At 51.2% G+C, this 57,671-nt stretch carries 52 protein-coding genes, 1 pseudogene and 1 riboswitch (2 of these 54 only partly in view); of the genes and pseudogenes, 36 read left to right on the top strand and 17 right to left on the bottom strand.

What is annotated here, in order from left to right:
• The 5 genes from HUF18_RS06895 to alaC all read right to left on the bottom strand — a co-directional run.
• A protein-coding gene (locus HUF18_RS06895; RefSeq protein ID WP_225691629.1) for a substrate-binding periplasmic protein crosses the window boundary here: on the bottom strand, window positions 1-182 show its 5' portion. Its footprint begins 565 nt before the window's first position; only the first 182 of its 747 coding nucleotides appear in the window; the start codon lies at window positions 180-182; the stop codon falls past the left edge of the window.
• A gap of 10 nt (window positions 183-192) precedes the next feature.
• On the bottom strand, window positions 193-888 hold the full coding sequence (locus HUF18_RS06890; protein ID WP_186435930.1) for a TorF family putative porin: 696 nt from the start codon (window positions 886-888) through the stop codon (window positions 193-195).
• A gap of 54 nt (window positions 889-942) precedes the next feature.
• On the bottom strand, window positions 943-2,442 hold the full coding sequence (locus HUF18_RS06885; protein WP_145469307.1) for a methyl-accepting chemotaxis protein: 1,500 nt from the start codon (window positions 2,440-2,442) through the stop codon (window positions 943-945).
• 266 nt (window positions 2,443-2,708) lie between these two features.
• Window positions 2,709-4,007, bottom strand: a complete 1,299-nt coding sequence (locus HUF18_RS06880; protein ID WP_225691628.1) for a homoserine dehydrogenase — start codon at window positions 4,005-4,007, stop codon at window positions 2,709-2,711.
• A gap of 37 nt (window positions 4,008-4,044) precedes the next feature.
• Window positions 4,045-5,235: an alanine transaminase gene (alaC, locus tag HUF18_RS06875; RefSeq protein WP_145469305.1), complete on the bottom strand. Its 1,191-nt coding sequence runs from the start codon at window positions 5,233-5,235 to the stop codon at window positions 4,045-4,047.
• Window positions 5,236-5,410: 175 nt separating this feature from the next.
• Between alaC and HUF18_RS06870 the strand changes: the two genes are divergently transcribed.
• The gene (locus HUF18_RS06870; protein WP_145469304.1) at window positions 5,411-5,923 is read left to right on the top strand and encodes a glycine cleavage system protein R; all 513 of its coding nucleotides are present in this window, start codon (window positions 5,411-5,413) and stop codon (window positions 5,921-5,923) included.
• Between the two features lie 54 nt (window positions 5,924-5,977).
• Here the strand turns inward: HUF18_RS06870 and HUF18_RS06865 are convergent, their stop codons facing one another.
• Together HUF18_RS06865 and HUF18_RS06860 are read right to left on the bottom strand one after the other, a co-directional pair.
• Complete coding sequence (locus HUF18_RS06865) at window positions 5,978-6,745, bottom strand: sulfite exporter TauE/SafE family protein (protein WP_145469303.1); 768 nt, start codon at window positions 6,743-6,745, stop codon at window positions 5,978-5,980.
• A gap of 69 nt (window positions 6,746-6,814) precedes the next feature.
• On the bottom strand, window positions 6,815-7,513 hold the full coding sequence (locus HUF18_RS06860; protein WP_225691627.1) for a pirin family protein: 699 nt from the start codon (window positions 7,511-7,513) through the stop codon (window positions 6,815-6,817).
• A gap of 122 nt (window positions 7,514-7,635) precedes the next feature.
• On the opposite strand from HUF18_RS06860, the gene HUF18_RS06855 reads away from it, so the two are divergent.
• The gene (locus HUF18_RS06855) at window positions 7,636-8,643 is read left to right on the top strand and encodes a DMT family transporter (RefSeq protein ID WP_225691626.1); all 1,008 of its coding nucleotides are present in this window, start codon (window positions 7,636-7,638) and stop codon (window positions 8,641-8,643) included.
• A gap of 55 nt (window positions 8,644-8,698) precedes the next feature.
• Here the strand turns inward: HUF18_RS06855 and HUF18_RS06850 are convergent, their stop codons facing one another.
• Window positions 8,699-9,343 carry a nitroreductase family protein gene (locus HUF18_RS06850; protein ID WP_225691625.1) on the bottom strand — a complete coding sequence of 215 codons (645 nt, stop codon included), beginning with the start codon at window positions 9,341-9,343 and terminating at the stop codon, window positions 8,699-8,701.
• A gap of 147 nt (window positions 9,344-9,490) precedes the next feature.
• On the opposite strand from HUF18_RS06850, the gene HUF18_RS06845 reads away from it, so the two are divergent.
• The 3 genes from HUF18_RS06845 (at window position 9,491) to metG (ending at window position 14,278) form a co-directional block, all read left to right on the top strand.
• Window positions 9,491-10,399, top strand: a complete 909-nt coding sequence (locus HUF18_RS06845; RefSeq protein WP_225691624.1) for a LysR family transcriptional regulator — start codon at window positions 9,491-9,493, stop codon at window positions 10,397-10,399.
• Between the two features lie 358 nt (window positions 10,400-10,757).
• A riboswitch (guanidine-I (ykkC/yxkD leader) is annotated at window positions 10,758-10,872 on the top strand.
• Between the two features lie 83 nt (window positions 10,873-10,955).
• Window positions 10,956-12,017, top strand: a complete 1,062-nt coding sequence (locus HUF18_RS06840; protein ID WP_225691623.1) for a putative urea ABC transporter substrate-binding protein — start codon at window positions 10,956-10,958, stop codon at window positions 12,015-12,017.
• Window positions 12,018-12,157: 140 nt separating this feature from the next.
• Entirely contained in the window at window positions 12,158-14,278 is a 2,121-nt protein-coding gene (gene metG, locus HUF18_RS06835) for a methionine--tRNA ligase (protein WP_225691622.1), read from the top strand.
• Window positions 14,279-14,367: 89 nt separating this feature from the next.
• On the opposite strand, the gene HUF18_RS06830 is transcribed toward metG, so the two are convergent.
• Window positions 14,368-14,790 carry a hypothetical protein gene (locus tag HUF18_RS06830; RefSeq protein ID WP_225691621.1) on the bottom strand — a complete coding sequence of 141 codons (423 nt, stop codon included), beginning with the start codon at window positions 14,788-14,790 and terminating at the stop codon, window positions 14,368-14,370.
• A 321-nt stretch (window positions 14,791-15,111) separates the two neighbouring features.
• Between HUF18_RS06830 and HUF18_RS06825 the strand changes: the two genes are divergently transcribed.
• Window positions 15,112-15,795, top strand: a complete 684-nt coding sequence (locus HUF18_RS06825) for an RluA family pseudouridine synthase (protein WP_225691620.1) — start codon at window positions 15,112-15,114, stop codon at window positions 15,793-15,795.
• 10 nt (window positions 15,796-15,805) lie between these two features.
• Here the strand turns inward: HUF18_RS06825 and HUF18_RS19840 are convergent.
• A pseudogene (locus HUF18_RS19840) lies at window positions 15,806-15,955 on the bottom strand (Imm32 family immunity protein); the annotation flags it as partial.
• A gap of 171 nt (window positions 15,956-16,126) precedes the next feature.
• Complete coding sequence (locus HUF18_RS06820) at window positions 16,127-16,753, bottom strand: FMN-binding negative transcriptional regulator (RefSeq protein ID WP_225691619.1); 627 nt, start codon at window positions 16,751-16,753, stop codon at window positions 16,127-16,129.
• 1,009 nt (window positions 16,754-17,762) lie between these two features.
• On the opposite strand from HUF18_RS06820, the gene HUF18_RS06815 reads away from it, so the two are divergent.
• The 3 genes from HUF18_RS06815 to HUF18_RS06805 are packed head-to-tail and all read left to right on the top strand — an operon-like array spanning window position 17,763 to window position 22,570.
• Window positions 17,763-18,590, top strand: a complete 828-nt coding sequence (locus HUF18_RS06815; RefSeq protein ID WP_225691618.1) for an RNA polymerase sigma factor — start codon at window positions 17,763-17,765, stop codon at window positions 18,588-18,590.
• Window positions 18,581-19,564 (top strand): FecR family protein, encoded by a 984-nt coding sequence (locus HUF18_RS19770; RefSeq protein ID WP_225691617.1) that lies wholly within the window; start codon window positions 18,581-18,583, stop codon window positions 19,562-19,564. Before HUF18_RS06815 ends, HUF18_RS19770 begins: the two co-directional genes overlap by 10 nt.
• 24 nt (window positions 19,565-19,588) lie before the next feature.
• The gene (locus tag HUF18_RS06805; RefSeq protein ID WP_225691616.1) at window positions 19,589-22,570 is read left to right on the top strand and encodes a TonB-dependent receptor; all 2,982 of its coding nucleotides are present in this window, start codon (window positions 19,589-19,591) and stop codon (window positions 22,568-22,570) included.
• 112 nt (window positions 22,571-22,682) lie between these two features.
• Here HUF18_RS06805 and HUF18_RS06800 read toward each other — a convergent pair whose 3' ends face one another.
• The 3 genes from HUF18_RS06800 to HUF18_RS06790 all read right to left on the bottom strand — a co-directional run bounded on the left by HUF18_RS06800 (window position 22,683) and on the right by HUF18_RS06790 (window position 31,894).
• Entirely contained in the window at window positions 22,683-23,927 is a 1,245-nt protein-coding gene (locus HUF18_RS06800) for a hypothetical protein (RefSeq protein WP_225691615.1), read from the bottom strand.
• 325 nt (window positions 23,928-24,252) lie between these two features.
• Entirely contained in the window at window positions 24,253-28,449 is a 4,197-nt protein-coding gene (locus HUF18_RS06795) for a hypothetical protein (RefSeq protein WP_225691614.1), read from the bottom strand.
• Between the two features lie 160 nt (window positions 28,450-28,609).
• Window positions 28,610-31,894 carry a TonB-dependent receptor domain-containing protein gene (locus HUF18_RS06790; RefSeq protein WP_225691613.1) on the bottom strand — a complete coding sequence of 1,095 codons (3,285 nt, stop codon included), beginning with the start codon at window positions 31,892-31,894 and terminating at the stop codon, window positions 28,610-28,612.
• 487 nt (window positions 31,895-32,381) lie between these two features.
• Here HUF18_RS06790 and HUF18_RS06785 point away from each other — a divergent pair, with 487 nt between their 5' ends.
• The 11 genes from HUF18_RS06785 (at window position 32,382) to HUF18_RS06735 (ending at window position 41,780) form a co-directional block, all read left to right on the top strand.
• A complete protein-coding gene (locus tag HUF18_RS06785; RefSeq protein WP_225691612.1) occupies window positions 32,382-33,266 on the top strand; it encodes an urease accessory protein UreD in 885 nt (294 codons plus the stop codon).
• Between the two features lie 46 nt (window positions 33,267-33,312).
• The gene (ureA, locus tag HUF18_RS06780) at window positions 33,313-33,615 is read left to right on the top strand and encodes an urease subunit gamma (protein WP_145469284.1); all 303 of its coding nucleotides are present in this window, start codon (window positions 33,313-33,315) and stop codon (window positions 33,613-33,615) included.
• Window positions 33,616-33,674: 59 nt separating this feature from the next.
• Window positions 33,675-33,998, top strand: a complete 324-nt coding sequence (locus HUF18_RS06775) for an urease subunit beta (RefSeq protein WP_225691611.1) — start codon at window positions 33,675-33,677, stop codon at window positions 33,996-33,998.
• A 264-nt stretch (window positions 33,999-34,262) separates the two neighbouring features.
• Window positions 34,263-35,975, top strand: a complete 1,713-nt coding sequence (ureC, locus tag HUF18_RS06770) for an urease subunit alpha (RefSeq protein ID WP_225691610.1) — start codon at window positions 34,263-34,265, stop codon at window positions 35,973-35,975.
• Between the two features lie 36 nt (window positions 35,976-36,011).
• Complete coding sequence (gene ureE / locus HUF18_RS06765) at window positions 36,012-36,554, top strand: urease accessory protein UreE (RefSeq protein WP_225691609.1); 543 nt, start codon at window positions 36,012-36,014, stop codon at window positions 36,552-36,554.
• The gene (locus HUF18_RS06760) at window positions 36,544-37,242 is read left to right on the top strand and encodes an urease accessory protein UreF (RefSeq protein ID WP_225691608.1); all 699 of its coding nucleotides are present in this window, start codon (window positions 36,544-36,546) and stop codon (window positions 37,240-37,242) included. Before ureE ends, HUF18_RS06760 begins: the two co-directional genes overlap by 11 nt.
• Before the next feature lie 179 nt (window positions 37,243-37,421).
• Window positions 37,422-38,063, top strand: coding sequence for an urease accessory protein UreG (gene ureG, locus HUF18_RS06755; RefSeq protein ID WP_145469279.1), 642 nt, complete (start codon window positions 37,422-37,424; stop codon window positions 38,061-38,063).
• A 175-nt stretch (window positions 38,064-38,238) separates the two neighbouring features.
• Window positions 38,239-38,808: a HupE/UreJ family protein gene (locus HUF18_RS06750; protein ID WP_225691607.1), complete on the top strand. Its 570-nt coding sequence runs from the start codon at window positions 38,239-38,241 to the stop codon at window positions 38,806-38,808.
• Window positions 38,809-39,034: 226 nt separating this feature from the next.
• Window positions 39,035-39,424: an EF-hand domain-containing protein gene (locus HUF18_RS06745; protein ID WP_225691606.1), complete on the top strand. Its 390-nt coding sequence runs from the start codon at window positions 39,035-39,037 to the stop codon at window positions 39,422-39,424.
• A 149-nt stretch (window positions 39,425-39,573) separates the two neighbouring features.
• On the top strand, window positions 39,574-40,260 hold the full coding sequence (locus tag HUF18_RS06740) for a M15 family metallopeptidase (protein ID WP_225691605.1): 687 nt from the start codon (window positions 39,574-39,576) through the stop codon (window positions 40,258-40,260).
• A gap of 161 nt (window positions 40,261-40,421) precedes the next feature.
• The gene (locus tag HUF18_RS06735) at window positions 40,422-41,780 is read left to right on the top strand and encodes an SLC13 family permease (protein WP_145469275.1); all 1,359 of its coding nucleotides are present in this window, start codon (window positions 40,422-40,424) and stop codon (window positions 41,778-41,780) included.
• Window positions 41,781-41,857: 77 nt separating this feature from the next.
• Here HUF18_RS06735 and HUF18_RS06730 read toward each other — a convergent pair whose 3' ends face one another.
• Window positions 41,858-42,328 carry a bacteriohemerythrin gene (locus HUF18_RS06730; protein WP_145469274.1) on the bottom strand — a complete coding sequence of 157 codons (471 nt, stop codon included), beginning with the start codon at window positions 42,326-42,328 and terminating at the stop codon, window positions 41,858-41,860.
• 265 nt (window positions 42,329-42,593) lie between these two features.
• On the opposite strand from HUF18_RS06730, the gene HUF18_RS06725 reads away from it, so the two are divergent.
• From HUF18_RS06725 to HUF18_RS06680, 10 genes are all read left to right on the top strand, one after another.
• Complete coding sequence (locus HUF18_RS06725) at window positions 42,594-43,454, top strand: Tim44 domain-containing protein (protein WP_225691604.1); 861 nt, start codon at window positions 42,594-42,596, stop codon at window positions 43,452-43,454.
• Between the two features lie 759 nt (window positions 43,455-44,213).
• Window positions 44,214-44,639: a hypothetical protein gene (locus HUF18_RS06720; RefSeq protein ID WP_225691603.1), complete on the top strand. Its 426-nt coding sequence runs from the start codon at window positions 44,214-44,216 to the stop codon at window positions 44,637-44,639.
• Window positions 44,640-44,764: 125 nt separating this feature from the next.
• Window positions 44,765-45,178 (top strand): hypothetical protein, encoded by a 414-nt coding sequence (locus HUF18_RS06715; protein ID WP_225691602.1) that lies wholly within the window; start codon window positions 44,765-44,767, stop codon window positions 45,176-45,178.
• A 106-nt stretch (window positions 45,179-45,284) separates the two neighbouring features.
• A complete protein-coding gene (locus tag HUF18_RS06710) occupies window positions 45,285-45,548 on the top strand; it encodes a DUF7683 domain-containing protein (protein ID WP_225691601.1) in 264 nt (87 codons plus the stop codon).
• 121 nt (window positions 45,549-45,669) lie between these two features.
• On the top strand, window positions 45,670-46,146 hold the full coding sequence (locus HUF18_RS06705) for a hypothetical protein (RefSeq protein WP_225691600.1): 477 nt from the start codon (window positions 45,670-45,672) through the stop codon (window positions 46,144-46,146).
• 509 nt (window positions 46,147-46,655) lie between these two features.
• Complete coding sequence (locus HUF18_RS06700) at window positions 46,656-46,901, top strand: hypothetical protein (RefSeq protein WP_225691599.1); 246 nt, start codon at window positions 46,656-46,658, stop codon at window positions 46,899-46,901.
• A 117-nt stretch (window positions 46,902-47,018) separates the two neighbouring features.
• Window positions 47,019-47,255 carry a helix-hairpin-helix domain-containing protein gene (locus HUF18_RS06695; RefSeq protein ID WP_225691598.1) on the top strand — a complete coding sequence of 79 codons (237 nt, stop codon included), beginning with the start codon at window positions 47,019-47,021 and terminating at the stop codon, window positions 47,253-47,255.
• 15 nt (window positions 47,256-47,270) lie between these two features.
• Window positions 47,271-47,678 (top strand): hypothetical protein, encoded by a 408-nt coding sequence (locus HUF18_RS06690; protein ID WP_225691597.1) that lies wholly within the window; start codon window positions 47,271-47,273, stop codon window positions 47,676-47,678.
• A 53-nt stretch (window positions 47,679-47,731) separates the two neighbouring features.
• On the top strand, window positions 47,732-48,229 hold the full coding sequence (locus tag HUF18_RS06685; RefSeq protein WP_225691596.1) for an N-acetyltransferase: 498 nt from the start codon (window positions 47,732-47,734) through the stop codon (window positions 48,227-48,229).
• A 29-nt stretch (window positions 48,230-48,258) separates the two neighbouring features.
• Window positions 48,259-48,873, top strand: a complete 615-nt coding sequence (locus HUF18_RS06680) for a class I SAM-dependent methyltransferase (protein ID WP_225691595.1) — start codon at window positions 48,259-48,261, stop codon at window positions 48,871-48,873.
• A gap of 12 nt (window positions 48,874-48,885) precedes the next feature.
• Here HUF18_RS06680 and HUF18_RS06675 read toward each other — a convergent pair whose 3' ends face one another.
• Window positions 48,886-49,563 carry a phosphatase PAP2 family protein gene (locus HUF18_RS06675; RefSeq protein WP_186435928.1) on the bottom strand — a complete coding sequence of 226 codons (678 nt, stop codon included), beginning with the start codon at window positions 49,561-49,563 and terminating at the stop codon, window positions 48,886-48,888.
• 222 nt (window positions 49,564-49,785) lie between these two features.
• Here HUF18_RS06675 and zigA point away from each other — a divergent pair, with 222 nt between their 5' ends.
• Window positions 49,786-51,024 (top strand): zinc metallochaperone GTPase ZigA, encoded by a 1,239-nt coding sequence (zigA, locus tag HUF18_RS06670; RefSeq protein WP_274704260.1) that lies wholly within the window; start codon window positions 49,786-49,788, stop codon window positions 51,022-51,024.
• A gap of 22 nt (window positions 51,025-51,046) precedes the next feature.
• Here the strand turns inward: zigA and HUF18_RS06665 are convergent, their stop codons facing one another.
• A complete protein-coding gene (locus HUF18_RS06665; protein ID WP_145469262.1) occupies window positions 51,047-51,658 on the bottom strand; it encodes a DUF3299 domain-containing protein in 612 nt (203 codons plus the stop codon).
• Between the two features lie 121 nt (window positions 51,659-51,779).
• On the opposite strand from HUF18_RS06665, the gene HUF18_RS06660 reads away from it, so the two are divergent.
• The 5 genes from HUF18_RS06660 to HUF18_RS06640 all read left to right on the top strand — a co-directional run.
• Complete coding sequence (locus tag HUF18_RS06660) at window positions 51,780-53,234, top strand: hypothetical protein (RefSeq protein WP_225691594.1); 1,455 nt, start codon at window positions 51,780-51,782, stop codon at window positions 53,232-53,234.
• A 71-nt stretch (window positions 53,235-53,305) separates the two neighbouring features.
• Window positions 53,306-55,432, top strand: coding sequence for a TonB-dependent receptor (locus HUF18_RS06655; protein WP_225691593.1), 2,127 nt, complete (start codon window positions 53,306-53,308; stop codon window positions 55,430-55,432).
• 5 nt (window positions 55,433-55,437) lie between these two features.
• A complete protein-coding gene (locus tag HUF18_RS06650) occupies window positions 55,438-56,202 on the top strand; it encodes an ABC transporter ATP-binding protein (RefSeq protein WP_225691592.1) in 765 nt (254 codons plus the stop codon).
• Window positions 56,196-57,443 (top strand): FtsX-like permease family protein, encoded by a 1,248-nt coding sequence (locus HUF18_RS06645; protein WP_225691591.1) that lies wholly within the window; start codon window positions 56,196-56,198, stop codon window positions 57,441-57,443. Before HUF18_RS06650 ends, HUF18_RS06645 begins: the two co-directional genes overlap by 7 nt.
• A gap of 150 nt (window positions 57,444-57,593) precedes the next feature.
• Window positions 57,594-57,671: the 5' end (the start) of an alkyl/aryl-sulfatase gene (locus HUF18_RS06640; RefSeq protein WP_225691590.1), read on the top strand. It continues 1,986 nt past the right edge of the window; the window shows 78 of its 2,064 coding nt (coding positions 1-78); it begins with the start codon at window positions 57,594-57,596; the stop codon falls past the right edge of the window.

The raw sequence follows: 57,671 nt of genomic DNA, 5'->3' as shown, positions 1-57,671 counted from the left end.
AATGTGTAGCCCATGGCAGAGAAAGCAGCTTTGGCCACCGCCACACTGGCCCCCTGCTCTGCCATTTGTGGGTCAGAATACGGCGGCCAACTGAGCGAGGTCAGATAAACAAACTTATTTTCAGCCTGTGCCGGAAAAATCCCGCCAACCAGCAATAAAACAGCGCATAAAATATGACGCATAATATTTCCCTCACATCAGTTTAAAGCTTCGTTTAACCGACAGCACAACAGTACTGTTACCATTATCGTTAAAGTCATCGTCAATCGTGGTGGTCATTACAGTCGCTTTGATATCAAAGCCGTGGAACATACGGCTGATAGCCGCCTCAGCATATTGGTAGGATGCTTCGTTTTTATCCCAGGCCAAAATATCTTTATCACCGGATACACTGTGCGCGGCAGCAAATGCCAGCGTGTAATCGCCAAGCGGCATACTGTGTGTCAGTTTAAAAATATTATGGTCGGTATCCAGGCCAAAATATTCCGGAGCGTGATACCAGTAGAGCGTGGTGTTGGCATTAAAGTAGAGTCCAAGATAATACTCGCCATAATCATGATCGTCCGAATCACTGGCACCGTGATAAGTGTACTGCGCATAACCAATATCAAAACCAAAAGCCGGGTTAATATCGCGGTAATAGCCCAGATAATAATCCCACTCCAGATTGGTATCATCTTTACCACCGAAATCGACATTACTGGCCCAGGTACCAGCGTATATGCCGCTGTCGTGGCTGTAATCTAATGCTCCCTGCAGTGCGGGGCCTTTATCCGTTTGTGATACACCGTTAAAACGGTAATCGGAAACCACTTCCAGATCAGCCGTAACTCCGGCAAAAGCAGTCATAGGAGCTACAGCAAAGACTAACAACATATGCTTTTTCATAGTCTTTCTCCACCAGTAGTCAGAGTCATACATTACCGCTGTCTGCGGCAATTTCTAAAAACGGAATTTGTGCATAAGGAACGTCAGCGCTTCCGCCTGTTTCTGTGCTTCAACACTTGAGCGCGCGGTATTGCCGATCATTTCGTTGGCGGCATCAACGCTTTCTTTAATATGTACCAGATTTTTGTTCAGCTCTTCAATCACATGACTTTGTTCACCCGATGCCTGAGCAATTTCGGCATTCATATGGCTGATCTGCATCATCATACTGACAACGCCAGCAATCGATTCCCCGACTTTTTCAATCTGCTCCACGCTGTTGGCCGTATATTCCGTACTCTTGTGCATCACTTCAACAGCCTGACTTGTCGAAGACTGCAGACGCCCGATCATTTGGTTAATTTCATTGGTTGAATCACGGGTGCGCTGAGCCAGCGTGCGTACTTCATCGGCAACCACAGCAAAACCACGCCCCTGTTCGCCGGCACGTGCCGCTTCAATAGCCGCGTTCAGCGCCAGTAAATTGGTTTGTTCGGCAATCCCCTGAATCACATCCGACACCGCACCAATATTAACACCTTCACTTTCCAGATTGCGGATCACCTCGCCTACATGCTGAATTTCACCAGATAAATTACGGATAACATCGGCTGCTGTTTTTACGGTATCCTGGCCATGGCTGGCTTCCACATTTGCTTTAGCGGCATATTCCGAGGCTTTTCTGGCGTTATCAGCAACATTTTGTGTGGTCGATGCCAACTCGGTGCTGGCGGTAGCGACCATATCCACTTCATGCTTCTGCACATCAAAGCCCTGACGGATATTGCTGATATCCTGCTGACTGGAATTGGCCAGTAATTTCAGTTCTTCTGACGAATGATTAACCTGACCAATCATATTCGCCAGTCCGGCCAGAAGCTGATTAACCTGTTCTGCCAGTGCTGCAATCTCATCACCACGACTGGTATCAAGACGCTTGCTTAAATCACCACCACCAGCTGCAAGTTCTGCCACTGCCGCAGTAATTGCAGAAATTTTATTAACCACAGAGTGCGATACCAGAAAGGTAATGAGACTGACCAGAATAATATCCAGCAGAATCATTTCGATAATCACCGAGTGTATTGCCTGATTCAGTTCCTTGCGCATCACCGAATCGTTCATCCGCAGAACAAGGTGGCCAACACTTTTTTGATTGTCGTTATCGTTGAAGAATAATTCAGTCCGGGTTTCCAGAGCATCATTGCCGCTATCGGTCTTGTCTTTTGCCCGCATGACCGGATCACCTTCCGGCAGCTCTACTGTCAGGCTATTGATACTCTCTGCTTCCAGTTCTGCTTCGAGGGTTTTTTCTATACTGGCGGTATCAAAATTCCAGATAAAATTCGGCAGGCTCAGACTTAGGCGAGTGGTAACCAGGTGCGCCTGTGCCTGCAGCTGTTGTTTAAGTGCCAGAGCTTTACTTTCGTAATTGTAAAAACCCATCATCAGCAGCAAAGCTGTGACAGTAACAACCACATAGACCGCCATCCGGGATTTGATACTGGTAAGCATAATTTCCTCCTGATATCAGTAAACGATAGTACAGAGAAAAATCATGACCAGAGCATTGAATAAAAAAGCTCAGAATGTCCTGAAATTCAGTTTCACAGTGCAAGGTTATCCGCTGTGCAAGGCATAACACTGCGATTTATTACACAAACACCCATCATCCGGTTAAATGTTTGTTACATAAAACCTGGCACCCGGACAGGAGCATCCGTCAGGCATAAAAAAACGGAGCCGAAGCTCCGTTTTTTATTTCAGCCGTCAGGCAAACCTCAGTTGAGGTGCTCCACACGAATGCGGGTCACATGACCCACCGTGCTGGACAGGGCTTCGATAGCAGCAATGGCTTCGTTCATCTGTTTTTCCACCACAACGTGGGTCAGCAGGATGATCTGCGCCAGCGCTTCGCCGTCTTTTGGCTCTTTTTGGATGATGGCTTCGATATTAATGCCACGCTCACTCAGAATGCTGGCAACAGCGGCCAGTACACCGGTTTTGTCTTCCGCCTGAATACGCAGGTAGTAAGCGGTTTCCACTTCTTCCATCGGCAGTACCGCCACGTCTTCAATATCGTTGAAGGCGAGGTGATTGACGCTGGCTTCCGCCGGCGCGTCAAAGGTACGGGCGAGGTCGATAATGTCGGCCACTACCGCAGAAGCGGTCGGACCAGCACCGGCACCGGCACCAACATACAGCGTGTTACCAACGGCATCACCGTTGACCATCACGGCATTCAGCACGCCATCAACGGTCGCAATCGGACGCGCAACCGGAATCATGGTCGGGTGTACGCGCAGGTCGATGCCTTTGTCGGTACGGCGGCTGACACCCAGGTGCTTGATGCGGTAACCCAGCTCTTCGGCGTACTCAACGTCATCCGGAGTCACCTTGCTGATACCTTCGGTATAGCAACGGGCAAACTGCAGCGGAATACCGTAAGCAATCGACGACAGAATGGTCAGCTTGTGTGCCGCGTCGATACCTTCAACGTCGAAGGTCGGGTCGGCTTCGGCATAACCCAGCGCCTGAGCTTCAGCCAGTACATCGGCGAAGTCACGGCCTTTGTCGCGCATTTCGGTCAGGATAAAGTTACCGGTACCGTTAATGATGCCCGCCAGCCAGTTGATACGGTTGGCCGCCAGACCTTCACGGATCGCTTTAATGATCGGGATGCCGCCGGCAACCGCCGCTTCGTACATCACGCTCACGCCTTTGGCTTCCGCCGCGGCGAAGATTTCGTCACCGTGTACCGCAATCAGTGCTTTGTTGGCGGTAACCACGTGTTTGCCGTTGGCAATCGCGCCCAGCACCACCTCTTTGGCGATGGTGTAACCACCGATCAGTTCAACAACAACATCAATCTCCGGGTTGTTGATAACGTCGTTCACGTCGGCGGTAACCGCCACAGCGCCGGTGTCCACATCCGGGTTCGGATGACGGGTAGCCACCTGCGCGATAATAATTTCACGACCCGCCCGGCGCGCGATGTCTTGTGCATTACGGGTCAGCACATTAAAAGTGCCGCCGCCAACTGTACCTAAACCACAGATACCTACTTTTACCGGTTTCAAGGTCGTTTCTCCTTAAGATATAGAGAGTATTAAGTTGTTAACCGCCAAAGCCATCGTTACGCAGCATCTGTTTAATGCCGCGCAGCGCCTGGCGGGTGCGCTGGTCATTCTCAATCAGGGCGAAGCGTACATGGTCATCGCCGTATTCGCCAAAGCCAATTCCCGGTGACACGGCCACCTTGGCCTCGGTCAGCAGCTTCTTGCTGAACTCGAGGGAGCCCATTTTACGATAAGCTTCGGGAATTTGCGCCCAGACAAACATGGTGGCTTTCGGCCATTTTACCGGCCAGCCCAGATCATTCAGCCCCTTGCAGAGTACATCCCGGCGGCTGCGGTACATCTCGCAGATATCGCTCACCACCGTCTGATCACCTTCCAGTGCCGCAATCGCTGCCACCTGAATAGGCGTGAATGTACCATAATCGAGGTAGGACTTAATCCTTGCCAGGGCATAAATCAGATCTTTATTGCCACAGCAGAAGCCAACCCGCCAGCCCGGCATGTTGTAGCTCTTCGACAGCGAGTAAAACTCCACCGCAATGTCTTTCGCACCTTCCACCTGCAGAATGGACGGCGGCTGATAACCGTCGAACACGATATCGGCATAGGCCAGATCCTGCACCACCCAGATTTCATGCTCTTTACACATCGCCACCACCTTCTCGAAGAAGGCTAAATCGACACACTCGGCGGTCGGGTTGCCGGGAAAATTCAGCACCAACATCTTCGGCCGTGGCCAGGTCGTTTTGATGGCTTTTTCCAGCTCCTCAAAGAAATTCACATCCGGTGTCATCGGCACATGGCGGATATCGGCGCCGGCAATGACAAAACCATAAGGGTGAATCGGATAAGACGGATTCGGCACCAGCACGTTGTCGCCCGGACCCAGAGTGGCCAGCGCCAGATGCGCCAGACCTTCCTTCGAGCCGATGGTGGTGATCACCTCGGTTTCCGGATCGAGATCAACATTGAATTTGCGCTTGTACCAGCTGGCCATGGCGCGGCGCAGACGCGGAATACCCTTCGACTGGCTGTAACGATGCGTACCACCACGACTGGCGGTTTCCACCAGCTTATCAACAATGTGTTTTGGCGTGTCCTGATCCGGGTTACCCATCGACATATCGACGATGTCCTCCCCCGCCGCTCGTGCCGCCATCTTCATTTCGCCGATCACATTGAAGACATAAGGAGGCAGGCGCTTAATGCGCGGGAAGTTAGTATCCATAACGGTGTCCTGATTCTCAGGTAATTAAAGGGGCTTCAAGGCTACTGTATCAACCGCTGGGGAACAACGATCAGTCGGCAGGAATTTGACCAGCACAGTACGTGCGGTAAATCGCATAAAGCTGTGTTAGTGTCAGAACGACAATCTGATTGCAGAAAAAACATAAGGAAAAGCAATGGCAAACTTTCTTGTATTAACCGTTATTGCCGACGACAAACCCGGAATTGTTGAACAACTGTCAGCCACCATCGCCCGCAATGGCGGTAACTGGCTGGAAAGCCGTATGGCGCATATGGCAGGAAAATTTGCCGGGATTTTGCGGGTATCTATTCCGGCCGAACAAAGCAACAGCCTGATTGCCGAATTAAGCTCGCTCAGCTCACGCGGTATTCTGGTAAACGCCGAAACCGGCAGCGACAGCGAAGAAAACGACAGCCTCGACCTGACCCTGAATCTGGTCGGCAATGACCGTCCGGGTATTGTTAAAGAAGTATCTCAGGCGCTGGCAAAAATGGGCGTGAACGTACTGGAATTAACCACCGACTGCGGCACCGCCGAAATGTCTGCGGTGCCACTGTTCCGCGCCGAAGCCCTGCTACGTGTACCACACAGTTTTGATACCGATATTCTGGCCAGTGCACTGGAAGCTATTTCCAATGACCTGATGGTAGAAATCCGTCTGGATTAATTCCTGCCGCGAGCCGTGCTGCACAGCGCTGCAGCACGGCCGGTATAAAAAGCATCAGCCAATAACGGCCTGTCCCAGCAGCCAGGCTGAGTTACCCGCCAGCAGCCACATCATCACTTTAAAAAACACATCGCCGTCCATGCGTTTGCTTAACCAACGACCAAGATAAACACCGGCAAAGGCCACCGGCACCAGAATCACGGTTAACCAGCCGATATCAAAATTCAGCAGCCCCAGCATGCCGTATGGCAATAATTTGATCGCGTTCATCAGACCGATCGCGAGGGTAATCTGCGCCAGGAAAGATTCTTTATTGAGCTTGCCCAGTAAAAAATAAGCCTGCAGCGGTGCCGCACCGGCGTGGGCCAGGGTACTGCCCAGACCGGCAATACTGCCCAATAAACCACCCTGCAACGCCGATGCCTGCGCCGGTTGTTCTTCACTGGCTGCCGCCATGCGCCGGCCAGCCAGCCAGGGCCAGCGCTTCTGCGCCAGTACCCAGAAACCGATCAGACCAATCAGCGCCTGTACGCCACGTTCGCTGACAACGCCTAATAATAAGGTGCCCGCCGTGATGCCCAGCAGAATACCGGGCAGCAGGGGCTTCACCAGTGCAAACGACAGGTAACGGCGATATACGCGCAGGGTCATGATGTCCATCAGCAGCAGAATCGGCAGCAGAATACCGATGGCCTGCTCACCGCCGATAAAAGGCGCCATCATCGGCACCGCCACCACACCGATACCACCACCAAAACCGGATTTGGCAATGCCGGTTAACAACACGCCGAGTACGGCAATCGCAACAAAGGTCAGATCCACAAAACTATTCCGTCAGACGGAGCCGTCTCTGTACCCTCATATCCGGCTCCGGCAGCAGGCGTTGCCTGCTTAAGGTAAATCAAACAACAGGGCCTCCGCCTTGCTGTCGGCGCTGAAGGTCAGCGCCTGTTCATTGCTGATACTCACGCCGTCACCGGCATTTAATATCAGCATGTTATCGCCGGCCTGCAGTTGCAGCGGGCCGTTAATGGCATGCACATAATAGCGGCGCGCCGGGTTCAGTAACTGCTCTGCGCTTTCTGCGGTCAGGCGTACGTGCAGCAACTGTGCATCCTGGCGAATACTGAGTGTGCCGTCGCGTCCGTCCGGCGTAATCACCGGCTGAATGGCCCGCTGGCGGGGAAAGCGCTTCTGCTGATAGCCCGGTTCGGTATTCTGCTCATTGGGCTGAATCCAGATCTGCAGAAAATACAGCGGCTGGTCTGTCGCCGGATTAAATTCGCTGTGCATCACGCCGCTGCCCGCCGACATCAGCTGAAACTCTCCGGCCGGCAAATGCTCAACATTGCCCATCGAGTCACGGTGGGCAATGGTGCCGTCCAGCACATAGCTGATGATTTCCATATTGCGGTGGCCGTGGGTATCGAAGCCTGCGCCCGGGGCAACCCGATCATCGTTGATTACCCGTAAAGCAGACACCCCCATATGCTGAGGGTCGTAATACTGGCCAAAAGAAAACGTATGCGAGCTGTTCAGCCAGCCAAAATTGGCCCGGCCGCGTTCATTGGCTGCGCGTAAGATTAACATGTGCTGATCTCCTCTTTAAAACGCTTCACAAAAATTATTGACAAAACTCTTCATTAATCCGGACTATGCAACGCTCTTTTTCAATGCAACAGTAAAACCCCCACAGACTTCCACGGGAGGCTGTGAAATACTGCTGCGCTTTTTTTGCTACGCCTTTTTCACTGCACCCGGTGCTTACCGGTCTGCGTTACTGCCCTGCGGGCCAGTGGTTTATTGTGTCTTCAACTTCCGAATCCGTATCCACAGACGATCAGCATCACACCCAGCTGTTGCGTGCCGACCTGATTCTGCTTGGCGTTACCCTGCTGGCTGCGGTCAGCTGGATGTTTTCCAAAGAGGCGTTAAACGAATTTCCGCCGCTGCTGTTTATGGCCTGCCGCTTTAGCGCCGCCGGTCTGCTGCTGGCGATTCCCGGCCGCCGTGCGCTGGCGGCCTTACAGCCCCACGAATGGCGCGCCTCGGCATTGGTCGGCCTGTTTTTCGGTGCCGCCATGAGCTTCTGGATCATGGGGCTGTTTAATGCTCACACCCTCGGCGAAGGTGCCTTTATTACCAGCCTTGCGGTGGTGCTGGTGCCTTTTATCAGCTGGCTGCTGTTCCGCGAACGTCCGGCAAAAAGCATCTGGATTGCACTGCCTATGGCCATCGGCGGTCTGGCACTGCTGTCGTTACGTCATGGCTTTAACCCTGACCCCGGCCAGCTGTTTTTCTTTGCCGCCGCCCTGCTTTTGTCACTCACCTTTATTCTCAACGGCCGTGCCGCGGCGCGTATTTCGGCACTGGCCCTGAGCGCTATCCAGCTGGTGCTGGTCGGCGTTGTATCTTTTACCCTGTCGGCCATGTTTGAAGACTGGCCCGATACTTTTACCCCAACCATGTGGCTGTGGCTGATTCTGAGCGTGACCGTCGGCACCGCCGCCCGCTTTCTGCTGCAGACCTATGCTCAGGGTCTGGCGTCCCCCAGCCATGCCGCAGTGATTATGGTGCTGGAGCCGGTCTGGACCGCCATCATCGCCGCCTTCTGGTTTACCGAGCGGATGGAAACGGCGCAGATTCTCGGCTGCACCCTGATTCTGCTGGCGCTGCTGGCCAACCGCTGGAGTGCTCTGCGGCGCTGGCTGAAACGCTGAAGCGGGCGCTCTGCCCGCTTTATTTCCGGTCCGCTTTTCCCAACTTGTTTAGCAATTAATTACTCAGATCGTGCAGCTTACCCGGACGACCATCCAGCACCGTCACTTCGCTCGCCGCCAGACGTGGCTTACGTGGCCAGTTACCTTCTTTGGCGTAACCCAGGGTCACCATCATGGCAACGCTGTAGCGTTCGCCGATGTTGAACACTTCTTTCGCTTTTGCAGTATCGAAGCCGATCATCGGCCCGGTGGCCATACCCTTGCCAGCCGCGGCCGTCATCAGGTTCATGGTCGCCATACTGGCCGAGCGCAGTGCTTCATCGTGGGCCGCGGCTTTGTTATCGCCGTAGGCACCGTTTACCGCACTGACAAAGTAGTCGCGCACGCCTTCGTTATAGATACCGGCATCGACGCCGCGCTGGGCGATATCCGGCATACGTTCATGGCCCTGTTCGTCGGCCAGCACCAGAATAACCACCGGAGCATCGGCCACTTTCTGCTGACCGTAGGCGATGTCTTTTAAGGTTTCTTTCGCCGCCTGATCGGTCACCACCAGATAGCGGGTATGCTGAATGTTAAAGGCCGTTGGCGCGTGCTGGGCGTAATCCAGCAGCTCCAGGACTTCCGCCGTGTTGATGGCACGTTCGGTATCAAAGTAGTTCACAGAAGTACGCTGGCTCAGGGCATCAAATACGTTCATGGCGGCATCCTTAAATCGGGTATCGGTTCGTGTATTGGTTGTGGTGCTAGGGCTGTTAAGCAATGAGTGCAGTTTAAGTTCGCTTTATTCGATTAAAAATCTCATAATTTAACGTATAGCTTTCGATATTTACGAAAAGGCATTTCAATGAAAACAACCCTCGAACAGTGGCGCATGTTTAAAGCGGTGGTCGACCATGGCGGCTACGCACAGGCGGCTGAGGCCATCTTCAAGAGTCAGTCGACCATCAGCTATGGCGTGCACAAGTTGCAGGAGCAACTGGGCGTACAACTGCTGGAAGTAGAAGGGCGCAAAGCAGTACTGACCGAGCACGGCCGTATTCTGTTACAGCGTGCCGAACAGCTGCTCGATCAGGCAGAGAATATCGATCAGGTTGCCAGCTCGCTTAATCAGGGCATCGAGCCTGTTGTGCGTGCGGCCATCGACACCATTTACCCCAACGATGTGCTGTTTGATGTGTTTGAAGCCTTCTCGGCCGAGTACCCCGATACCCGCCTGGAGCTGGAAGAGTTTGTACTCAGCGGCGGTAACGAAATGCTGCTCGAAGACAGCATCGATATTCTGATTACCCCGCAACTGCCCAGCGGCTGGAACGGCGAGCACGTACACCGCTCCTGCTTTCTGCCGGTTACCAGCCCGCAGCATCCGTTGCAGCATCTGGGGCGCGAGGTCACCTACGATGACCTTACCGCTCACCGGCAGGTCGTGCTGCGCGACAGCAGCCGTAAACGCCGCAGCGAAGGTGGCTGGCTCGGTGCCCATCAGCGCTGGACCGTGACCCATACCAGCACAAGGGTGAATATTGTCCGCCGTGGTCTGGGCTTTGCCTGGCTGCCGGAGCTGCTGATTGCCGACGATCTTAAAAGCGGGGCCTTGCAGGTGATTCCCTTTGCTCAGGATGCGCGGCGCTACGTCGACCTCTATCTGGTAATGGCCCATGAAGAAAGCGCCGGCCCCGCGACCCGTGCCCTCGCCCGATTACTGGCCAACACCGACACCGGCTGCAAGGCTGCGCATAAAGCAGAAACCGAATAAAGGCCAATACCCTGGCCAACACCCTGGCTAGTACCGGCAAGAGCTGCAAAGCGGCGCACACAACAGAAACCGAATAAAGGCCAACATCCTGGCTAATACCCTGGCTAATACCGGCAAGAGCTACAAAGCCGCACATAAAGCGGAAACAAGATAAGCGCCCCAGAATGCAGCGACCATCTGTTCAGCTAATCATCTGTGCACCCTTTTGGGGTGCAACTGACAGCAAAATCAGCAACTTAACACTCGCCAGCCTGCCGGATACTGCAATTTTCAGGCTCCGGCAAAACTGGTACAGCCCTTGCTGAACCCTGATCAGTAACAGGAGATACTCGGCAACCGAATCCGGTTGGGATTCACAGAAATAGGTGGCTAGGGTTCCGGTTCTTTGCTGAAAAAGAACGTCTGGTCCGAGAGCAACCGACCTCAGCGTATTCACAGCGCAGGTTACACGGCGGGACAAAAGCCCGGGAGACCCACACGCGAATGCCAGCATCTGGCCGTTTCGCGCTGAGTTCTCCTGCCGTCTGATTTATGTGGATATCAAAGAGGAAGTCCTATGAAGCCGTTAAAACGTCTGCTCACTGCCAGCCTGGTCACCCTGGCCGCCCTTACTCCATTACACGCTCAGGCCAAAGACAGTTTCCGTCTAGCCTGGTCTATCTATGTTGGCTGGATGCCGTGGGATTACGCCGACAAAGCCGGGATCGTAAAAAAATGGGCCGATAAATACGGCATCGAAATCGAAGTGGTGCAGATCAACGATTACGTTGAATCCATCAACCAGTTTACCGCCGGTGAATTCGACGCCTGCGTAATGACCAATATGGATGCCCTGACCATTCCGGCCGCCAGCGGCGTCGACACCACCGCCTTAATCGTCGGTGACTTCTCCAACGGCAACGACGCCGTGATTCTGAAAGAAGGCAAAAGCCTGAAAGACATCAAAGGCCTGCCGGTGAATCTGGTGGAGCTGTCGGTTTCCCACTACCTGCTGGCACGCGGTCTGGAAAGCGTGGGCATGAGCGAAAAAGACGTATCGGTGATCAACACCTCCGACGCCGATATGGTGGCAGCTTATGGCACCGACGATGTTAAAGCCGTGGTGACCTGGAACCCACTGGTAAGCGAGATTCTGGCGCAGCCAAACGCAACCGCCGTGTTTAACTCCTCACAGATTCCGGGTGAAATTATCGACACCACTATGGTCAACAGCGAAACCCTGGCCGCTAACCCCGCCTTCGCCAAAGCCCTGACCGGCGCCTGGTACGAAACCATGAGCATCATGGCGAAAGACGACGCCGAAGGTAAAAAAGCACGCAGCATGATGGCCGAAGCCTCAGGCACCGACCTTGCCGGTTACGATGCCCAGCTGGCCGCCACCAAAATGTTCTACGACGCACAAAAAGCTGTGGAATTTGTGAACAGCGCCGAGCTGCCAAAAACCATGGAATACGTGGCGAAATTCTCCTTCGACCACGGCCTGCTGGGTGATGGCGCCGCCGATGCCGGCTTTATCGGCATGGCCTTCCCGAACGGCAAAACCTTTGGCGATAAAGGTAATGTGAAGCTGCGCTTTACCGACAGCTATATGAAGATGGCGGCTGAAGGAAAGCTGTGATGCCCGGCCATTGAGTATCAGGCGCTGCGCGGCAGATTTCTGCTGCCGCAGCGCTTTTAAGCCGTACCGCAGCCATCGCGGCCAGCGGCAAAAATCGCTACAATGCTGCCCTTTCTTTGAATAACCCGTAGCGAATTGTCATGACCGCACAGAATCCCCGCAAAATCCTCGTCACCAGCGCCCTGCCCTATGCCAATGGTTCCATTCACCTCGGCCACCTGCTGGAATACATTCAGACTGATATCTGGGTTCGGTTCCAGAAACTGCGTGGCAACGAATGCCACTATGTTTGCGCCGACGACGCCCACGGCACCGCCATCATGCTGCGCGCCGAGAAAGAAGGTATCAGCCCGGAAGAGCAGATTGCGCGGGTAAAAGCCGAGCACGAAGCGGATTTCGCCGGTTTCCAGATTGCGTTCGACAACTTCCACAGCACCCACAGCGAAGAAAACCGCCTGCTGTCTGAAGAAATCTACAAAGCCTGCCGTGACAAAGGCCATATCGCCATCCGCAGCATCAAGCAGCTGTACGATCCGGTTAAAGAGCTGTTTCTGGCCGACCGTTATATCAAAGGCGAGTGCCCTAAGTGTGGCGCCGCCGACCAGTACGGCGACAACTGTGAAGTCTGCGGTGCAACCTACACCCCGGCTGAGCTGAAAAACCCGTTCTCAGTGATTTCCGGTGCCACCCCGGTCGAAAAAGAGTCTGAGCACTACTTCTTCAAACTGCCGGACTTCCAGGAGTTTCTGCAGCAGTGGACCCGTTCCGGCACCCTGCAGGATGAAGTTGCCAACAAACTGGCCGAGTGGCTGGATTCCGGTCTGCAGGAGTGGGACATCTCCCGTGATGCGCCGTATTTCGGCTTCGAAATTCCGGATGCACCGAACAAGTTTTTCTACGTCTGGCTGGATGCCCCTATCGGCTATATGGCCAGCTTTAAAAACCTGTGTGACAAGCGCGGCGATCTCGACTTTAACGAGTACTGGAAAAAAGACTCCACCACCGAGCTGTACCACTTTATCGGTAAAGACATTATTAACTTCCATGCGCTGTTCTGGCCTTCCATGCTGAGCGCCGCAGAATACCGCACACCGACAGCGGTCAATGCCCACGGTTTCGTCACCGTGAACGGTTCTAAAATGTCGAAGTCGCGCGGTACCTTTATTAAAGCGCGCACTTTCCTGAATCATTTAAACCCGACCTATCTGCGTTACTACTTTGCCGCCAAACTGAGCTCCAGCGTCGATGATTTCGATTTGAATCTGGAAGATTTCGTGCAGCGTGTAAACGCCGATCTGGTCAACAAACTGGTGAACATCGCCTCGCGTACCGGCAACTTTATTGCCAAAGCGTCCGGCGAACTGAGCGCGACCTGCGCTGAACCGGAAATGCTGCAGCAATTTATTGATGCCGGCGACCAGATTGCCAGCCATTACGAAAAACGCGAATTTGGCCGCGCAATGAAAGAGATCATGGCACTGGCCGACCGCGCCAACGAATATATTCAGGAAAAAGCCCCGTGGGCGATGAATAAAGAAGAAGGCCGCCAGCAGGAAGTACAGGACGTATGCTCCGTGGCGCTGAACCTGTTCCGTCAGCTGGTAACCTATCTGGCACCGGTTCTGCCGGAAATTGCCGATAAAACCAAAGAGTTCCTGAATCTGGACAGCCTTGACTGGGAAGCGCGCCGCGAGATTCTGCTGAGCCACAAAATCAATAAATTCCAGCCAATGCTGGCCCGTGCCGAAATGGACAAAGTAACCGCCATTCTGGAAGAAACCAAAACCGAGCTGGCCAAAGAAAACGGCGAAGCACCGGCGGCGGATAACAGCACCGATAAAACCGCTGCGAAAAACGCAGAGAAAAAGGCCGATAAAAAAGCGAAGAATAAAGGACCAGAGCTGCGTGAAGACGGTAACGAAGTGATTGCCGACACCATCGAGTTCCCGGATTTCGCCAAAGTCGACCTGCGTATTGCCCGTATCGTTAAAGCCGAACACGTCGAAGGTGCAGAAAAACTGCTGCAGCTGACGCTGGATATCGGTAACGGCGAAACCCGCAACGTATTCTCCGGTATTAAATCGGCCTACAACCCGGAAGACCTGAACGGCAAACTGACCGTGATGGTTGCCAACCTGGCGCCACGTAAAATGAAATTCGGCATGTCCGAAGGCATGGTACTGGCCGCAGGCCCCGGCGGTGAAGATATTTTCCTGCTAGAACCACACGACGGCGCCCAACCGGGTATGCGGGTGATGTAATCACAATAATGCAATAAAAAAGCCGGGCTTTAGCCCGGCTTTTTATTGAGCGACTCTAGCGCTAAACCCGGTTTAATATGCCCGCCACACTATTCACCACAGGGAAGATTAACAACATTCGTATTAATATCGTTTTCCAGCTCAACCCAAAAGTTAATACTCCATGCCTCGCGCTTCTTTCGAATAATGTAAGACTTACCCTTTTCGGCTAAAAACTTCACACAGCGTTCAGATTTAACCTTCCCCTGATAAAACCCTACCTCAATCTCAGTCAAGCCAGGTTCAATATAAGCACTTTCATAATAACCGTTAAAAAAACCACCGATAGAAACACCATTAACCGTATTAATATAAAGCTTCTCCTCAAGCCCCTGAAAAATACCATGATCACGCTCTGAATCTGCTTTTAAATATACGGCATCTTCTTTCGCAAGCCCCGGAGGAGAATAAGCAGAATCAGCGATACATCCCAACAAAAATCCGGTTAAAAAAAACACAACCAACAACTTCATTCTTCACAGATCCTTTGAGATTGCTAACGCCCGGTTCAGCAGAATAATTTCCAAGTCTCATCAATTCAGCCACAGAGCATCAAGCGGGCCATGCTAAAGGCTGAAACAGGATAAATCCAGTTCATCCCCTCAGCCATATAACCTTAATTATGAATTTCAGCAGATAAGCCGATGCAGCGCATTATGGCCAAAAGAGATATAAGAAAGCTGAGGCTTCTGGTTCTGACGGACACGACTTCTGAGCATCTGGCGGTGATTAATCATTGCCAGAACCCCACAGGTTTCATTAAATATACACTCACTTCATCAGAGTTTATCAACGTGACTGACGTAACACCTCCTGCTTACTACATCGCCCCACGCTGCGACGAAGAACTGCAGATTCTGCACGTTGATGACGATCTGATTGTGGTTAATAAACCGGCATTTCTCTACACCGTGCCCGGCCGCGGCCCGGAGAACAGCGATTCGGTAATTACCCGCCTGCAGCCGGATTACCCCGAAGCCGTCATTGTCCACCGCCTCGATCTCGATACTTCTGGCTTACTGGTTGTTGCCCGCTCCGAGCGCGCACGTCAGGTGCTGTCGCAACAGATCCGCGACCGTGAAATCCAGAAAACCTATCAGGCCGTGGTCTGGGGCATTATTGAACAGGACGAAGGCGAGATTAACCTGCCCATTGGCAAAGACTGGGAAAACCGTCCGCGCTGCAAAATCGACTATGAAGAAGGCAAAGCCTCGCTTACCTATTTCACCGTCGAGCAGCGCAATCCGGACACCCACCGCACACTGGTAACGCTGAAACCCGTTACCGGCCGTCAGCACCAGCTGCGCCTGCATTTAAAATCCATCGGTCATCCGATTTTAGGCTGCGATTTATACGCCCACGACGAAGCCCTGCACGCCGAACCACGACTAATGCTGCACGCCTGTGGTTTAGCCTTTAAACACCCGGATGGACAAATGGTGAGCTGGGATGTGAAGAATGATTGGGGATTGGATTAACACAGGCTGGTTAAATGTATTTTTCACTGAGGATCTGAATGTCTGCATAATCTTCCTTCCACTTATCCCATTCATCCATAAGATGAAGATGATCATAATCCTCACCCAGCTTTTCCATCTCATCCGCTGCGGCGAGTAAAAACGCTGCCAGATCTCTTAAGGTATCCGGAGACCAGCAATTCCTATATCACTGAGCACCATACAGCCTTCAAGCTCAGTATCTTCCTTTTTAAAACCTGTTATTTTCATGGCTGCTTCTGCATTTAACGCCCGGCTTTATGACTGCTTTGGAGGAACGGGCGACGGAAAACCGTCCGACAACAGCCCTTGGTCAGCTGATGAACTTAGCCATGGCACGGTTGTTCGCTCCATCTCTGGCCTCAAGACCAACTTTGACACCAGCTCGATTTTTTTCTGATTGGTTCTGGCTAGCTTTCAGCTTACCCGTCAGAGTTTTAATTTTTATCTCTACACCAACGATAGCCTTCACCAAACGTTCAGTGAACTCCACTGGCGCGTCATCCACAGACCAGGGATTGCTCATACCCGACTCATGTTGGTCTGTTAGTCGATGGAGATGATGTTTCAGCCAGGTCGAATCCTCGATAATCCGAGCACTCCCTTCTACATGGACAGCAAGATAATTCCATGTTGGAACAACCCGGCCGGTTTCTACCTTGGTTTCATACCATGAGGGTGAAACGTAGGCATCTGGCCCCTGAAAAACAGCCAGAACCCGGGCCCCATCCTGCAAACGCTGCCAAACCGGATTACTTCGAGCCAGATGGCACTGAAGCTGTCCAAGACTCCCGTCTTCTTCAGAACTCAGATGAAAGGGGACATGGTTCGCTTCAATTCCACCATCATCCGCCACTATTAGCAGACCAAATCCGTAGTCACGAATATATTGCTGAAGCTTACCTATGTCGTCTTCCTTGAAGTGATGCGGCACGTACATCCTGTGAAACTCCTTAGTAGAGGGCTACCCAGCTAATCCTCCAATCACCCAAACCGCGTAGCTTTTGGTTTCGGAGTGCATTGGCTTGTTATGATTTATTTAATTAATCTTTGGTAAAAATAGGAAAATCTGTGTTGTAAGTTAGCAACTTTTCTCTTGCCAGACCTACACTTTACACGCCTTTTCTTGCATCATTTTTTACCGCTAGAACGAATTTTTTGACAGACTCTCTGATGCTAGATGCCATACTATTTTCTTCAATTTCCACCCTAAGGTATTTAACTCCCACGCCCGTCATAACTAGAATTTGTCAGTCGATCATCACCCTTGCGACCTATTCTACCTTTGCATCTAAAGTCTTCCCATCAAAGCCCTTCTTTCCGTATGCATATCTATTGAAGGACCAGTACTTTGTATGGTGTTTAATATTGCATTTCGTTTGTATTTGTCGAGTGCGTCGTCCGCCAAAGACATCGCTGCAAGAGCAATACCAAATAAAAAATAATTAATTTTGCCATGTAATCTCTCTTAATCATAAGAGTTTATTAGTTTTCATGTGCATTTATCCCGGGCGACGCCTTCGAGAAACCCCGCGCCACTCATCGACCAAGCTGAGAAATCTTCCATAACTCAAGAATCCTTTCCAGAAAAACGCGAACGCCGGTTAACTCCGGTATTTAAAGCTGTAATCTTAGCTATCCAGCGCCTGCTTTAGCTGACAAAGAACTTATCACCTGCCTGAACATCAGGCAAACCGGGGGTGAACTCTATGTGCCTTACTGGCGCAGCAGGATCACCTATCCAATCCGGACACCCAGCGTACACTGGTCACGCTGAACCCCGTTACCGGCGCCAGCACCAGCACCAGCACCAACGGTGTCTGCATTTAAATTCCATCGATTACTCTATTCTGGGCTGCGATTTATACGTCCATGAAGAAGCACCGCACGGCGAACCACGATTAATGCTGCACCCCTGTGGTTCAACCTTTAAGCACCCAGGTGGACATATGGTGAGCTGCAATGTGGAGAATACCAGCGAAGCATCACTTCTTTGCTGCGAACCATGGCGGTATAGCCAATCATCAGTGGCACTCTTCATGCTTAAAAACTTTCTTATCAGTTTAACCAAACTGAAACATCTCACTACCATAATCAGCGACCATCCGACCACGGACTCTGGAAGGCTCTCCTTTACGCACTGGCAGAACCGGAATCATCGCGCAGGCGAGTTCAGAATCCTCACTTTCTTGCTGTTTCTCCAGCTAAAGTCCACAGGCAGACCGGATTCAATGAATATGTATCAACCCGATGTCTCAGTGCATCACATCAGTCAGCTGATTAATCAGGAGAAGCCCAGATTACTCAGCTTTATCCGCAGAAAAATCAATGACCACTCCTATTCTGAGGATATATACCAGGAGGCACTGGAGCGGACGTTAAAGCGCTCTATTCAGGGGTTCGTGCTCAATGACCCTGTCAGTTACATCTACAAAATTGCCAATAACATTATTAATGACTACTACCAGAAGAGAGTCTCGGAAGAGATGGTTTGCATTGACGATCAGGAAGTTCATTGCGAAAAACCGCAACCTGATCGCAATGCGGAAATGAATCAGAAAATAGAACATTTTTTGCTTTGTCTTAACCAGCTTCCTCCCGAGACGGCAAATCTTCTGGTGATGCGAAAAGTTCATGGACTGACCATTTCCGAAATCGCCCGCCGCGTAGGAAAAGAGCCAAAATCCGTAGAAAAGCGAATTAATCGTGCCATGCGTTCAGTTCTTGAACAAATTGAACGTGGCGTACCCGCAGTGAGTAAAAGAACGTGGTTTTAAGACTGATACCAAAACAGAATATTCTGGCCAATTCTGAAAGAGAGAAAATCAGCCAATGGATTCTGCATGAAAAATACGAACAAAGCACAGCTAAACAGACATCTGAAACCGAAGTCTGGCTAGATAAGAAACCTGAGCGTCGCCAGGAGGCTGATGCTCTGGACGCAATCTGGAATGATAATTGTTTTACTGCGGCGCTGAAACAGTACGAAGCTAATCAGCAGAACCATCAGCAGAACAGCCAGAAATCTGACCATAAAAGCAGCACATTATGGTACGGAAGTATCGCGGCATCGGTCGTTCTTACCCTTGGCATTCTGCTGTTTCGCAGCGGCGATGTTTCAGAACCGGTATATTTCAATACTCAGAAGCTGCAAACCGCTCACCAGCTACTGGATGACGGTTCGCGCCTGGACATCAGCGCAGCCAGTCAACTGCTGGTTAAATACAGCGCAGCTGAGCGCCACATCGATCTGGTTGAGGGGGAGGCTCAGTTCAACGTCAGTAAAGATCCGACCCGGCCTTTCGTTGTCGAAACCCGCCATGCCACTTTGCAAGCGCTGGGCACGGTGTTTAATGTTGATCAGCGACGCGACAGCACCGAGTTAACGGTTCTTGAAGGCCGGGTTGAAGTGGCCCCGCTACAGGCAGGCAACAAGCGTGTCATTCTCACAGCAGGGCAACGGGCCCTGATCCGGGCGAATGGACATGGTCCGGTAGAGACATTCGATCTGACCTCTTACCGTGACTGGCAACATAATATTCTCGAAGCGGACAATATGCCGCTGGCAGACATCATTGCTGAACTGAACCGATACCGGAATACGGCGATCGGCATCCATTCAGACATTGGTAATTTGCCGGTATCGGGCACTTTCAGACTGGACGATGCAGAAAAGAACCTGCAACTGATCACCTCAGCTTACCAGTTAACAATATCAGAAAAGAACGGAATGATTTTTATCAGCAGGTAATCAGAATGCCTTCAGGTTAAGCAGATGATAAGGCAGGAAAAATATGATTCCGACGCTGGCATCCGCCAGACCATGAGCCAGACCCAGCGACACCCTGTACTGCCGCTGTTATTACTCTGCGGCATATTATGTGCTGAGCCATTAAACGCGGAGTCTTCAAACTCTGATCAGCTAAATACCGGCTCCGGAGAAACTGCCAGCTGCATTCCACCCAAACAGATCGTGCAGATTACTGAAGATTCATTGAGTCATGCATTACAGTCAGCTGCCCGTTATTTTCATTTTTTAATCATCGTACCGGAAGCTCTTCTGGCCGATAAACACACAATTGATACCGAAGGCTGTTATTCCTTGGCTCAGCTACTGGAACAGCTTCTGCAAGATACAGAGCTTGAATACGACCTTCTCGGCGACACCATTATTATTCGCCAGACAATCACAGAATATCCGCGTTACAACGATGATGAAGCCAATACAATCCGTCCTGAAGAGTTAATTGTAACCGCTGAAAAATCAGCAGAAATAAGGCCACGTCCGCTCAATGAACTTACCGGCCCAGCAGAACTGAGCATTAATACCCGTCAGCTCCGTGAAGCAGGAATTTATACATTATCCTCAGCACTGGAGCTGACAGCCGGGGTTAAAATAGAAGATAACCGCTACGCGATCATCCGCGGGATGACGGGCCGTTATCAATCAATCCGGATAAATGGCGGTGAGCTTCCCAGTCTTGATCCTTCCGGCCAGAACTTTCCTCTGGATTTTATTCCACTGGGTATTCTCAACAGTATCAACCTCAGAAAATCGGTATATGCCGACGCTCCCGGTCAGGCCAGCGCTGGTATTGTCAGCCTGAATACCATGCAGTTACCCAAGCAGGCGTATGCCCAGCTCACAGCCAGCGCGATCTGGCGTCCGCACAGTAACAACAGTACGGTTCTTCAGAGCTCCCAGAAATCGGCCAACCGTTACGGATTTGGTGATGGCCGTCAGGCTATTCCGTCGCTTCTTTTTGACAGTGCCCGTACAGGTGGCGTTGATACGCTGTCAGCGCAACAGCGTGAACAGGCAGGAGAAGCCATCGTCGGTGATATGGGGCTATATCGGACGAAAAGTAAAAACAGCGGCAGTCTGGAACTGAGCACCGGCACGACCGGGCAATATCAGAACATACGCTGGGGAGGAACGCTATCTGCCAGTGTACGTGATCGCTGGCAGCACAGCCTTATCCGTTCCACCAGTTACAGTACAGGGACGGGCTACTCCGGCGCGTCCAGTGATTTTCATCACGAAGACTCCCGGCATAAACGCAGTGAACACACGTCCGATATTAATACCCTGGCTGCACTGGGTTTAAATATTTCTGATCAGCAATACCTAGGATTTAATACCCTTTATCTGCACCAGGGTACTCACCACGGTGAGCTGATAGAAACACAGGGAAAAAACGAACAGAATATCAATACAGAAACCGCCTACCGACGAAACCTGATCCACTGGACAGAACGAAGCCTACTGTTACACCAGCTCTATGGATTGCATAAATTCACACCATTAACCACACTGAACTGGCAGATCAGTAAAAGCACAACGGAATACAACCGTCCACACGATCTGGATTATCGCTATTTTTCGGTGTCAGAAGAAAGTAACTACAGGCTACAGCTATTACCATCGACGGCCAGTATTGGCTGGCGTTTTATGGAGCAGCAAAGCGATTCTTTCGGTTTACATTTCAGTCACCTATACGGCATTGATCTCGGGGATGCTTTACTGACCGGTGAGTTAAAAACCGGCTGGGAAAAAAGTGTTAAAAATCGCGAAGGCTACAACCTGCTGTACGGTTTTACCGGTAGTAAAGATCTGACCAGCAATGGGCAGATTATGGAACAAACCAACCCCAGCGACATTCTCACCGCAGAGCGCATTACCGGAGACAGCCAGATACCCGGCTTTATTTTGCAGGATACTCTGCTGGAGCCTGAGCAGGATATCGGATTAAACGGCCATTTTTACCGCGCAACACAAGAGAATCAGGCATCCTATCTGCTTAACGATCTTGATCTTAACGAACACTGGTGTCTGATCAGTGGTTTGCGCTATGAACAAAATACCCTGCAGGCAGAACTCTGGGACGCCCAGCCGGAAGACAACAAAAAACTTGAAAACGGCAGCCGCTGGCTACCCTCAATCGCCATTGGCTTTCAGCCACCTCAGCAGCGAATCTGGCTGAATTACCGTCAAACGGTTGTCTGGCCACGCTTTAACGAAATACTGCCTGTCGTCTACGAAGATCTCGACACCCGCACAAAAACAATCGGCAACCCACGATTACACAGTTCCGATGTCCATAACTGGGATTTATCCTGGCAGTGGCAAAATGTTTCCGGGCTGGAACTGGGAGCAGCCTTATACCTGAAACGAATCCGCCAGCCGATTGAAGGAGCATTCACAGATAACAGCGAAGCGACGGACAGCGCAACCTACAGCAATTACAGCTACCGCAACAGTGGTCAGGGTAATGTTCGTGGTCTGGAACTGGAAGCCGATTACCATCTGAACATTGGCCGCAACCAACACATAAAGCTATCCGGGCGCTATGCCAGAATTCACTCACAGGTCAGCGGTTCCGATGCTTCTGATTATTCTGACGATGTGGAAGAAAAACCGAAAAATCATCGGCCATTGCAGGGACAGCCTGAGTATATTGCGGCCTTAAGGTTGCAGTATATGCCTGGCCTTAACCAGACACTGAGTCTGACAGGCAAGCGCAGCGGCACTCAACTTTATATTACCAGCGACCAGCCAGATTTGCCGGCCGTCTATCAGCAGCCGAGAAATCATCTCGATTTCAGTTGGAATTACCGGATACACCCAGGCCAGTTAACGTTCAGCATTAATAATATGCTGAATACAGCACACCGTTATCTTCAGGGTGATTACCATTACCTTGATTACCGTACCGGGCGGGAGTTTCTGCTGAGCATCAACGTCGATGTTCAATAACTTTATTTCTTTTTTTCTTCTCTTTCTCTTTTATTCAGACAATCGCCAGAAGCTTAAAATAAAAGGCCCATACTTTTCAGCATGGGCCTGAAAACCTGAACACTATCCGGTTTTAGTTACAGGTAGGAGCAGCCGCCCAGAAGGTAGTTGCTTTGGTGAACGAAGAAGGTCCTGTTGCAGAGAAGGTCATTGCATCAACAACAGAGCAATCAACGCTCATAGTACCGAAATCAGCTGAACTGATATTAGTGGAACTGATAGCATCACAATCCTGGGTAGAAACCGTGTTGTAACCGGTTACCACAATATTATTGAAGTAACCGTCAGTACCTTCTTTCAGCTTGAAAACGAAGTCAGTATCGGCATTGGCATTGGCACCAACAAACTCGACATACGCACCTTCAACAGAAGCCGTTGCCAGCGGAGTGGCTGCGTAGTTATTCGGGTTACCGGCCAGTTCGAATGCATGGTCGGCAGCACCGTTCTTATCGCCCTGCTCAATGTACACATTGGTGATTGAACCGTGGAAACCGTAGTCCCAATCCACACTGTCATCACCATTACAGGTCAGCCAGAGGTTTGACACAGCCACGTCACCACCAAAGAACTCGATACCATCATCCAGGTTTTCGTTTACATGGATGTTGTTGATCGTGGTGGACGACGTTACACCGTACAGCGTCAGACCATTGATTTCATTACCGCCGTTGGCAACATCATCCGGATCATTTACGTTAATTTCGGTACCACCTTCGGTAATGGCAACATAGCTCATAGTGCCACTGCCCGTTTCGCTGGCTGCTTTACTGCTGCTGCCGGAACCGAAATAGTAATTGCTGGAAATACCTTCCATCAGACAGGTGTCACCGGAAGTACATTCGTTAGCCACACCATAACCAGACAGAATCACACCGCCCCACTCGCCTTCGCCGGTGAAGTCTTCATCGGCACTGGAGAACACGATAGGGTTGCTGGCAGTACCAACGGCATTAATTTTTGCACCACGAGCAATCACCAGAGCCGCATTATTGGCGGTGGCAATCACATTAACACCCGCTTCAATGGTCAGTACAGAATGGTTAGCCGCAGCGTAACTGGTATTCTGCACATACCCATCACCCACCGTTACAATACCCGGCAGTGCCCAAAGTACAGGCTTATGGTAGCGGGTATCGTTACCGTTAAACAGTGTTTCGTCAGACAGGACAGAAGAAGGCAGCTCACACAGAACGTAGTTGGTGCCATTCCAGTTATAGGAAGAACTTGCCACACTACCAACATCTGTGCAGTAACCATCAGAAGCAAAAGCACTTGCAGACGCAACGGTTAAGGCCGACGCTAAAAGGATCTTTTTCATTTTCAATCTCCAGCAATGTATTTCCATGTATTAGGTTTGTAAAAACTGAATACAAACATTTTTTTCGATTAACGATGATGTAATTCACCACCAGCATCGCCAGCCTCAACAGTGAGACCATTAATGCTTACTCCTCAGGAGTGCATTCATACTGACATAAAAATAAAGACAGATTTGTGTCACACACATACCGTTTATTAATATAAAAAGGGGAAACAAAACTTAATAATATGAACAATTAATATAATTGAAATAATATAATCAACGCCAAAAACAAGGCATAAAAAAAGGGGCAAAAGCCCCTTTTAAAATTACAAAACCGGTTTTATTCGAGCACGCCAATAATTTCAGGTTTTTCGTAATAATCCAGCACGCCAATATATTTTGTTTCTTCAAGAAATTCAGGATCAACCGTGGCTGATTCTGAATAACCACCGGAATATCGCTCTCCAATCATCTGAATGATATTGAGCACTGGATACTCCATAGAAGACTTCCAGAAAACACTTTCCAAAGCACCATGGAGTTTGCTGTTTACCGATTTGTATTTATTTTTCCCACCAGAACCACCACCATAATACAAATAAGGTTCTTTAAGTATCATTGCATTCGGATCTGCCATAACACTGGTATCAAGACTGCTGTTAACCGTAAACTTCAGACACGAACTGACAATATTTTTCATAAAAATAGTACTGCCGTAAGCTGTCTCATTCGTACTGTCAACACCCACACACTCACTCGGATACTCACCCCAGCTATCGGACGATTCATCCGCGCCAAGCAGACTGTTGTACATAAACAGACCGCTGCCCTCTGCAAGCTGAACCAGCGTCGTTCTTGGGGCCGCAGTTTGCCAGAGTGAATAGTAGTTCACGCTCAAATTAGCAATCGTTGGCATTGACCTCGGCTCAGCATTCACATCCACACTATTATTGCGGCCATAAATCAACGGGTAGTACTGTTCATCGTTAAGCAAGGGCACATTATCACCATCAACACTGACATCTCCTGCCACATAGATATTGGCAAGGTTACCCTGGTAACCATGATTCCAGGTCAGAACACCTTTAAAATAGTTACCTTTTATATCAATATTAATGTTTTTAAAGTTAATCGATCCGCCATTTATGGATAACGCACTGCCAAGATCAGGATCTGCATCTACATCCCGGTAAATAACTGAGTTTTCAGCCACCCCATTAACCGAATTGAATGTCAGATCAGCACGAAATAAAGCGCCTGAAATATCGACATTGGAAGCTATTGAGTCGTAACCGCCATAATAACCATAGGGCCCTTCGATATTGCACATGCCTTCTCCTGCATTAGTGGTCGCGGCGTTTTCACACAGGTTATTCCGGCCAAAGCCATCGATCACCACGGCAACAGAAACCCCTCCTGTATTAATCTTTTCATACCCGGCATTACCAACGTATTGCAGAGCCCCTGCCCGGGTAATATGCAGAACACTGTTATCTGATTCCGCTTCAATGCTGGTACCGCTTTCAATCGTCAGGGTTACCGGATTGGCTTTCATATCAGCAACGGCGGCAACGTCGGTTATTTGTTGATGCCCCTTACCAATATGAATTTCACCTTTTACCGTCCAGTGGGTGGGCATCACTCGCATCACCGCTTCTTCAATATAGCGGGTTTCACCAGTCAAAAAATTAATCGCCCAATCGCCGGTCAAAGCATTTGACTGAATTTCCTCCAGGGTATAGCCATCGGCTAACCACTGATTAACGGTTTCGCCTGGCAAGCCACTGTACTGGCCGATGGTAACGTTGTTGGTATAAATACCACCTAAAATCCGGCACGACTTCGACACTGGCTCCCAGTAGCTCTCTTCAGAACTGATCTCCCCGTCGCCATTGCTATCATAATCAAATCGATAAGTTCCAGTCGGCTCCATACCAACCAGAATCCCCAGATTATTGCATTCGAAATCCGGCGCAATAACCACCGAATCACTCCAGTTGCTGTACCAGTTATCACCATCATCTGCCACTGCGCCGATATAAGCACCGCCCCCCAGATGATGGTAGGCGTCACCTAATAAAGCAGCGTAATGACTCAGATCCACCAGACTCACGCTGACGTTGCCAGTAATCAGGTAACCGGTATTCAGAACCGGATCTTCTTCAACCACACCACTGGCAGAAACCACGGTATAGCCATAATCGTAACCGCCGCTTTCGGATTCATTGGCCAGGGTATTTTCACAACTGAATATCACGCCATCAAACAGAATTCCCAATGGATCACTGCTTTGTAATGCGGCGGTTTCGGCATCGTCAATATCCAGGCAAGTGGCAAAATCTGAAAACACCGAATTAAACATCAACAGGCCGGAACCCTGTTCCAGCAATACTGCGGTGTTGCCGGAGCCGAACCCCGTAGCTGTCATATTGGTAATAACCGGGCGGGAACGCGGCATAGCATCATAATCGGCATTACTGTTAATACCGTGCAACACGGCACCGGTGCTGTTGTCTCCCGGACTGATAACGGCCGTCTCTATGGTTCCCTGATAGCCGTTTTGCCACTGAATCTGGTCACCTGCGATATTAGCCATCAACAGATGATTAAAATTGGCAGCGCCACCATTAATATTAAGGCCGTCTGCTCCGGCACCGTAAATGTCCAGATAGGTAATGTTCGAATCTGCTCCAACCTCGTTAAGGGTGAATGCCGCCTGACCATCTTCGCCAGTGTCATACAGACGCAGGTACTGAATATCCAGCTGTTTAGCGCTACCGTCAGCACCATTAACCGTAATACCGCGCCAGCCTGAAGTAATATCGCCAGCGGTCAGCCCGGCAACACCGAGAGTAACCGGCGCGTCTGCTGAGCCAGCAACACGCAAGCGTGCATCGGGCTGAATAAGCAATTCGGAATCGTTGTTACTGGTAGTCAGCAAGGTGGTACCAGCAGGCAGCGTCAATTGCACCGGACTGGCTAATGCGGCAGCACGTTCAGCGCTGTTAAGTGGCGTAAAATCGGTACCGACCTGCACCTGACCATTTATCCGCCAGGCAATATTTTTAGGATAATAGTCAGGTTTCCCGCCGTTATTCAAACGCCCCTCAATACTGAAGTTACTGTATAAAGTGGCTGACTGGTCAACGTTGGTTAAATCACAGATCTGATACGGCATGCCGCCAACAACCAGAGTATCTTCTGCCAGCGTGCCGACCCCCATACACTCGGGAAAAAGAATGGCCGGGCTATAAACTCCCGCTACACTCGCATTACCCGCACCCAACTGAGACGGATCTTCAACATTGGCAAAGTTTAAGCTGTTATTACCTACTGCCCATATATAGCTGAGCAGCGCATCGGCACCGGTTATCAGATCGGTCGCGTTTGCAATGGCAGCCAGGGCATTACTGGTGTTGTTGGTAATGTTGCTGCAGTTAAGCAAAGCAGAACCCACACTGATCTGACTGGCCGAATCCTGTGGTTCCAGGCAGGTATCAAAGCCCTGAATCAGAGCGTCATCCAAGGTAACTTTAGCTGCGCTGGCCACTGATATCGCCACACCCGCCTGATTGTACTGGTCGAACAGGCTAAGGTTACTCAAATTCACCTGACCGCCCTTCACCACCAGCGCCGATGTTAACGAGTCATGCCTGATACGAGCAGCAATATCGCCCTGATAGTTATTCAGCTCCAGAGCGGTAGCGCTGATGTTAGTGATATAGGGAATGGGGCTAACCGGATTGCCATTCACAATATTATAGCTGCCACCGTGGACCTGCAGCCCATTCGATCCGCTGTAAGCAATCACCCCTCCCGTTTGGCTGGCTGCGGGAGCATAAGCGGTAACCGCCGCATGAATCGTACCACCCGCATAGTTTTCCAGACTGACGGATACTTCCTCACCCGCTTCACCAATCACGGAACCACCGCCGCTGTTCAAGCTGTATAAACCGGGAAACCCCTTGGTATTTGTCGAGTTGAAACTCATGCCATAGGCTGTCAGATCGGTATCTTTGGCAACACCGCCGTAGTAGCCAAAGGGACCTTTAATATTGCACAGCTGGTCTGGACTACTGGTTGCCGGGCACTCTGGTGAATAGCCAATGCCATTAATAACCACACCACCCCATTCACCACCGCCGGTATTATTGTCGTCGAGTGATAAAATGTTGGCCGTTAATTGTGCATTTCGATGAAGAATTACAACCGAACCGGGCTTCGCATATAGCTCAACGGAAAAATTAACACGCTCAGCGAGTAATTGATCCAACGTCTCGTATTCTTTACTTTCGCCGAACTCGTACACACCATCCAGCACCCAGACCAGGGGTTTATAGTTCCACGTATTTTTCAGACTGATCGCGTTTAAATCATTAGAAATATCGCGTGTGTTGCTTAGCTTTCCGATGTCTTTGCTCAGTAAACAGGCATTGAACTCTTCACCGTTTACCAGCACCGGATCAGTAGCGGTTCCGACCACACCGTATTGCAGAATTTCACACTGCGCCAGTGATACCTCCAGGCTTTCCTGCATGGCGGTTTCATCGGATACATCAGCACCGCAACTTGCGAGTAACAAAGCTGCGGATAAGACACCCAGCTTTGGTATTAACTTCAGGCCTGAATACACAGAAGCCCGAGGGGATTTTTTAAATAACATAATTCCACCCATCATCTTTTTAGGAGTCCAATATTTAAAATTCATAACTGACTTTCAGCTTGTATTTAGGCCCGGACTTGTAACTCAGGTAGGCCACATCGTATTTTTCGTAGTACTGACGTTTTTCAGAATCCAGTATGTTTTCACCCGACAATGACACTTTAAGGTCATCACCAAACCGTTTGGTGTAAATCAGTTTCAGGTCGTCATAAGGATCGCTGTAAACATTAGTGACGTTACTACCCGCATCAGGGGTAACAATCACCAGCTCTTTACCTTTGCGGTTAAATACCAGCGTGACTTCCTGGCCGGTTTCGAAGTGGTCATACCCTAACTGCAGGTTAAAGATATAATCAGGCTGGCCTTGCAGCGGACGGTTTAAATCGGTTTCTTTGGAGTCAGCGGCCAGGCTGATTTCTGACTCAATGTCGGTGTAATTACCCTGCACAAAGACAGAATGACTGAAGTTGTCATCAAGAATAAACTCGGTACGGAAATCCAGTTCCCAACCGGTCACCTTGCCGGATTCTACGTTAACAAAGGTGTAGTAATCGTAATCATCACCGAGCGTGTCAAAGGCATTTTCAATCGGGTTGTCCATGTCTTTTCGGTAAGCACCCAGACTGATGGATTCATTATCACTGGGGTACCACTCCAGGCGCATATCGTAGTTTTTAATATCGGCCGGTTTAAGATCCGGATTACCTTTGTAGCTGGTCAGGGTTTCGATATCACGGTAACTCCGTGGCAACAGCTCGAAGGTTTCCGGCCAGCTTACGGTTTTGCTGTAAGCGCCGCGTAATTGCCAGTTATCGCTGATTAACCAGGTCAGGCCCAGAGATGGCAGGGTTTTGGTTTCATCCAGCAGTTCGTACAAGGGTTCCGGGTTGTAGTAATACTGGTCAGCTTCTACTTTAAATGACTCACGGCGTACACCGATATTCGCCGTAACCGTTTGCCACAGATTCCAGTCGGTTTGCACATACCAGGCATTGGTATTCTGCTCGACACGGTACTGATAACCTTTATCGACGCCGGTATCATTTTCTGCATCGATAGAACCACCATAATTCACGTACAGACCATTACTGCCATTGGTGCCATCACCAATATATTCATCGGTGAAGATATCCGCAGGGTCAGGGTACAAAAGAATATCTTCCCTGGTTTCCTGTTCTAGCTTATTACCTCGGTATGAAAATCGATCTTCATAACCGTCACGGGTACGGCTCAGCTGATACAGACCCGTTTTTGCCGTTACTGAAATATCTCCGCCTTCATTGATCGGTAACTCAAGATCAATACTGGCTGAGTTGCCGTCTTCTTCAGAAGCTTCCCACAGATTATAGGCGCTACTGAAACCAACCTGCAGCACAGGGTCTGCAGACAGGCTATTACCCTGATAGGAGTAACGTTGAGCATTGGGGCGATCATATTCACTGCTTGACCGGGAAATCTGCCAATTGGTTTTTAAGTCCCCCAGTAATCCTCCATCACTCAGGGGGATGTAGTGTTCACCCCATAACTGATGGCTGACCAGCTGCTCCTCAATCCAGTCAATACTTTGGGTTTCCTGCTTATCTATGCCTCCGCCATATGGCCAGTCCCGCGGATCTTCGGGCATAACAATATTATTCTTGGCAATATAATGACCACTAGCAAGAACATACCTATCCTCAAACTCTGCCGAGTTGGTGGTATGGCGTAACAGAATATTATTCAGGCCAAGTGTATGATTTTCGGTAATGCGCCAGTCCAGATTAAGCATGGCGCTCAGGTCGATAACATTATTGGTATCGTAGGTCACTTTTGAAGATGTCAGCGCAAGCAGATCTTCTGGTTCATTTGTATCAGGGTTGTTAACGGTATACAGCTCAAAACCGTTCTGAATTTTTTCATCATTGGTCCATTTGTTACTGTAACGCACTGCGCCAATCATCCCCAGGCGCTGTCCGCTATCCGTTATAATGCTGTCACCTCCGGACAGGCTGATGGACATATCGGCAGGTAAATCCCCTTTATACACGCCGTAGTTTTCAAAGGACTCTCCCAGCTCTTCACGGAACTGCAGAAATTCTTCGCTGTCGCCCAGGCCATTGCTGCCCGCAGAATCCGGATCACCAAAAAAATAAGCACCGCGCGCTTGTTTGGCAATGTCCGGCATTTCACGGAAACCGTCGTCATACCCTGTCCAGTCACGGCCACCATGTTCTTTGCTTATATAGCCGTCTTCACTATTGGCTTTACCATAGGCCAGACTGGCTGAGATTTTAAAGAATCCTTCATCCGGGGTAGGCTTGGTACGCATATCAATATGACCGGCGGTTGCTGTTCCCGGTACATCTGCGGTGGCCGATTTTTGCAGTGACAGCGACTGCATAATATCCGCAGGAAAGATATCCAGCGGTAAATCACGACGGGCCGGATCGGTGGAGGGCAGAATAGCGCCGTTAAAAAAAGTGGACTGATAACGGCTCTTCATTCCACGGACAATCGCATAGCGGCTGTCTTCCATGCTTACCCCAACGACCCGCGTCATGGCGGAGCTGACGGTGCTGTCATCAAAGCGGGCGATCTGCGTAAAATCCATGGTATCCATTACCGCCGATGACATTCGCTCAGCATCAACCGGGCTGTATGCCTGATAGCTGCCCACTGCGACCACTTCTTCAATAAATTCACTGTCATCACTGCTGAGCATCGGTAATTCAGTAAAGACACTCACTTCCATACCGCGCATCACATTTACCGATGTCAGGGTGCGCGACATATATTGCGGATGTTCAATCAGCAGGCTGTATTCGCCTTTTGGTAATTCAATTTTAAATTCGCCATTACGATCGGTACGGGCAGTAATATTTTTACCAACAACGCTAATCATTGCATTACGAACCGGACCATTAGTTTCAAGTCCGAAAACTTCGCCTGTCAGCACGCCAATGCCTGCCAGTTCTGTTTTACTATTACGATTGGCTGCCGCCAGCGGAACACGATCAATAGCCGCATCCACTGTTTTTTCACCGCGCTTTGCGCTGATGCTGATAAAAGCCGCTTCATCATCTGCCAGCGTAAAGCTGTAAGGAACAGATTGATCCGGCAGCTGCAACGTTAATGTATGCCGTCCACCACCAAAGCCTTCATACCAGAAACTGCCATCGGCGTTGCTGCGCCCTATTTCTTTTCCATCCAGCAAAATAATGGCTTCTGCCAGTGGTTTTCCGTCGAGTACGATGTCTGCTTTAAGACCCGCAGCAAACAATGGTCCTGCACTTAACAAACTGATAAAGCCAGTCAGTAAATGCTTGTTCGATACCCCCATTTTTACTTCCCCTGATCATATGTGAATGACTCCGGCCTGAATGCAGCAACCGGCAGCTACCACTGAAGACGGTAAATAAGGGGGAAGTGCGACATGAATTTTATATGTCACGCATTGTGGATAAGTCTGGGTGTTGTATAACCTGATCAATTCAACAGAAAAACCTGTGCAGAAGATTTCATCTGTTTTTAATAAATGCTCCATTTTTTATCCGGTGGCTGTCCGGCCCCTGATATTGTCCGGCCTCTGATATTGTCCGGCCTCTGTGCGCCTTCCTGGCGCACAGTGATCCCTTATGTTGTGCACGCCTGCTTACCTGCGCCGTACCTGCACATCTCTGCCTATCTGCAGGCCTTAACCGGGCACCTTGCCGCTAAAAAAACTGACTAAGCAGTCAATATGGTATCCCTCTTGCTTAACAACCCGGCATAACCCATTGCGGCCCGTTGTTATTGGGCTGGTTCTGACTAAACAGAGGAGATACGGCTTGAATCACCCCGTTCAGCCGCTGCTAAGCGCGCAGGCTGATGCACCATACTGGAACGCGCAGTTACAGTTGAGTACGCGCCAGACAGAAAGAGGCACCCGTTTGGTGCAATGCGAGCATAACGGCCCTCTTTATGTGCAAAAGCCGTTTTATCCGGAAGGGCCGGACTGTGCGCATCTGTATCTGCTGCATCCCCCCGGCGGCATGGTGTCGGGTGATTTTCTTACTATTAATGTCAGTGCCGGTGAAAACAGCCATGTGCTGGTAACAACACCCGGAGCAGGACGTGTTTACCGCGCCCGTGCCGATGGTTTGCTGCAGCAGCAGAAAGTACAGCTGAGGGTTGATAACAACGCGGCACTGGAATGGATGCCGCTGGAAACCATTTTATTTCCGTCATCCCGTGCGCAGCTGGAAACCGAAGTCCATCTGGGTGAAAACAGCCGCTATATCGGCTGGGATATTGTCAGCCTCGGTTTGCCCGCCAATGGCAGCCGTCTGGATGACCTTGGTCAGCACACCACGCTGAAGCAGGGACTGCGTATTTATTATAAGCAACAGCTATTGCTGAATGAGCGCCTGAGCCTGCATCCGGGTAACAGCGAATTATTAAATGCCGCCGCCGGTTTCCGTGGCATGCCGGTACACGGTCTGTTAGTGGCCGGACCTTTTACTCAGGGTTTTTGTGAACAGGCTCTGGAGAAACTTCAGGAGCTGTGCGCCGACCAACTGGCCGGTGTCAGCCTGAACGGCCAATTTTTAAGCGTGCGTTATCTCGGCACCTGCAGCGAACAAGCCCGTCTGCTGCTGAGTGACGCCTGGGCGATTATCCGCCCGCAATTAATGCAACGCCCGGCCTGCGCACCACGCATCTGGGCAACCTGATTATTTCTGACTATTTAAAGAACTGATTGATTAACTGAGGTGAACGATGGAACTGCTACCGCGCGAAAAAGATAAGCTGCTGATTTTTACCGCAGCCCTGCTGGCAGAACGCCGCCTGAACCGTGGTCTGAAATTAAATTACCCGGAAGCCATGGCTTACCTGACCATGGAAATAATGGAAGGCGCACGCGATGGCAAAACCGTAGCCGAGCTGATGGGGTACGGAAAAACACTGCTGAGTGCCGATCAGGTGATGCCCGGTGTGCCGGAATTAATTCATGAGGTACAGGTAGAAGCGACCTTCCCGGATGGCACCAAGCTGGTCACTGTGCATGAACCCATTGTTTAAAACTGCCTGCGTTTAAACGGCTTCAGCCGAGATGCTTAACGGTTTACAGGAGAAAGAACATGATCCCAGGTGAAATTATCGTCGGCGAAGGCGATATCGAATTAAACGCAGGCCGTGAAACGGTTCGTCTGCGTGTTGAAAATATCGGTGATCGCCCGATTCAGGTCGGCTCCCATTATCATTTTTACGAAACCAATCCGGCACTGTCATTTGAGCGGGAAAAAACCAGGGGTTTTCGTCTGAATATTGCCTCGGGTACCGCCGTGCGTTTTGAGCCGGGTCAGGGCCGTGAAGTGGAATTAGTCGCCTACGCCGGAGACCGTATTGTGTACGGTTTCCGCGGCGAAATAATGGGCAAGCTAGGGCCTGTTAACACTAAGTAAATCGGGCCTGCTGAGAGCCAGTTTTTCTCAGAACAAGGAGAGAGGAGTGATATTAGCGGGCTAAATGAATGACGAACGACGACGTTAATGGGGAAAACTAGCCTCAGCCCGAAGGGTTATGGCTAAAAATTCCTCATTCTGCGTTGCTGTTCGTTCGCTTAACCCGTTAGGCCACACTCTCAGCGCCTTGTTTGAGAATTTTTTAGCCGATAACAGGCCTGTTTAATTAGTGTTAACAGGCCCTAGATAACTCAGGGAAAGCACATGAGTAATAAAACCATGGACCGCACGTCCTACGCGCAGATGTTCGGCCCTACCACCGGCGATAAAGTGCGCCTCGGCGATACTGAATTATTGATTCAGATCGAAAAAGACTTCACCACCTACGGCGACGAAGTGAAATTCGGCGGCGGCAAAGTCATCCGTGATGGTATGGGCCAGAGCCAGCGCAGCAGTGCTGAAACCGTCGACCTGGTGATAACCAATGCCGTGGTGCTGGATCACTGGGGGATTGTGAAAGGTGATGTCGGTATTAAAGACGGCCGTATTTTTGCCGTAGGTAAAGCCGGTAATCCGGATATTCAGGATAACGTCGATATTATTATCGGCCCGGGCACCGAAGTGATTGCCGGTGAAGGCTCCATTCTTACCGCTGGCGGTATCGATGCGCACATTCATTTTATTTGTCCGCAACAGGTCGAAGAAGCCTTAATGAGCGGCGTCACCACCATGATTGGCGGCGGCACCGGGCCTGCGACCGGCACCAACGCCACCACCTGTTCGTCCGGCCCCTGGTACATCGGCAAAATGCTGCAGGCCACCGACGATATGCCAATGAATTTCGGCTTTTTAGGCAAAGGCAACGCCAGCCTGCCAGAGGCACTGGAAGAACAACTGGAAGCCGGCGCCTGCGGTCTGAAATTACACGAAGACTGGGGCACCACACCGGCGTCCATCGACTGTTGTCTGAGCGTGGCGGAAAAATACGATGTGCAGGTTGCCATTCATACCGACACCCTGAATGAATCCGGTTTTGTCGATGACACAATTGGTGCATTTAAAGACCGCGTAATTCACACCTACCATACCGAAGGTGCCGGTGGTGGCCATGCGCCGGATATTATCCGCGCCTGTGCTTATCCCAATGTGCTGCCCTCTTCCACCAACCCAACGCGTCCTTATACGCGTAATACGGTGGATGAACACCTGGATATGCTGATGGTCTGTCATCACCTCGACAGCAGCATTCCTGAAGACGTTGCTTTTGCCGATTCGCGCATCCGTAAAGAAACCATTGCCGCTGAAGATATTTTTCACGACCGTGGCGCCTTCAGCATGATCTCATCCGACTCTCAGGCCATGGGTCGCGTGGGCGAAGTCATCACCCGTACCTGGCAGACGGCGCATAAAATGAAAACCCAGTTCGGCTTATTAAAAGAAGATCTGGAGATCGGCGCCGATAATTTCCGCGCGCGCCGCTACATCGCCAAGTACACCATTAACCCGGCCATCGCTCATGGTATTTCCCACGAAGTGGGTTCCATCGAAAAAGGAAAACTGGCCGATCTGGTGTTATGGAAACCGGCTTTTTTTGCCACCAAACCGAGCATGATTATTAAAGGCGGCATGATTGCCGCTGCGCCGATGGGCGATCCGAATGCGTCCATCCCAACCCCACAGCCGGTGCATTACCGCATGATGTTCGGTGCCTTTGGTAAAGCTGCCGCCGCCACCAGTCTGACCTTTGTATCGGCAGCGGCATTAATTAATAACGTCGGTGAGAAACTGGGCGTCAAACGCACCTTAGCGGCCTGTAAAAACACCCGCAATATCCGTAAATCAGACATGATTCTGAACGACTGGATGCCGGACGTTAGCGTTGATCCGCAAACCTATGAAGTACGTGCCGACGGTGAATTACTGACCTGCGAACCGGCCAGCGAACTGCCACTGGCGCAACTGTATAACTTATTTTAAACGTGCAATTTAAAAGCATCGTTTTAAGGACTGTTTATGTTAGAAGTTTATGAACGCCTTGGCACTCACTGCCATGATCCGGTCAGCGCTACGGTAGTGCTGAACTATGAACAGCGCGACCGTGGCCGTCTGCGTCTGACCAGTACCGACGGCGAAGAAGTACGTCTGTTTCTGGAGCGTGGTAAACCCTTACTGGTTGGAGAATTTTTACGCGCCACTGATGGCAAAATCGTAAAAATTGAAGGCGCTGAAGAAGATGTTGCCCACGCCAGCTGCGACGACTGGCAAACCTTTGCCAAAGCCTGTTATCACCTCGGCAACCGCCATGTAAAAGTAGAAGTGGGTGAGCGCTGGTTACGGATAAAACCGGATCATGTGCTGGAAGATATGCTGCATTTACTTGGACTGATGGTCAGCCATGAACACGCCGTCTTTGTACCTGAGTCCGGCGCTTATGCACCCGGGTACGGGCATTCGCATGGTCATTCCCACGATCATGATCACCACCACGGCCATAAAGGCGGCCACAGCCATAACGACGGTCATGATAAAGGGCACGGTGACGGATATGACCACTGATAACCACGCGGCGCTGACAACACCGGGGCTGCTGCGTTTATTGCAGCTATCCAGTGTCAGCCTGCCGGTGGGTGGTTACGCCTTTTCCCAGGGGCTGGAATACGCCGTGGAAAAAGGCTGGGTGAGTAATATGGCAAAGACCCGTGACTGGATTGCGCTGCAATTGCACGAAACCCAGGCGCTGATTGATTTACCGGTATTAAAAGGCGCGATGCAGGCGGTAAGCGCGGCCGATGAAAAAGCCTGGCAAGGCTGGAACGATTTAATTCTGGCCAGCCGCGAAACCAGCGAATTACGCCTTACCGATACCGCCATGGGCGAAGCACTGGTGCGTTTATTAAAACAGCTGGACGTTACCCTGCCGCGTTATGCCAGTGAGGCAGAGGGCGATGTCAGCTTTGTTGCGCTGTATGCCTATCCGGCGGTGCAGTGGCAGATTCCGTTTACTGCCGCCGCCACCGGTCTGACCTTCGCCTGGCTGGAAAATCAGATTGCCGCCGCCACCAAGCTGGTACCTCTGGGTCAGACTCAGGCGCAGCAATTATTAAGTGATTTACAGACGCTGATTCCGGCCACTATCCGCACTGCAGAAGACGTGGATGAAGCAGAAATTGGCGGCTCGTTACCGGCACTGGCGATTGCCAGTGCGAAACATGAGACGCAATACACGCGCCTGTTCCGATCATGAGGGCTGGTTGCATTGTCAGGACTTTGTTAAAAATTTTCTCAGGATGCTCATGTAGGCTAACTACACTGCGCTCCTTCGATAATTTTTGCCGCGTCCTGACTGCTTCACTAACACCCTCATCGCTGGCTGCATTACACGATTAAAAATTCAAGCAAGACTCAGAATTACTGGAGAAAAAAATGAAAAAACAAACATTACGCGTCGGTGTCGGTGGTCCGGTCGGTTCCGGCAAAACAGCATTATTACGCTCACTCTGTTCTGCCCTGCGTGATCACTACAATATCGCGGTAGTAACCAACGATATTTACACCAAAGAAGATGCCGAATTTTTAACCCGTAACGAAGCGCTGTCAGCCGACCGCATCATGGGGGTGGAAACCGGTGGTTGTCCGCATACCGCGATCCGTGAAGATGCTTCAATGAACCTGGCGGCTATCGATGTATTAATGAAGCGTCACGGCGATCTGGATGTGGTGTTTGTTGAAAGCGGCGGCGATAACCTGAGTGCAACCTTCAGCCCGGAATTATCCGACCTGACCATTTATGTGATCGACGTATCCGCCGGTGACAAAATTCCGCGTAAGGGTGGCCCGGGTATTACCCGCTCCGATTTACTGGTGATTAATAAAACCGATCTGGCGCCACTGGTGGGTGCCGATCTGGATGTGATGGACCGCGATGCGAAAAAAATGCGCGGTGAACGCCCTTTTGTATTTTCAAACCTGAAAAAGGCGCAGGGGCTGGACGATATTATTCAGTTTATTGTGACCGAGGGGATGTTGGAGCAAAAAGAGATCCCACCAGCCAAGGCAGTCGTCTGATCTGGGCTGCTGCGCTTGGTGATACGGCGTTAAAAATGCCTTCGGGATGCTCATGCAGGCCAACTGCACTCCGCTCCCTCAGTTATTTTTGCCTTGTCTCACCGGCGCTCGCGACGCTCAGACAATCTGTGTTGCCGGTTATTTAAATTTGTAAAAAACTCCTGAGGAGAATCCTATGAAAAAAGTTCTGATCTCTGCCGCCGCCCTGCTGATGCCAGCTGCGGCCTTTGCTCACACCGGCCATGAAGTGTCTGGTTTTTCTGCCGGTGTTGCGCACCCCTTTACCGGGCTTGATCATCTGCTGGCGATGCTGGCGGTGGGTCTGTGGGCCGCACGCCAGAGTGGTGCTGCCCGCTGGGCGACGCCACTGGCCTTTGTTGCCATGATGGCGGTGGGTGCACTGGCCGGCGCCAGCAGCCTGCAGCTGCCGTTTACCGAGCTGATGATTGCCGCCTCTGTGGTGGTCTTCGGGTCTCTGATTGCCTTTAACCTGAAAAAAGGCGCTCTGGCCGGTGCTTTGCTGGCCGGTGGTTTTGCCTTTTTTCACGGTTTTGCCCACGGCGCGGAAATGCCGGCAATGAGCACTCTGGCAACCTATGGCGCAGGCTTCCTGCTGGCGACTGTTGTTCTGCATGCGGCTGGCTATGCACTGGCCGCCTTTGGTCACAGCAAAGCAGCAGATATCAGCCGCCGCGCTGCCGGTGCTGCGATTGCTCTGACCGGTATTGCTTTAGGCGCAGCCTGAGGGCCGGCCTGAGTTGCTGCCGAACGGTTATCTGCTGCATAAACGCTTCTCCAGCAAAGGGTTATGCAGCAGATAACTGAGCCCCTGTGCCGTGAACGCTAATAACCGCTTTTCACGGTGCAGCCACCTGCTGATCATTTATTGATCTGAGTCGTGATCATGTCTCCGTCATAGCGCTACAGTAAACAGGTATCACCTGTGTTTGCAGCCCTTAAAGGAGGCTCCCATGAAAACACGTCATATTGCCCTACCCGTCTTATCCGTCTTTTTTTCCGTATCATTTTTACTGAGCACTGGTGCTCAGGCCGCCGATGTTCCTGCCCGTGGGCCTATGGCCTTCAGCGATTACGACACCGATAAAAACGGCAGTATTTCTGAAGCCGAATTCAATGCCGCCCATGACAAACGCATGCAAAACAACTCTGCCGCCGGTATGCCGATGAAAGGCGCCGCTAACCGCCCCATGTTCAGCCAGTTTGATACCAATAACGACGGTAAGCTGAGCGCCGATGAGCTGAAGAATGGCCAAATGCAGCATCAGCAGGAAATGATGGATATGCGTAAAGATCAAATGATGAATATGCAGAACATGCATAAGAAAAATATGCAGCAGTAGTCCGCAGGCAGGCGGCAGATAAAAGCCGCCTGCTCCGATTAACACAAGACGCGACCAGCGCTTATCCGGCTTATACATAAGCTGAACAGTCAACGGGCAGAAAAAGCGTTACACTGCAGCCATTACCTCAACAGCCGCGACACGCAACAATGCCTCAGCCCCAGAATGGCAATTCCTCCGCAAACCACCAGCCACCACTTTCTGCACATGAGTTACGGCCATCCTTTGTGCGCCTCGACCAGCATATTCCTGACATTCTGATCGACCTGAAATACGCCGGTTACGATAACTTTATTGGTGCTGTGGTGGATGGTTACCAGCAGGCCTGTGCATTGCTCAGCCGTCCGGCGGCAGAAGCTCTGGCCAATGTGGCAGCAGAACTCCGTCAGCAAAACCTGCGCTTAAAAATCTTTGATGCTTATCGTCCGCAACGTGCGGTCGACCATTTTTTACGCTGGGCCAGCCGTGCCGAAGACTTCCGCACCAAAGACCGCTTTTATCCCTCACTGGAAAAACCACAACTGTTTGAACAGGGTTATCTGTTCAGCCACTCCTCGCACTCGCGCGGCAGTACCGCGGACCTGACACTGACCGACAACGACGGTCGGGAGCTGGATATGGGTACCATCTTTGATTTCTTTGGCCCGCAATCCTGGCCGGAGTCGGCGGACGTCAGCCCAGTCCAGCGCGCCAACCGCGATTTACTGCAGAGTGTTATGCGTCGCCACGGTTTTACAGGTGTGCGGGAAGAGTGGTGGCACTTTACTCTTGCCGATGAACCCTACCCCGATCAGTATTTTGATTTTCTGCCAACAGCAGAATACACAGAAGAGTAAACCGCTAAAGACTCCGCACGGCAGCATGGTTTTACTCATATCAGACTAAAACCTGCCGCCTGTTACCGTATTTATACCTAGCGCCCCTTCTTATAAACCCGACTGGCAGCCGCCCGAGCCACGCAGTATGCTGGTCTATTACCATTAATAAAGGTAGGGGTATGTTTTCTTCCGTTTTTTTCCGGCGCTGGCGTGGGCCGCTGATTTTAGGTGCCGACATTCTGCTGTTTGCGCTGTTACTCAAAACCCTGCCCTTTGCTCCGGCGGTGGTCACCGGGCTGAGTATTCTGGTGTTTGTTGCCGTGCTGTGGCTGACCGAAGCCATTCATGTATCGGTAACCGCATTACTGGTACCCATTCTGGCCGTCGGTTTCGGCATTTTTAAAACACCCCAGGCACTGGGTAACTTTGCCGACCCTATTATCTTTTTGTTTCTCGGCGGCTTTGCCCTGGCTTCAGCACTGCATGCTCAGGAACTCGACCGAGCTATCGCCAATAAAGTACTGAATATTGCCCGTGGCCGTCTGGTCATTGCGGTACTGATGATGTTTGCCGTATCGGCCGGCCTGTCGATGTGGGTCAGTAACACAGCAACGGCTGCCATGATGCTGCCGTTGGTGCTGGGTATGCTCAGCCAGCTTGACCGGGAAAAACATCACCGCACCTATGTATTTACCCTGCTCGGCGTTGCCTACTGCGCCAGTATTGGCGGTATTGCCACACTGGTTGGCAGCCCGCCGAATGCCATTGCAGCGGCACAAAATGGCATGACATTTGTGGATTGGATGAAACTGGCGCTGCCGGTTACGCTGGTTCTGCTGCCGGTTGCTGTCGGCGTACTGTACTGGGTACTTAAGCCCGATCTGAACCAACGCTTCAGCGTGCAGAAAAGTACTCTGGTCTGGGATAACAACAAACGTATTACCCTCGCCATTTTTACCCTGACCGTACTGTGCTGGATATTCAGTGCGCCGTTAAACTCCTGGCTTGGTGGCCTTGCCTCGTTTGATAGCGTTATTGGCATCAGCGCAATAATCGCACTCGCAGTCAGCGGCGTTGTAACCTGGAAAGACATTGAAAAAACCACCGACTGGAGTGTGCTGTTATTGTTCGGTGGTGGTCTGTGCCTCAGCGCAATTTTAAAAACCACCGGCACCAGTGAATTTCTGGCGCACAGTATCGGCGATTTTCTTCACTCCGGCGGCACTCTCGTAGCACTGCTGAGTATTGTGACCTTCGTGGTGTTTCTTACCGAGTTTGCCAGCAACACCGCCAGCGCCGCACTGTTAGTACCGGTGTTTGCGGCCATTGCTGACAGTCTGGGTGTATCACCGGTTATTCTGTCGGCACTGATTGCTATCGCCGCATCCTGCGCCTTTATGCTGCCGGTCGCCACGCCGCCCAATGCCATCGTGTTTGGCAGCGGTTATGTGCAGCAAAGCGAAATGATGCGAGCAGGCATCTGGCTGAACCTGGCCTGTATTATTGTACTGACCCTGTTCGCCTGGTTGTTCTGGTAAATACAAGCCCGTAAAAACGTATAAAAAAACGGCTGTCCGCCAAAAGCGTCAGCCGTTTTTTATGCCAGAGAGTATGATCAGGCGTTGGAGGTGTTGTTACCAAAAATCCGCTTTAAGGCCGAGTTAATCCAGCCTTCTTCCCGTTTCAGTACTTTTTTTACCACCGGCACATAATCAACATCTTCGTGGCGGATATGCTGAATAAGCCACGCCATTAATGAAGTACGTACCCGGCGGGCGATACCAAAAGGATCACGACCGCTGGTCAGCTCTTCCTGCATACGGGAAATTTTATCTTCAAAGCGGCGATGCACCATCTGGTGAGCACTCAGCAAAACATAGCCCGCCTGATTCATTAATTGCTCTTCAAAGGCAAAATGGTCAAGGGTGTAGTCGCGCAGGCGCTCCATAACATCAAAGACTTCATCAACATCTTCAGAACCAATAGCATGGGTCAGATCATTGATGTACTGCACAATCTGCCGATGCTGAGCATCAATTACCTCAATTCCCAGATTAAGGTCAGCGGTCCACTCATACATATCCATAGCCGGAACATCCTGTCGCTGTTGTTTTTATTAATAGACTCCGGCGAGTCTAGAGAAATGGCCTGATCAGAAATTGACCTGAATCAATTCACACACACTTTGAATGGTTAAATTCACGCAAAATAAAACGTCCATCACATTTACGATTCCTGCCAATTCCCTGCATGACGCCCCCTTCTCACTGCCCTATGATGCATGCCTGAAAATGGCTTTTCTGCGGAAACACTATGCAGAAAGACCGGCATAAAAATACAACGAGGATACTATGAAAGCCTTCTGGACCCTGTTCACCGCCCTGATGCTTACCTTCGGACTCGCCAGCACCGCAGATGCGGCACGCTTTGGCTCCGGTGGTTTTGGCAAAACCAAATCTGTACCTTTCCAGCAGAAAAAAGCCACCCCGGATCAGACCCAGAAACAGCAGCCAGCCAATAGCGCCCGTCCGGGCAGTGGCCTGGGTAAAGGCCTGCTGGGCGGCCTTCTGGCCGGTGGTCTGTTCGCCTACCTGCTGGGCAGCGGCGCGTTTGAAGGCATTCAGATGATGGATATTCTGCTGCTGGCGCTGGTTGGCTTTGTTCTGTTTAAGCTGTTACGTGGCCGCGCCGCTCAGCACAATGCGCCACAGAGTGCTTATTCCGCTGCCGGTAATGCTACCCAGCAACGTCAGAGCTTCGATATGGGCAACCTGGCCGACAGCGGTGCTGCTCCGGCCTCTGGCAACAGCGCCGCTTTTGCTACCGAAGCCAGCATTGATCTGCCAGCAGGTTTTGATCAGCAAGCCTTTATCGACGGCGCCTTACAGCACTACCGTGAAGTGCAGGAAGCCTGGAATCAGGGCAACCTCGACACCATCGCTGAATACGTCAGCCCGGGCCTGTATGCCGCCCTCGCCAACCAGCGCAACCGCATGATGGTGCCACCACAAACCGAAGTGCTGGATTTAAGCGCCGAAATCGTCGCCGCCGGTCAGGCCGGAGACAACGCCGAAATCAGCCTGCTGTTTAAAGGCCGCGTACGCGACCTGCTGGAAAAATCCGAAGACGGTATTTTTGATATCTGGCATCTGGAGCGCGATCTGAGCAAAGACAACGCGCCATGGTTAATTGTGGGCATTCAGGCCGAATAACCGTCGCGGTTATTTTGCCGGAACACCGGCAAATGCTTTTTAGCATGACAGAAACAGGGCAGCACAATGTGCTGCCCTGTTTTTTATGGCCGCCCGCACAGCGCTACTCAGCAGAGCCTGAACCAGCCCGACTATGGGTAATACGGCATTGCCGCCTTGTGCCAGTTGTAACTGTTTCTATCAATTATTGAATCGCTCCATGAAGTTCAGTACTCTCAGACCTCTGCAGGGATGCCGCCATATCGTACGAACACACCGTCCGGACACACGCCCTCCCCGCTTACAATCCCGAATGATAAAACCACGCGATTCCTGCCCTGCGTATACAAGGACGGGCGGCAGCGTGTCTGGAATACAAGCAGACCAGAACGATTTTCACTGCCAGAAAAGCACTGAAAATCACCAACGCAAAATAATATACAAACAACCAGTATATTTTACTGTTTATGGAATCTGATGCGCGTTTACGCTCCGGCAGAAAAACGCGCATGCGCAGATTGACACCTTCAGTTCAGAAAGAATGGAAGAAAATCAATCACTTAAGATTCTGCGAAAAGTGATAACGCGCAAAGTGTAAAGAGCGCTTGAGGGTAAAAGCGCGCATGTGCGTTTATATCCAGACAAGAAAGAAAATAACGATGATTTTTACAGCCTGGACAATGGGTTAGGCTGGAAATCTGAATAAGGGCTTAGGTGTGTTAATGAGCATGCCTACTAAGAAACTGTTAGGGCTCTATGAGAATCGTGCGAGATACTAGATTGGAAGAGTTCAAAAGAATTGAATATCTTCTTTACGGAAATAACTACGAAGTTTGGTTTAATCTTTATGGTCCTGCCGATCCAGGGGCGGGCCTAATCGATACTCTTAAAATGTTGGTTTCGAAAGACAGCGAAATTTCAGGTGTAGTTCCTTCTACTCCGAAAGAGGCGATGTCTGAAATAATGAATATGGTTTTATATAAAGGTGATACAGGTTCAGGTCCCTTAGAGCTAGAATCCAAAAAGATTGAAATATCCGAATTGATGAGCAGGGTATTTTCAAGTATCGGTATCGAAGATGCAGAAATGGTTGTTGAGTTTGGCTTTAAAAATGGTCATCCTGCTTATCCAGTATTTTGGGATTTTGCGTATGACATCCATTCGAAAGGTCAGCGCTGGATATTTGTTGGTTCAAGCAGTGACTAGCCCTAACAAGTCGTGCCAGTCGGACAGTTTTTTCCGTGGCTTCTTTTGTGTTGGTCGCTACGCTAGCACAAAACGCCACTCCATAAACTGCCACTGCACTCAGCGTTATGCATCAAGGAGAGTTCATGCAATTAGCCAATTTTGAAGAAGACTATTGGCAACTAAGAAACGGCGAAGATGCCCATCGAGAGAATCCAGATACGTTCTGGATTCCAGAGCTCGAGCTGAGAAAGTCTTTAAAAGTTGGTGATGCTGCAAAGGTCATTCTAGAAATTGAGTGTGAAGATGAGGAAGGAAAAATCATCATAGAGGGTGAACGGGGCTATTTAATCGTTTCCGAAGTGGTTGGGGATAAATATATCGGCATCCTCGATTTCCAGCCGCTGTGCATTGAGAAAGACCAAGATGATGTATATCTCTGCTTTGGCGCGGAAATACCGTTTTCCCACGAACACGTAATTGATATTGATCGGCCGCCAGACGACTATATAGAGTGGCAACTTGGGCAAAAACCAGAACGAATTTGGCACAGAAGATAATGCATAACAAAGCAAGGCAACATCGCCCACTCCGTGGGCTGGACCTCCATTCCGCAGCTTCGCTGCTACATTGCGGCCGTTGCTTGCGGCGTTATATGGCAAGCAGATGATCGACGAAAAGTATAAAGTGAGGCGTTATATCGCTGAGTACTCAGAGGAAACAGAAGAGCTTGTTGCTGAACACGAGCTTTTGGATTTTGAGTTGGACGCGTTTAAGAAAGAGTTTGGTGAAACCAACCCTGATCAACCCATGTTTGAGGGCTATCCAGTTCTTGCAGCAAATACGGACTTTCTCAATCCTTTCTTGGTAAAACCAATCAGCTGGGATTTTGATAAAAGTAGCTACTTCGTTGAAGCTCATGCCATATAACAAGCCACTGTAGTCGTGTGCTGCGCACACTGGGACAAATACTCGCAGGCTCCCAGTCGCTGCGCTCCTTAGTTTAGCCTGCGGTATTTGCCCCTAAGTGGGGCGTTACACGTGGTGAGAGATGGAAGAATCAGATAGAAAACTAGCAGAGGATGTATTAAATCGATTAATGCAAGGTAGCGCTGTATCTGGCCTAAGGTTCTTTACACCGCAACTATTATTAGACGGCCCGAAAGATATCCGACAGGAAGCATTTATCAACCTATCTTCAGAGTGGGATATCTATGAAAAAATTCTGCCTGAGTTTCCTGCGACTTTTAAAGAACTCACCCAAGAAGAGGAAGAGTTAGAGATTCATAAATTGAGGGAAGAGGAAGTAGAAAGAATCGAGATACTTTCACCTTGGCCCCATCTTGTTGTCTATTTCAAAAGTGGTCGTGTACTTTATATGAATGGAAAAGACGAGGCATATGAACCATGGACTGCAGGCTTAACTAGCTTTGGAAATGATGCAGATGAGTGGTTGGTTGTAGCGTGTCCTGGCGGTGGTTTAGCGATATGGGCTCCTGAGAATTGGAATGAAACGAAAAACGTGTAACAAGGCGCAGCAACGGACTGTCAAACCTGTCACTTTTTGTGCAGCTTCGCCGCACAAAAACCGCCAGCTTTGCCAGCCGCTGTGCGCGGCGTTAACTGGCCATGAGAAACGAGCCCGACTTGAATAAACGAATAACTGAACTGACCGATAGTGCTACGGACTTATTGGAGGAGTTAGCCTCGCAAACTCAGCCTGCGTCCAATCAACAGGTCAAGGATCTAGATTGGTACGCTTCTGAGTTGGCGAAATTAGCTTACGGAAATAATCGGCCTGAGTATCTAGTGAAGGAGATGCGTTCCCTTATATCTTGGTGCGGCCATATTCACGAGCCGGAAATATATGAAAATTTTGTTGCTTCACTAAGAAATCGCCCATTGGTGACGCCTTCATGGAGCAGCAGTTAACAAGCAAAGGCAAAGCAACACGTACCGCGCGCCTGCTTTGATCGTTATGTGCATACGGGGTATGGAGTCCGCACAATCCATTAGGTTTATAAAAGGAGAATAATTATGTTAACTAGATTTTTGGCAAATTCATTCGCTGGTATTCTTGAGATACTAATGTGGTTGATCGTACTCATGGGAACACTTAGTGCTGTCAGTTCTGAAATTACTGGCAATCCAATTTTTGATGCGGGCATTGGATTTATTTCTTCTCTCATATTTTCAGTAATATTCTTTGGCCCTATCATGCTGATTGTAGATTTAAAGAAAAGCGTTAACAACATTGAAACAATACTCAAAAATAGGAGTTAACATCTTGATTCAGGCATATAACAAATTGCTCAATGTCACCTTAAGCTTTCTCCGGTTTAAAGACACCAAAGCTGAATTAATATCCCCCGCTCCGTTCCCCTTAAAATGAAGTGATCTATGAAATTTTCTGAACCTGAAAAAGAAGCCCTGTTGGCAGTAAAAGGCGTTGGCCCGACCGTGATCAAACGCTTTGAGGAAATTGGTATCAGTTCGCTGGCTGAGCTGGCCGCTTACAACGCAGAAGATATCGCCGAGAGAGTGGCTCAGATGCTGAGAACCACCTGCTGGAAAAACAGCCCACAAGCGAAAGCGGCAATTAATGCCGCGATTGAACGGGCCAAAGCCGGTTTATAAGCGGAAAGTGATGCGATGAAACGTACAACACTGAATATTATTATTTTCCTGTTGGGAGCTACCGCTGGCTTGTTCAGTGCCTGGGTCTGTTCCTATCGCGAAAGTCCGCCTGCAGCAGAACAACAGCCATTACTGGAAAATGTGATGCGCCATGCCAGCACAGAAATTGCCGCAGAGAATTATGCCTGTGAAGGCAGCCCGGTCACCACAGTGGGCGCTGTTATTGCCTCGCTGCTGGAAATGAATAATACAACCAGCAGAAACCGTCTGAGTTACGGTTGTTATAACGAAGTCTGTACGCTATCGGTTTCCGATTGCAAACCCTGGCAGAATCAGGAATGTTCCACCCGATTTTTAAAATTTGAGCGCGATAGCCAACAGCAGATTCTGCCAGACAGTTTCAGTTGCCTTGATATGCCCTGAACTCTCTTTGTTGTTAAAACTCTCTTTGTTGTTAAAACTTCCCCCGGATAATTATGATCAGACCCGCTGCCGGTATCCGTCTGGATACCACAACCTCCCCCGCTACGCTGCCCCCACCCGGCGCAGGCAGCACACAGGCAGCCCGCAGTGATATCGACGCAATACTGACAGTCTGGCTGGATGCGTCCGTTAAAGCCCATGATTTTATTGAGTCATCATTCTGGCAGTCTCAGCTGGATACTATGCGCGATGTGTATTTACCCGACTCCGATGTCTGGGTATTTGAGCTGAACGCACAGGTTGTCGGTTTTTATGCTCTGCATAACAACACGCTGGCCGCCATATTTGTTGCTCCGCAACAGCAGGGTCGGGGCATTGGTAAACAATTATTAAATCACGCCAAACAGCAGCGCAATGAGCTGCATCTTACGGTATATAAAGCCAACGAACCCAGCTGTCGTTTTTACCGGAGTCAGGGCTTTACACTGGTTCGGGAACAAACCGACAGTCATACCGGACACACTGAATTACTGCTGCACTTTACGGCGTAGTCCGCCACACGTAAGCAAAGGAGATGACGATGAAGGATTCAAAGACATTCTGGGATAACAGTGCACAGCGCTATGCCAAAAGCCGGATTCAGGATGAAGCGGCCTACCGTAAGAAGCTGGAAATAACCCAGCACTATCTGCAACCCGATTGGTCAGTACTGGAGTTTGGCTGTGGCACCGGCAGCACCGCGATGGTTCATGCGCCGTATGTTAAAGAGGTTCTGGCAACGGATATTTCCGACAATATGCTGGCCATTGCGGCACAGAAAGCCAAAGATGCTGGTATCGGTAATATCCGTTTTCAGCAGGGAACGCTGGAAAGTATTAATCCACCCGCGGCCAGCTTTGACGCCGTGCTGGGGCTGAATATCCTGCACCTGCTGGAAGATCCGGATTCCGCTATCAGCGCCAGTTATAAGGCGTTAAAACCAGGCGGTGTATTTATTACCAGCACAGCACTGGTGAAGGAAATGAATATCCTCTGGCGTATGCTGATTCCGGTTATGCAGGTGCTGAATCTGGCGCCCTTTGTGAGTCGTTTTAATAAAACGGAGTTAGTGGAAAAACTGACCCGGGCCGGATTCAGTATCGATCATCTCTGGCAACCGGCAGCACAGTCCGTTTTTATTGTTGCCAGAAAATAATCAGAGGTTTTTTCAGGCTTTTTTATCGTCCTGAATCCGGCTGTAACCCAGAATCCAGTAGCTCATCAGCCGGTAGGTAAAATAGCAGACAAAACCGGCAAAAATCGTATCACTTAAAAAGTGTCCGCCCTGCACAATACGCCCTGCACTGACCACAATACCCACGGCCATACCAGCCCAGAACCAGCTGCGACGACGGAAGACCCAGGCAAAAGCCATCAGCCAGAATCCCATCGCCGCATGTCCGCTGACGAAAGATTTACATTTTTTTGCACACTGGTCAGAAATCACAAAGGCCGGAGTAAAACCACTGTGGCCACCAAATTCCTGCACCTGTTTTGGCCGTGCGCGCTCGAAACCTTCTTTAAACACTCCGTGTACCAGAATGCCGGGGCCCGCCAGCAACGACACCAGAATAAATACCCAGGCTTTACGCTGCGCCTGTGCAATACCACCTTTAACAAAGGTCAGTGCAACGGCAATCAGTAATACCGGCACCAGCACATAGGGCACATAACGGAATAACGCATACACAGACTCGCTGACCGGGTGATTGGCCAGCGGCCAGCGGCCTTGTTCTGCGTCGTAAAACCAGCGGCTGACGCTCAGATCAATCTGCGGAAAAATGACAAAAATAGCGGCCAGAAGAATAAATAAAATCCAATCGATGTGCTGTTTTGCAAAAGCCATGTGGGTTAAATCCGCGTTAAACATAAAGAGCGCAAGGATAACGGTTTTAATGCCAACAGCCCAGTGACCGGCTCCTGCCAGGCTTTCTTGCGCGTTCTTCCGGCGCCCTTCTGTTACTTTCGGCTCACCGTTCTCTTCTTATCTTGCTTTCTCAAAAGTATAAATGTTACGTTATAACATATATTAATTGTAATAACTCACGCAACCCAGTACGAGGATTCAATGAACGCTCCTGCGACTTCCCCCGCCCATTCAACTCCGGCGATGGCCGATACCCGCCTGCCGGTTACCGTGCTGTCGGGCTTTCTCGGTGCCGGTAAAACCACCCTGCTCAATCATATTCTGCATAACCGCGATAACCGTCGGGTGGCGGTGATTGTGAATGATATGAGCGAGGTGAATATCGATGCTGCATTCGTAAAAGACGAAGTTGAGCTGAAGCGTGGTGAAGAAAAACTGGTGGAGATGAGCAATGGCTGCATTTGCTGCACCCTGCGCGAAGACCTGTTAATTGAGGTACGCCAACTGGCGGAAGCCGGGCGCTTTGATTACCTGGTGATTGAATCCACCGGCATCGCCGAGCCTCTGCCGGTAGCTGAAACCTTTACCTTCGCCGATGAAGATGGCGTCAGCCTGTCGGATATTGCCCGCCTGGATACTATGGTCACGGTGGTCGATGCGGTGAATTTTCTGCAGGATTTTGACGCCGCCCGTTCATTGCAGGAAAGCGGTGAATCCTTGGGTGAAGACGACCAGCGCAGTGTCAGTGACCTGCTGATTGATCAGATTGAATTCTGCGACAAGCTGCTGATCAGCAAAACCGATCTGGTCAGCGCGGAGCAACTGCAGCGCCTGCAGGCCATTCTGCACAGTCTGAATCCACGCGCTGAACAGATCCCTATGGTTAAAGGCAATGCGCCGCTGGACAAAGTACTGGGCACCGGCAGTTTTGATTTTGATCAGGCCGCTCAGGCACCGGGCTGGCTGCAGGAACTACGCGGCGAGCATAATCCGGAAACAGAAGAATACGGTATCGGCAGTTTTGTTTACCGCGCGCGCAAACCCTTTCACCCGCAAAAATTCTGGGATTTTCTGCATCAGGACTGGCCAGATGGCAAGCTGCTGCGCTCCAAAGGCTATTTCTGGCTGGCCAGCCGCCCGCAATTTGCCGGTCAATGGAGTCAGGCTGGTGGTATCGCCCACCATGGTTTTGCCGGCATGTTCTGGAAAGCCGTACCCGATGAGCGCTGGCCACAGGATGAAGAATCCCTCGCCTATATCCGCGAAAAATGGGTGGAGCCTTTTGGCGATATGCGCCAGGAGCTGGTATTTATCGGGCAAGGGCTGGACGCTGCTGAAGTCACAGCCCAGCTGGATGCCTGCCTGCTGAACGATAAAGAACTGCTGGCCGGGAAAGAGCTCTGGCAACAACTGCCCGACCCATTCCCGGCCTGGGAGTAACCCCGCTCACAACGGCTCAGGCTTACTGCATTTTATACGGAATAATCTGCTCAACCGTCATGCGGTAGGCCGAAGTCGCAACGTCATTTTTATTCACCTCCGTCAGCAGCGTGCCTTCAATCCAGAACGGATCGTAGATGGTTTCCAGCATTACCCCATCGCTGCTTTTGCCCAGAATCAGCTGATTCGGTGGTGGTGGCGGCAGATGAATACAGGCGCCGTAGTAAGGCACCAGAAAGAACTCGGTAACGACCTGCTGGTCATCAAACTCCAGCGGGACTATGTAGCCCGGAATACGGACTTTCTGGCCGTTAAATTCAGCGCGGATATTGGTTGATTGCAACGCCCGGTGCCAGTCAGTCTGCGGCTGATCCGGGTTTTTCCCCGCTTCGCCCTGTCCCAGCGCCGCATCAATCTGATCTTCTTCTGAACCATCGGCAATCGCCGCCAGCTCAGCCGGTGGATTCGACAGCGCCTTAAAATCCTCATCCGGCAGCAAATCGGCAAATTCAATTTCGCGGTAGACCGGGTCTGCAGCCTGCGCGCTTGTAAAACAAACGGCATAGCCGAGTACCAGCAGCCAGAAGCCAGCAGTCCGGCGACTGCCCGACAGCAGAGAACGAAAAACAGCCATCTCAGGGTTTCCTATTCTTAAAGTTATAATATAACATATCATTTCTTTGGCGCGCCGCACCTTGCCAAGCCAGGCAGCGCCAACGTTACTGACACAAGACGCAGACTATAAGGAATTCAGCATGAACCTACGAGCACAACCCCAGGTACGCTTCCGTCACCGCCATTTGCTTAAGCCGGTAACGACCACCGCCTTAACCACCTTGCTGGCCCTGACCCTGAGCGCCTGTGGTGGCGACAGCAGCAGTGACAGCAGTGATAACGATCATAACCATGATCACGCCGAAGGTGGTCGTTTGATTTACTCTCTGTCCGGCTCTGCTGACACCCTGAAAATGTTTGATCAGACGGTTACAAGCGAGCAGTTCACCTCCACCACCGTAGCCACAGGTGCCGATGCTCAGCTGGTTCTGTCTAACGATGGTGTCACCCTCGCCATGCTGAATGGCAGTGATCTGAGCATTGTCAGTTCGGGTCTGGAGCATATGCACGGTGAAGATGCTCACGCTCATGCTGTTGCAACATTAACCGCAGCCCATATTGCCGATGTCGCTCAGGTCGTCGCCACGACGGATCATTTCTCTGTGCTGAAAAATGATGGCAGCGGCCTGCTGCTGGAAGCCGCCGATGGCGAAGTCGTTAGCGGGCTGAATTTACCCAACAACCTTGTCTACCCGGCTCTGGCTTTACAGGGCGGTCAGTTCATGACCTTTACGGCTAACGCTGTAACCCCGGCCAATACCGACATCACCGTGGTTAATGCTGACGGCACAACCGGTACCGATGGTCTGATTTGGGTACGCCCGCACGACGGTGGCTACTTTGCAGAATCCATGACCTGCGCCGATGGCGTAGAACAAACTGCTCAGACTGAAAACTTCACGCTTATTTTATGCGGTGATGGCACCTTGCGCTGGCTGATCAGCGGCTATGTAACCATTGACGGCCATCCGCAAGGCGCCGGTGAAACCCTCCATGTCACCCAGCGCTACCCTGCCACCGAAACCCGCCGTGAAGGTGCTGTCGGTGAAGTCACAACAGGCAGTACCGGCTTTATCGAAAACATTACCGGGTTAACCAAAACGAACCATGAACACAGTGTTATTGCTGCCTGGTCTGCCGATCAGCTGTGGCTGGTCAATGCGCACAACGATCATCCACACCGTGGCGATTTAGTGTCCGTTACCGGTGAAAACTTCGGTGACATTATCGCGGTGACAACAACAACCGAAGACGATGCCATCGCTCTTCTGAGTAACAGCGGCAAGCTGGCCGTGAGCCGCTTTGATGTCGATGAGAGCAGTAATCCGGTAGCCAGCGGAGAAACTGCACGGGAGCAACTGGGAGCTGCTGCAGCAATCTGGAACACAGCTAATGCTCAGCTGCTGGCCGGTGCTTTTGAGTTTCTGGTTGTAAACAGTGCAACAGGCACACTGTACGAAGTCGATACCCATAGTGCTGAAGACGATTATCACCTGCACTCAACGACTGCCAACAGCAACCTGAACAATGCCTTCAGTGCTGTATTCGCTCATGCAGCAGAGGAAGAGCACGCGGATGATGATCACGATCATTAATTGCTCTGCGTAACCTCTGCTCAGATAACCGGGCCAGCATCTGCTGGCCCTTACGTTTCAGGTTCTTTTTTATGCCTCGTCTGTTTCTCGTTATTACAAGTCTTACTTCCGCTTGCCTGTCCGTTGAGGCACTCGCTCATTCCGCTGAACTTGATACCGTCGTTGTCAGCAGTGCCGGACAGAATTCAATCTATGATGTTGCCCAACCTGCGACCGTTCTCAATAAGGACGCGATCAACGACAACCCGGGTGACACCCTCGGTACATTACTCGACAGCACCCCAGGTATTGCCAACGCCTCGTTTGGGCCCGGCGTTGGCAGGCCGGTTATTCGCGGTATGAGCGGCAGCCGGGTAAAAATCCTGCAGAATGGCAGTGACAGTGCCGACTTATCCGCCATGAGCTCTGACCACTCACCCATGGCAGAAGCCAGCTCCGCAGAACAGATTGAAGTGATCTACGGCCCGGCCACCCTGATGTACGGTGGTGGCGCCATTGGCGGCGTGGTTAACCTGATTGACCGCCGCATCCATGAACAACCAGGCTCAGGCCTGAGCGGCGGACTGAATATTAAAGGCAGCAGCAACGACAGCGGTTACAGCACTGATGGCTTAATGGATACAAGCAGCGGCAACTGGACACTGCACCTTGATGGATTTCAGCGTAAGGCCGGTGATTACCATAGCGGCGAGCGCGGCGACATTCCCGCTGCCAGTAACCGTGGCCGCATTGCTAACAGCGACAGCGAAGGCTCAGGTGGTGCTGTTGCGCTGAGCTGGGCCGACGGTAAACGGGGCTTTATCGGTGGCAGCATCAGCACTCTGGAATATGACTACGGCGTGCCCAATACCGATGGCGAGGCTTTCCGGGTTAAGCCCACGCAAGTCCGTTATGACCTGAAAGGTGCCTGGCGTCCTGACCCGTCCGGCGCTTTCAGCTGGCTGGATGAATGGCGCACCGAGCTGTCATTCAACGATTATGAACACGCAGAAACCGGGGCCCGGAATGATATTCCCGGTGCTGCCACTGTGGATATCGGCCTGTTTGAGCAGGAAAGCCGGGAGCTGCAAAGCCGTATACGCCATGCGGCATTCGGCCAGTGGCAGGGAACCTTTGGCCTGCAAATGAAATATCAGAAACTGGCCTTATGCCATAATCACAGCGGCTGCAGCGGCATCCCTTCGTTTGCGGCAACCGTCTGGGACGGAGAAACCGGCTTCAACCTGTTAAACCGTGAACGTGGCGGCTTTCTGCATTCCCACTCAACGCCAATGCCCCTGAACGAAACCAGGCAAACCGGTGTGTTTCTGGTTGAACAACGAGATTGGGCACAGGGCACGCTGGAACTTGGGGCACGCCTTGATTCTGTCAGTATCAGCTCAGACCCGGACCCGATTGACCCCAACTATCGCCAGCAACGCAGCTACTACAACGACAAAAATTTCAATCCGGCGACATTGTCGGCAGCAGGCACCTGGGTGCTGGATGAGCAACAGCGTCTGGGACTGAATCTGGCACGGGTACAGCGCGCACCGGATGCCGCCGAGCTGTTCTGGAATGGTGATCATCATGCAACCTTCTCGTTCCAGCTCGATAATCCCGACCTGAGCGTGGAAACCGCCTGGACAGTGGATATTAACTGGCTGCGTGAAAGCGAACATGACCGCGTAAAAATCGCCCTGTTCCACTACCGTTTCCAGGATTACATCTACAACGAGCTGAAAGATTTTACCGACCCCTTCCACGATAATCATGTGTATCGCCATGAGCAGGACGATGCCCGTTTTCTCGGTGCGGAGTTCAGCTGGCAGCACAACATTGACGAACTCTGGCATCTGGATATCAATGCCGACGTAGTTCAGGCGCGTCTGCGTAACGGTGATCATCTGCCACGTACGCCACCGGCCAGTGCCCTGTTTGCCATCAACCGGGAAAGCGGGCATCTGCTGATGCGTCTGGAAGGACAGGCAACAGCCAGCCAGAAGCGCACCGCTGCCAACGAAGACCCCAGCGACGGCCATACGCTTCTGAACGCCAGCCTCAGTTATCGCCAATTGTTAGCGCACAGCGAATTGCTCTGGCGCCTCGCCGCCAGTAACCTGACCGACCAATACGCCGTTAATCATGTGTCCTACCTGAAACATGCTGCGCCGCTTGCCGGACGCAATGTGCAGTTAGGGCTGAACTGGAGCTTCTGATCAGCATGCACAACCCCGGTCTTTCTGCGGATCAACCAGTACAACAACCAGCAGCCGCACAGCCGGTGCTGGAAATCCGCCATCTGCTGCACGCCTGGCCGGACGCACAATCCGGACAGGCGGAAACGCTGCTGGATATCCGCCATTTTCAATTACAGGCCCGCGAGCGCTGTTTTCTGCATGGCCCGTCGGGCAGCGGTAAATCGACCCTGCTGAATATTATTGCCGGCTTATGTCAGCCCAGTACCGGAGAGGTATGGCTGGCCGGTAAATCGCTGTGGCAACTGAGCGCACGTCAGCGCGACCACCTGCGTGCCAGCAAAACCGGAGTGATCAGCCAGACCTTTAACCTGCTGCCCTATCTGACGGTGAGCGAAAACCTGCAGCTGATGCAGAATTTTGCCGGGCAACACAATGACCGTGACTGGCAGAACTATCTGCTGCAACAGCTGAACCTGAGCGCTCAGACAAACCAGACCGTGGCGCGGCTGAGCGTTGGCCAGCAACAGCGCGCTGCTATTGCCCGCGCACTGGTACACCGTCCGGCGCTGATCATCGCCGACGAGCCGACTTCGGCACTGGATAACGACAACAAAGAGGCCTTTATGCGCCTGCTGCTGCAGGAGTGTTCCGCCAGCGGTGCCAGCCTGTTACTGGTCAGCCACGACCTCAGCCTGCAGCCGCATTTTGACCGGGTGCTGGATATCGCCAGCTGCAAACCCGGTTACCGCGCAACACAGGAATCAGATAAGGAGCCACTGCCATGCTGATGCGTCTGGCCGTTAAAAGTCTGCTGCAGCGTAAACTGGCGGTCGCGCTGATTGTGCTGGCGATGAGCCTGAGTCTCGCCACCCTGTTACTGACGCGCAGCTTAAGCAGCGAGTTACGCAGCAGTTTCAGCAACAGCATCAGCGGCACCGACCTGATTGTGGCCGCCCGCAGCCATCCGCTGCAGGTGTTGCTGTATTCGGTATTCCGCATGGGCACGCCGACTCAGGCGATGTCGGCAGAGCGCTGGCATGAAATCGGACAACGGCCGCAAACCGCCTGGACCTTTCCCATCGTGCTCGGCGACTCCCATCAGGGCTATGCGGTGATCGGCACCAACGACGATTACTTCCGCCACTTCCGTTATGGCCGCCAGCAGGCGCTGCAATTAAGCAGCGCCCTGCCGGCGATCAATCTGCAGCAACCGCACTTTGCCGCACCGCTGCAGGTGTTTATTGGTGCCACCGTGGCACGCGAGCGTGGCTATCAAACCGGCGATCATCTGCACCTCAGCCATGGCAGCCACGGCCACAGCTTTATGCAACACAAAGAGGTGGATTTTGTGGTTGCCGGTATCCTGCAGCTAACCGGCACGCCGGTTGACCGCTCGCTGCATGTGCATCTGCAGACACTGGAAGCGCTGCACGATCTGCAACAGGCCGGGCGTCTGGCAACGGCCGACTGGCAGGATCTGCCTGAGGCTGATGCGATCTCGGCCCTCTTTGTTGGGCTGACCTCACGGCCGCTGTTATTTCAGCTGCAGAACGTTTTAAACCAGCCCCATCAGGAACCGTTAACCGCGGTGATTCCCGGCGTCGCCCTGAGCGAATTCTGGCAATTGCTGGGTAATGCCGAACAACTGCTGCAGGCACTGAGCCTGCTGATGTTAATCACCAGTCTGCTCGGCTCGGTGGCCATGCTGCAGGTCACCGTGGCCGGACGGCGTCAGGAAATTGCCCTGCTGCGTATTATTGGCGCCCGCCCGCTGTACCTCTTTGTGCTGCTGGAAACCGAGGTATTACTGCTGACGCTGCTCAGCTGGTTGCTGGCCCTGAGCATGGCCGCGGCTACTCAGTGGCTGGCACAGCCGCTACTGGCCGAACATTACGGCCTGCTCATTGAACCACTGCTCAACCTGCAGGACGTCTGGCTCTACGCTGCGCTCAGTCTGGGCCTGGCACTGCTCGCCGGCCTGTTACCGGCGCTGTCGGCCTACCGCTTGTCGTTAACGACTCAGCATTAAACCGCGAGCATTAAACCACGAGCATTAAAACCGGCAGCATCAGCAAACTGGCCACTTCAGAGTGGTCAGTAAAGACAAGTGACTGACCGGCGCGAACCGGCAACGCCGCACTCAGGCTCCTACACTGAGGGATCAGCACAGGAGCTTATAATGACAATCAAACTTCCTTTCCCTGCTTTGCGCTTGCGCAAACCCCTTGGCCAGCAATGCCTCAACGCCGGACTGCTG

This window comes from Thalassolituus sp. ST750PaO-4, from assembly GCF_020320405.1.
Taxonomy (GTDB): domain Bacteria; phylum Pseudomonadota; class Gammaproteobacteria; order Pseudomonadales; family Oceanobacteraceae; genus Venatoribacter; species Venatoribacter alkanivorans.
The sequence above is the reverse complement of the archived record's forward strand: the minus strand, read 5'-3'. Positions and strand labels throughout refer to the sequence as shown.

What these genes read in the sequence shown, in the direction of transcription:
- HUF18_RS06650 (WP_225691592.1), top strand. Translation starts at nt 55,438, where the DNA reads ATGCACAACCCCGGTCTTTCTGCGGATCAACCAGTACAACAACCAGCA.
- HUF18_RS06860 (WP_225691627.1), bottom strand. Translation starts at nt 7,513, where the DNA reads ATGTTAATCTTACGCGCAGCCAATGAACGCGGCCGGGCCAATTTTGGC.
- HUF18_RS06725 (WP_225691604.1), top strand. Translation starts at nt 42,594, where the DNA reads ATGAAAGCCTTCTGGACCCTGTTCACCGCCCTGATGCTTACCTTCGGA.
- ureC (WP_225691610.1), top strand. Translation starts at nt 34,263, where the DNA reads ATGAGTAATAAAACCATGGACCGCACGTCCTACGCGCAGATGTTCGGC.
- HUF18_RS06695 (WP_225691598.1), top strand. Translation starts at nt 47,019, where the DNA reads ATGAAATTTTCTGAACCTGAAAAAGAAGCCCTGTTGGCAGTAAAAGGC.
- HUF18_RS06845 (WP_225691624.1), top strand. Translation starts at nt 9,491, where the DNA reads ATGAAAACAACCCTCGAACAGTGGCGCATGTTTAAAGCGGTGGTCGAC.
- HUF18_RS06840 (WP_225691623.1), top strand. Translation starts at nt 10,956, where the DNA reads ATGAAGCCGTTAAAACGTCTGCTCACTGCCAGCCTGGTCACCCTGGCC.
- HUF18_RS06830 (WP_225691621.1), bottom strand. Translation starts at nt 14,790, where the DNA reads ATGAAGTTGTTGGTTGTGTTTTTTTTAACCGGATTTTTGTTGGGATGT.
- metG (WP_225691622.1), top strand. Translation starts at nt 12,158, where the DNA reads ATGACCGCACAGAATCCCCGCAAAATCCTCGTCACCAGCGCCCTGCCC.
- HUF18_RS06760 (WP_225691608.1), top strand. Translation starts at nt 36,544, where the DNA reads ATGACCACTGATAACCACGCGGCGCTGACAACACCGGGGCTGCTGCGT.
- HUF18_RS06705 (WP_225691600.1), top strand. Translation starts at nt 45,670, where the DNA reads ATGGAAGAATCAGATAGAAAACTAGCAGAGGATGTATTAAATCGATTA.
- HUF18_RS06890 (WP_186435930.1), bottom strand. Translation starts at nt 888, where the DNA reads ATGAAAAAGCATATGTTGTTAGTCTTTGCTGTAGCTCCTATGACTGCT.
- ureA (WP_145469284.1), top strand. Translation starts at nt 33,313, where the DNA reads ATGGAACTGCTACCGCGCGAAAAAGATAAGCTGCTGATTTTTACCGCA.
- HUF18_RS06680 (WP_225691595.1), top strand. Translation starts at nt 48,259, where the DNA reads ATGAAGGATTCAAAGACATTCTGGGATAACAGTGCACAGCGCTATGCC.
- HUF18_RS06870 (WP_145469304.1), top strand. Translation starts at nt 5,411, where the DNA reads ATGGCAAACTTTCTTGTATTAACCGTTATTGCCGACGACAAACCCGGA.
- HUF18_RS06815 (WP_225691618.1), top strand. Translation starts at nt 17,763, where the DNA reads ATGGTGAGCTGCAATGTGGAGAATACCAGCGAAGCATCACTTCTTTGC.
- HUF18_RS06775 (WP_225691611.1), top strand. Translation starts at nt 33,675, where the DNA reads ATGATCCCAGGTGAAATTATCGTCGGCGAAGGCGATATCGAATTAAAC.
- HUF18_RS06850 (WP_225691625.1), bottom strand. Translation starts at nt 9,343, where the DNA reads ATGAACGTATTTGATGCCCTGAGCCAGCGTACTTCTGTGAACTACTTT.
- HUF18_RS06710 (WP_225691601.1), top strand. Translation starts at nt 45,285, where the DNA reads ATGATCGACGAAAAGTATAAAGTGAGGCGTTATATCGCTGAGTACTCA.
- HUF18_RS06790 (WP_225691613.1), bottom strand. Translation starts at nt 31,894, where the DNA reads ATGGGGGTATCGAACAAGCATTTACTGACTGGCTTTATCAGTTTGTTA.
- HUF18_RS06740 (WP_225691605.1), top strand. Translation starts at nt 39,574, where the DNA reads ATGCCTCAGCCCCAGAATGGCAATTCCTCCGCAAACCACCAGCCACCA.
- ureE (WP_225691609.1), top strand. Translation starts at nt 36,012, where the DNA reads ATGTTAGAAGTTTATGAACGCCTTGGCACTCACTGCCATGATCCGGTC.
- HUF18_RS06730 (WP_145469274.1), bottom strand. Translation starts at nt 42,328, where the DNA reads ATGGATATGTATGAGTGGACCGCTGACCTTAATCTGGGAATTGAGGTA.
- HUF18_RS06665 (WP_145469262.1), bottom strand. Translation starts at nt 51,658, where the DNA reads ATGGCTGTTTTTCGTTCTCTGCTGTCGGGCAGTCGCCGGACTGCTGGC.
- HUF18_RS06805 (WP_225691616.1), top strand. Translation starts at nt 19,589, where the DNA reads ATGATAAGGCAGGAAAAATATGATTCCGACGCTGGCATCCGCCAGACC.
- HUF18_RS06660 (WP_225691594.1), top strand. Translation starts at nt 51,780, where the DNA reads ATGAACCTACGAGCACAACCCCAGGTACGCTTCCGTCACCGCCATTTG.
- HUF18_RS06715 (WP_225691602.1), top strand. Translation starts at nt 44,765, where the DNA reads ATGCAATTAGCCAATTTTGAAGAAGACTATTGGCAACTAAGAAACGGC.
- HUF18_RS06700 (WP_225691599.1), top strand. Translation starts at nt 46,656, where the DNA reads ATGTTAACTAGATTTTTGGCAAATTCATTCGCTGGTATTCTTGAGATA.
- HUF18_RS06645 (WP_225691591.1), top strand. Translation starts at nt 56,196, where the DNA reads ATGCTGATGCGTCTGGCCGTTAAAAGTCTGCTGCAGCGTAAACTGGCG.
- alaC (WP_145469305.1), bottom strand. Translation starts at nt 5,235, where the DNA reads ATGGATACTAACTTCCCGCGCATTAAGCGCCTGCCTCCTTATGTCTTC.
- HUF18_RS06750 (WP_225691607.1), top strand. Translation starts at nt 38,239, where the DNA reads ATGAAAAAAGTTCTGATCTCTGCCGCCGCCCTGCTGATGCCAGCTGCG.
- ureG (WP_145469279.1), top strand. Translation starts at nt 37,422, where the DNA reads ATGAAAAAACAAACATTACGCGTCGGTGTCGGTGGTCCGGTCGGTTCC.
- HUF18_RS06655 (WP_225691593.1), top strand. Translation starts at nt 53,306, where the DNA reads ATGCCTCGTCTGTTTCTCGTTATTACAAGTCTTACTTCCGCTTGCCTG.
- HUF18_RS06795 (WP_225691614.1), bottom strand. Translation starts at nt 28,449, where the DNA reads ATGCAGGAAAGCCTGGAGGTATCACTGGCGCAGTGTGAAATTCTGCAA.
- HUF18_RS06690 (WP_225691597.1), top strand. Translation starts at nt 47,271, where the DNA reads ATGAAACGTACAACACTGAATATTATTATTTTCCTGTTGGGAGCTACC.
- HUF18_RS06745 (WP_225691606.1), top strand. Translation starts at nt 39,035, where the DNA reads ATGAAAACACGTCATATTGCCCTACCCGTCTTATCCGTCTTTTTTTCC.
- HUF18_RS06820 (WP_225691619.1), bottom strand. Translation starts at nt 16,753, where the DNA reads ATGTACGTGCCGCATCACTTCAAGGAAGACGACATAGGTAAGCTTCAG.
- HUF18_RS06885 (WP_145469307.1), bottom strand. Translation starts at nt 2,442, where the DNA reads ATGCTTACCAGTATCAAATCCCGGATGGCGGTCTATGTGGTTGTTACT.
- HUF18_RS06735 (WP_145469275.1), top strand. Translation starts at nt 40,422, where the DNA reads ATGTTTTCTTCCGTTTTTTTCCGGCGCTGGCGTGGGCCGCTGATTTTA.
- zigA (WP_274704260.1), top strand. Translation starts at nt 49,786, where the DNA reads ATGAACGCTCCTGCGACTTCCCCCGCCCATTCAACTCCGGCGATGGCC.
- HUF18_RS06800 (WP_225691615.1), bottom strand. Translation starts at nt 23,927, where the DNA reads ATGAAAAAGATCCTTTTAGCGTCGGCCTTAACCGTTGCGTCTGCAAGT.
- HUF18_RS06675 (WP_186435928.1), bottom strand. Translation starts at nt 49,563, where the DNA reads ATGGCTTTTGCAAAACAGCACATCGATTGGATTTTATTTATTCTTCTG.
- HUF18_RS06685 (WP_225691596.1), top strand. Translation starts at nt 47,732, where the DNA reads ATGATCAGACCCGCTGCCGGTATCCGTCTGGATACCACAACCTCCCCC.